The organism is Afipia sp. OHSU_II-C1, assembly GCF_000497575.1.
Lineage (GTDB): Bacteria > Pseudomonadota > Alphaproteobacteria > Rhizobiales > Xanthobacteraceae > Afipia.
The window spans coordinates 1-55,978 of record NZ_APJI01000008.1; the positions used below are offsets into that span (position 1 = coordinate 1).

General features: G+C 62.5%; 58 protein-coding genes (1 of these 58 cut by a window edge). 24 read left to right on the top strand and 34 right to left on the bottom strand.

The window, feature by feature from the left end; translation table 11 throughout:
• Positions 1-616 precede the first annotated feature (616 nt).
• Complete coding sequence (locus tag I554_RS27240; protein ID WP_192817777.1) at positions 617-793, top strand: hypothetical protein; 177 nt, start codon at positions 617-619, stop codon at positions 791-793.
• Positions 794-922: 129 nt separating this feature from the next.
• Positions 923-1,345: a hypothetical protein gene (locus I554_RS0108890; RefSeq protein ID WP_024577062.1), complete on the top strand. Its 423-nt coding sequence runs from the start codon at positions 923-925 to the stop codon at positions 1,343-1,345.
• 7 nt (positions 1,346-1,352) lie between these two features.
• On the opposite strand, the gene I554_RS0108895 is transcribed toward I554_RS0108890, so the two are convergent.
• The 14 genes from I554_RS0108895 to flgB all read right to left on the bottom strand — a co-directional run bounded on the left by I554_RS0108895 (position 1,353) and on the right by flgB (position 12,191).
• A complete protein-coding gene (locus I554_RS0108895) occupies positions 1,353-1,700 on the bottom strand; it encodes a hypothetical protein (protein ID WP_024577061.1) in 348 nt (115 codons plus the stop codon).
• Between the two features lie 232 nt (positions 1,701-1,932).
• Positions 1,933-2,178 (bottom strand): hypothetical protein, encoded by a 246-nt coding sequence (locus I554_RS0108900; RefSeq protein ID WP_024577060.1) that lies wholly within the window; start codon positions 2,176-2,178, stop codon positions 1,933-1,935.
• A gap of 169 nt (positions 2,179-2,347) precedes the next feature.
• Complete coding sequence (locus I554_RS0108905) at positions 2,348-2,755, bottom strand: cupin domain-containing protein (protein ID WP_024577059.1); 408 nt, start codon at positions 2,753-2,755, stop codon at positions 2,348-2,350.
• A gap of 90 nt (positions 2,756-2,845) precedes the next feature.
• Positions 2,846-3,136, bottom strand: coding sequence for a hypothetical protein (locus I554_RS0108910; RefSeq protein ID WP_024577058.1), 291 nt, complete (start codon positions 3,134-3,136; stop codon positions 2,846-2,848).
• Positions 3,137-3,262: 126 nt separating this feature from the next.
• On the bottom strand, positions 3,263-3,967 hold the full coding sequence (locus tag I554_RS0108915; protein ID WP_024577057.1) for a glutathione S-transferase: 705 nt from the start codon (positions 3,965-3,967) through the stop codon (positions 3,263-3,265).
• A gap of 69 nt (positions 3,968-4,036) precedes the next feature.
• On the bottom strand, positions 4,037-4,696 hold the full coding sequence (locus tag I554_RS0108920) for a lectin (RefSeq protein ID WP_024577056.1): 660 nt from the start codon (positions 4,694-4,696) through the stop codon (positions 4,037-4,039).
• A gap of 156 nt (positions 4,697-4,852) precedes the next feature.
• Entirely contained in the window at positions 4,853-5,821 is a 969-nt protein-coding gene (locus I554_RS0108925; protein ID WP_024577055.1) for a Tim44 domain-containing protein, read from the bottom strand.
• Positions 5,822-6,035: 214 nt separating this feature from the next.
• Positions 6,036-8,597, bottom strand: coding sequence for a PAS domain-containing protein (locus I554_RS0108930; RefSeq protein ID WP_024577054.1), 2,562 nt, complete (start codon positions 8,595-8,597; stop codon positions 6,036-6,038).
• 153 nt (positions 8,598-8,750) lie between these two features.
• Positions 8,751-9,824 carry a flagellar biosynthesis protein FlhB gene (gene flhB / locus I554_RS0108935; RefSeq protein ID WP_024577053.1) on the bottom strand — a complete coding sequence of 358 codons (1,074 nt, stop codon included), beginning with the start codon at positions 9,822-9,824 and terminating at the stop codon, positions 8,751-8,753.
• Positions 9,825-9,846: 22 nt separating this feature from the next.
• On the bottom strand, positions 9,847-10,617 hold the full coding sequence (gene fliR, locus I554_RS0108940; RefSeq protein ID WP_024577052.1) for a flagellar biosynthetic protein FliR: 771 nt from the start codon (positions 10,615-10,617) through the stop codon (positions 9,847-9,849).
• A 71-nt stretch (positions 10,618-10,688) separates the two neighbouring features.
• Positions 10,689-10,952, bottom strand: coding sequence for a flagellar biosynthesis protein FliQ (gene fliQ / locus I554_RS0108945; RefSeq protein WP_024577051.1), 264 nt, complete (start codon positions 10,950-10,952; stop codon positions 10,689-10,691).
• 37 nt (positions 10,953-10,989) lie between these two features.
• Entirely contained in the window at positions 10,990-11,310 is a 321-nt protein-coding gene (fliE, locus tag I554_RS0108950; RefSeq protein ID WP_024577050.1) for a flagellar hook-basal body complex protein FliE, read from the bottom strand.
• A gap of 16 nt (positions 11,311-11,326) precedes the next feature.
• Positions 11,327-11,749 (bottom strand): flagellar basal body rod protein FlgC, encoded by a 423-nt coding sequence (flgC, locus tag I554_RS0108955; RefSeq protein WP_024577049.1) that lies wholly within the window; start codon positions 11,747-11,749, stop codon positions 11,327-11,329.
• Positions 11,750-11,780: 31 nt separating this feature from the next.
• A complete protein-coding gene (gene flgB / locus I554_RS0108960; RefSeq protein WP_024577048.1) occupies positions 11,781-12,191 on the bottom strand; it encodes a flagellar basal body rod protein FlgB in 411 nt (136 codons plus the stop codon).
• Positions 12,192-12,511: 320 nt separating this feature from the next.
• Here flgB and I554_RS0108965 point away from each other — a divergent pair, with 320 nt between their 5' ends.
• Together I554_RS0108965 and fliP are read left to right on the top strand one after the other, a co-directional pair.
• Positions 12,512-13,501 (top strand): flagellar biosynthetic protein FliO, encoded by a 990-nt coding sequence (locus tag I554_RS0108965; RefSeq protein WP_024577047.1) that lies wholly within the window; start codon positions 12,512-12,514, stop codon positions 13,499-13,501.
• Entirely contained in the window at positions 13,498-14,256 is a 759-nt protein-coding gene (gene fliP, locus I554_RS0108970) for a flagellar type III secretion system pore protein FliP (RefSeq protein WP_024577046.1), read from the top strand. Before I554_RS0108965 ends, fliP begins: the two co-directional genes overlap by 4 nt.
• A gap of 117 nt (positions 14,257-14,373) precedes the next feature.
• Here fliP and I554_RS0108975 read toward each other — a convergent pair whose 3' ends face one another.
• From I554_RS0108975 to fliL, 5 genes are read right to left on the bottom strand one after another with little or no spacing between them, the layout of a single operon-like run.
• A complete protein-coding gene (locus I554_RS0108975) occupies positions 14,374-18,021 on the bottom strand; it encodes a hypothetical protein (RefSeq protein WP_024577045.1) in 3,648 nt (1,215 codons plus the stop codon).
• 12 nt (positions 18,022-18,033) lie between these two features.
• Positions 18,034-18,795 carry a flagellar protein FlbB gene (locus I554_RS0108980; protein WP_024577044.1) on the bottom strand — a complete coding sequence of 254 codons (762 nt, stop codon included), beginning with the start codon at positions 18,793-18,795 and terminating at the stop codon, positions 18,034-18,036.
• A complete protein-coding gene (locus I554_RS0108985) occupies positions 18,792-19,259 on the bottom strand; it encodes a DUF6468 domain-containing protein (protein ID WP_024577043.1) in 468 nt (155 codons plus the stop codon). The genes I554_RS0108980 and I554_RS0108985 overlap by 4 nt, the downstream gene beginning before the upstream one ends.
• Complete coding sequence (gene fliM / locus I554_RS0108990) at positions 19,256-20,461, bottom strand: flagellar motor switch protein FliM (protein WP_024577042.1); 1,206 nt, start codon at positions 20,459-20,461, stop codon at positions 19,256-19,258. The genes I554_RS0108985 and fliM overlap by 4 nt, the downstream gene beginning before the upstream one ends.
• Positions 20,462-20,478: 17 nt before the next feature.
• Positions 20,479-20,967: a flagellar basal body-associated protein FliL gene (fliL, locus tag I554_RS0108995; RefSeq protein WP_024577041.1), complete on the bottom strand. Its 489-nt coding sequence runs from the start codon at positions 20,965-20,967 to the stop codon at positions 20,479-20,481.
• Positions 20,968-21,334: 367 nt separating this feature from the next.
• Here fliL and flgF point away from each other — a divergent pair, with 367 nt between their 5' ends.
• The 7 genes from flgF (at position 21,335) to I554_RS0109030 (ending at position 27,844) form a co-directional block, all read left to right on the top strand.
• On the top strand, positions 21,335-22,102 hold the full coding sequence (gene flgF, locus I554_RS0109000) for a flagellar basal-body rod protein FlgF (RefSeq protein WP_024577040.1): 768 nt from the start codon (positions 21,335-21,337) through the stop codon (positions 22,100-22,102).
• 12 nt (positions 22,103-22,114) lie between these two features.
• The gene (gene flgG / locus I554_RS0109005; RefSeq protein ID WP_024577039.1) at positions 22,115-22,903 is read left to right on the top strand and encodes a flagellar basal-body rod protein FlgG; all 789 of its coding nucleotides are present in this window, start codon (positions 22,115-22,117) and stop codon (positions 22,901-22,903) included.
• An 11-nt stretch (positions 22,904-22,914) separates the two neighbouring features.
• On the top strand, positions 22,915-23,946 hold the full coding sequence (flgA, locus tag I554_RS0109010; RefSeq protein ID WP_024577038.1) for a flagellar basal body P-ring formation chaperone FlgA: 1,032 nt from the start codon (positions 22,915-22,917) through the stop codon (positions 23,944-23,946).
• Between the two features lie 6 nt (positions 23,947-23,952).
• Positions 23,953-24,711 (top strand): flagellar basal body L-ring protein FlgH, encoded by a 759-nt coding sequence (flgH, locus tag I554_RS0109015; RefSeq protein WP_024577037.1) that lies wholly within the window; start codon positions 23,953-23,955, stop codon positions 24,709-24,711.
• 350 nt (positions 24,712-25,061) lie between these two features.
• Complete coding sequence (locus I554_RS0109020; RefSeq protein ID WP_024577036.1) at positions 25,062-25,355, top strand: hypothetical protein; 294 nt, start codon at positions 25,062-25,064, stop codon at positions 25,353-25,355.
• Between the two features lie 78 nt (positions 25,356-25,433).
• The gene (locus I554_RS0109025) at positions 25,434-26,510 is read left to right on the top strand and encodes an acyltransferase (protein ID WP_244432735.1); all 1,077 of its coding nucleotides are present in this window, start codon (positions 25,434-25,436) and stop codon (positions 26,508-26,510) included.
• A gap of 185 nt (positions 26,511-26,695) precedes the next feature.
• Positions 26,696-27,844 (top strand): GGDEF domain-containing protein, encoded by a 1,149-nt coding sequence (locus tag I554_RS0109030; protein WP_024577034.1) that lies wholly within the window; start codon positions 26,696-26,698, stop codon positions 27,842-27,844.
• 15 nt (positions 27,845-27,859) lie between these two features.
• Here the strand turns inward: I554_RS0109030 and I554_RS26315 are convergent, their stop codons facing one another.
• From I554_RS26315 to I554_RS0109040, 3 genes are all read right to left on the bottom strand, one after another.
• Positions 27,860-28,057 carry a DUF3551 domain-containing protein gene (locus I554_RS26315; RefSeq protein ID WP_192817776.1) on the bottom strand — a complete coding sequence of 66 codons (198 nt, stop codon included), beginning with the start codon at positions 28,055-28,057 and terminating at the stop codon, positions 27,860-27,862.
• Positions 28,058-28,182: 125 nt separating this feature from the next.
• Positions 28,183-28,548 carry an RNA polymerase-binding protein DksA gene (gene dksA / locus I554_RS0109035; protein WP_006021432.1) on the bottom strand — a complete coding sequence of 122 codons (366 nt, stop codon included), beginning with the start codon at positions 28,546-28,548 and terminating at the stop codon, positions 28,183-28,185.
• A 256-nt stretch (positions 28,549-28,804) separates the two neighbouring features.
• On the bottom strand, positions 28,805-29,212 hold the full coding sequence (locus I554_RS0109040; RefSeq protein WP_024577032.1) for a flagellar assembly protein FliX: 408 nt from the start codon (positions 29,210-29,212) through the stop codon (positions 28,805-28,807).
• A gap of 307 nt (positions 29,213-29,519) precedes the next feature.
• On the opposite strand from I554_RS0109040, the gene I554_RS0109045 reads away from it, so the two are divergent.
• The 4 genes from I554_RS0109045 (at position 29,520) to I554_RS0109060 (ending at position 32,124) form a co-directional block, all read left to right on the top strand.
• Positions 29,520-30,629 (top strand): flagellar basal body P-ring protein FlgI, encoded by a 1,110-nt coding sequence (locus I554_RS0109045; protein ID WP_024577031.1) that lies wholly within the window; start codon positions 29,520-29,522, stop codon positions 30,627-30,629.
• Positions 30,629-30,970 carry a flagellar assembly peptidoglycan hydrolase FlgJ gene (gene flgJ, locus I554_RS0109050; RefSeq protein WP_024577030.1) on the top strand — a complete coding sequence of 114 codons (342 nt, stop codon included), beginning with the start codon at positions 30,629-30,631 and terminating at the stop codon, positions 30,968-30,970. The genes I554_RS0109045 and flgJ overlap by 1 nt, the downstream gene beginning before the upstream one ends.
• A gap of 20 nt (positions 30,971-30,990) precedes the next feature.
• Positions 30,991-31,473, top strand: coding sequence for a hypothetical protein (locus I554_RS0109055; RefSeq protein WP_024577029.1), 483 nt, complete (start codon positions 30,991-30,993; stop codon positions 31,471-31,473).
• A 288-nt stretch (positions 31,474-31,761) separates the two neighbouring features.
• On the top strand, positions 31,762-32,124 hold the full coding sequence (locus I554_RS0109060; RefSeq protein ID WP_024577028.1) for a hypothetical protein: 363 nt from the start codon (positions 31,762-31,764) through the stop codon (positions 32,122-32,124).
• Positions 32,125-32,133: 9 nt separating this feature from the next.
• Here the strand turns inward: I554_RS0109060 and I554_RS0109065 are convergent, their stop codons facing one another.
• The 5 genes from I554_RS0109065 to I554_RS0109085 form a co-directional block, all read right to left on the bottom strand.
• Entirely contained in the window at positions 32,134-32,499 is a 366-nt protein-coding gene (locus tag I554_RS0109065) for a hypothetical protein (protein ID WP_024577027.1), read from the bottom strand.
• Positions 32,500-32,514: 15 nt separating this feature from the next.
• The gene (gene flaF / locus I554_RS0109070) at positions 32,515-32,883 is read right to left on the bottom strand and encodes a flagellar biosynthesis regulator FlaF (protein ID WP_024577026.1); all 369 of its coding nucleotides are present in this window, start codon (positions 32,881-32,883) and stop codon (positions 32,515-32,517) included.
• Between the two features lie 3 nt (positions 32,884-32,886).
• The gene (flbT, locus tag I554_RS0109075; protein ID WP_024577025.1) at positions 32,887-33,267 is read right to left on the bottom strand and encodes a flagellar biosynthesis repressor FlbT; all 381 of its coding nucleotides are present in this window, start codon (positions 33,265-33,267) and stop codon (positions 32,887-32,889) included.
• Positions 33,268-33,406: 139 nt separating this feature from the next.
• The gene (locus I554_RS0109080) at positions 33,407-35,389 is read right to left on the bottom strand and encodes a flagellin (RefSeq protein ID WP_024578171.1); all 1,983 of its coding nucleotides are present in this window, start codon (positions 35,387-35,389) and stop codon (positions 33,407-33,409) included.
• Positions 35,390-35,636: 247 nt separating this feature from the next.
• Positions 35,637-37,631, bottom strand: coding sequence for a flagellin (locus I554_RS0109085; protein ID WP_024578172.1), 1,995 nt, complete (start codon positions 37,629-37,631; stop codon positions 35,637-35,639).
• A 308-nt stretch (positions 37,632-37,939) separates the two neighbouring features.
• Here I554_RS0109085 and flbT (I554_RS0109090) point away from each other — a divergent pair, with 308 nt between their 5' ends.
• Complete coding sequence (gene flbT / locus I554_RS0109090; RefSeq protein ID WP_024577819.1) at positions 37,940-38,368, top strand: flagellar biosynthesis repressor FlbT; 429 nt, start codon at positions 37,940-37,942, stop codon at positions 38,366-38,368.
• 90 nt (positions 38,369-38,458) lie between these two features.
• Here flbT (I554_RS0109090) and I554_RS0109095 read toward each other — a convergent pair whose 3' ends face one another.
• The 5 genes from I554_RS0109095 to I554_RS0109115 form a co-directional block, all read right to left on the bottom strand.
• Entirely contained in the window at positions 38,459-39,967 is a 1,509-nt protein-coding gene (locus I554_RS0109095) for a flagellar hook protein FlgL (RefSeq protein ID WP_024577818.1), read from the bottom strand.
• 7 nt (positions 39,968-39,974) lie between these two features.
• Complete coding sequence (gene flgK / locus I554_RS0109100) at positions 39,975-41,870, bottom strand: flagellar hook-associated protein FlgK (RefSeq protein WP_024577817.1); 1,896 nt, start codon at positions 41,868-41,870, stop codon at positions 39,975-39,977.
• Between the two features lie 48 nt (positions 41,871-41,918).
• Positions 41,919-43,739: a flagellar hook-basal body complex protein gene (locus I554_RS0109105; protein WP_024577816.1), complete on the bottom strand. Its 1,821-nt coding sequence runs from the start codon at positions 43,737-43,739 to the stop codon at positions 41,919-41,921.
• 185 nt (positions 43,740-43,924) lie between these two features.
• Complete coding sequence (gene msrB, locus I554_RS0109110) at positions 43,925-44,437, bottom strand: peptide-methionine (R)-S-oxide reductase MsrB (protein ID WP_024577815.1); 513 nt, start codon at positions 44,435-44,437, stop codon at positions 43,925-43,927.
• Between the two features lie 156 nt (positions 44,438-44,593).
• Positions 44,594-45,955, bottom strand: coding sequence for an FAD-binding oxidoreductase (locus I554_RS0109115; RefSeq protein ID WP_024577814.1), 1,362 nt, complete (start codon positions 45,953-45,955; stop codon positions 44,594-44,596).
• A gap of 149 nt (positions 45,956-46,104) precedes the next feature.
• Between I554_RS0109115 and I554_RS0109120 the strand changes: the two genes are divergently transcribed.
• Both I554_RS0109120 and I554_RS0109125 read left to right on the top strand, forming a co-directional pair.
• The gene (locus I554_RS0109120; protein ID WP_024577813.1) at positions 46,105-46,638 is read left to right on the top strand and encodes a histidine phosphatase family protein; all 534 of its coding nucleotides are present in this window, start codon (positions 46,105-46,107) and stop codon (positions 46,636-46,638) included.
• 164 nt (positions 46,639-46,802) lie between these two features.
• Entirely contained in the window at positions 46,803-47,228 is a 426-nt protein-coding gene (locus I554_RS0109125) for a universal stress protein (protein WP_024577812.1), read from the top strand.
• Positions 47,229-47,429: 201 nt separating this feature from the next.
• On the opposite strand, the gene I554_RS0109130 is transcribed toward I554_RS0109125, so the two are convergent.
• Positions 47,430-48,053: a hypothetical protein gene (locus I554_RS0109130; protein WP_024577811.1), complete on the bottom strand. Its 624-nt coding sequence runs from the start codon at positions 48,051-48,053 to the stop codon at positions 47,430-47,432.
• A 112-nt stretch (positions 48,054-48,165) separates the two neighbouring features.
• Here I554_RS0109130 and I554_RS0109135 point away from each other — a divergent pair, with 112 nt between their 5' ends.
• The 3 genes from I554_RS0109135 to I554_RS0109145 all read left to right on the top strand — a co-directional run bounded on the left by I554_RS0109135 (position 48,166) and on the right by I554_RS0109145 (position 52,224).
• Positions 48,166-48,600 (top strand): hypothetical protein, encoded by a 435-nt coding sequence (locus I554_RS0109135; protein WP_024577810.1) that lies wholly within the window; start codon positions 48,166-48,168, stop codon positions 48,598-48,600.
• A 478-nt stretch (positions 48,601-49,078) separates the two neighbouring features.
• A complete protein-coding gene (locus I554_RS0109140; RefSeq protein ID WP_024577809.1) occupies positions 49,079-50,140 on the top strand; it encodes a YbhN family protein in 1,062 nt (353 codons plus the stop codon).
• Between the two features lie 98 nt (positions 50,141-50,238).
• The gene (locus I554_RS0109145) at positions 50,239-52,224 is read left to right on the top strand and encodes a hypothetical protein (RefSeq protein ID WP_024577808.1); all 1,986 of its coding nucleotides are present in this window, start codon (positions 50,239-50,241) and stop codon (positions 52,222-52,224) included.
• A gap of 141 nt (positions 52,225-52,365) precedes the next feature.
• Here the strand turns inward: I554_RS0109145 and I554_RS0109150 are convergent, their stop codons facing one another.
• Positions 52,366-53,394, bottom strand: a complete 1,029-nt coding sequence (locus tag I554_RS0109150) for an NAD(P)/FAD-dependent oxidoreductase (RefSeq protein ID WP_024577807.1) — start codon at positions 53,392-53,394, stop codon at positions 52,366-52,368.
• A gap of 182 nt (positions 53,395-53,576) precedes the next feature.
• Here I554_RS0109150 and I554_RS0109155 point away from each other — a divergent pair, with 182 nt between their 5' ends.
• The 3 genes from I554_RS0109155 to I554_RS0109165 all read left to right on the top strand — a co-directional run.
• Entirely contained in the window at positions 53,577-54,020 is a 444-nt protein-coding gene (locus I554_RS0109155; protein ID WP_024577806.1) for a thioesterase family protein, read from the top strand.
• A 92-nt stretch (positions 54,021-54,112) separates the two neighbouring features.
• A complete protein-coding gene (locus tag I554_RS0109160) occupies positions 54,113-55,075 on the top strand; it encodes a helix-turn-helix transcriptional regulator (protein ID WP_024577805.1) in 963 nt (320 codons plus the stop codon).
• A gap of 12 nt (positions 55,076-55,087) precedes the next feature.
• Positions 55,088-55,978, top strand: the 5' portion of a protein-coding gene (locus I554_RS0109165; protein WP_024577804.1) for an AraC family transcriptional regulator. The gene runs 57 nt beyond the window's last position; only the first 891 of its 948 coding nucleotides appear in the window; its start codon is at positions 55,088-55,090; its stop codon lies off the right edge, out of view.

Below are 55,978 nucleotides of genomic sequence, written 5' to 3' on the forward strand. Positions count from 1 at the left end.
CCAACCATTGCGTGCGGAACGCCGGATGCAACCGGCGTGACCGTGGCGACTACGCTCGTGTGCTTTTTCACTTTTGCACACGGGGCTGCGGATGCGCTCGCGCATCCGGCGTTCCGCGCGCCCTCATTTTGAGGGAGGAACGAAAAAGAGCTTCGGGCGCCCCCGCGCCGTCATAACAACAGGGGTGATGGCGCGTGACCGCTGGTGGCGCGGGTTGTCTTTGGCGCGAACGGGGCAAGCCCCGCGCGCGACGCCGTCACAACAACAGGGGTGATGGCGCACATCTGCAAGTGCGAGCTGTTTGAAAACTGAATCCGGAGAAGATGGTGCGCGCGATCGCGCAACACTACCGATGTCGTCCCCGCGAAAGCGGGGACCCATAACCACTAAGCGTTATGATGACGATCGCGGGGACGACCGGAGAAAGATCGCGGGGCGGACGAGAGAGCGTGCGCGGACACGCCAAGAGGAACCGCGATTGTTCCCCCTGCTTACGCCCGCTTAACCACACTCGCACCCCGATAAATTCGTCACATTGGCGCATGAACCGGATGGTAACGTCCCGCGACTAAGAAGCGGCCTAACCAAGAGACGCTTGAAGTCGCAGGGACGGACAATGCTCAGGGATATTCTGGTGACATCGGACGAGGAAGCGCAGCGTTTGCTCGCCGCGTTCAAGGCCATTCCCAACATGCAGGGACGCCTGAAGATCGTTGAACTGGCCGAGCGCATGGCACGCGAAAAACGTGCATCGCGGATGATCGAACACGCGCCGGCATACATCTCGCGCTGACCGGCGAGGCTTTCGCCGTTTCACGAAAAGGTGACGGCGCGCCCACATAACAACGCCGCCCCGAGAGCATTACCTTTTTGTTACACCGCGCATCACCCGGTTGATCGATCAACAACAGGAGTGGCCGCAATGTGTGACTATAGTTTACACGCCGTCGCAAGCCGCCCCGCCAGGCTTGGCGAAAAACTGGTGTCGACGAAATTCCCCATGACCGTAACCCGCGGCTTCACCGGCGAAGGTGAGCCGAATGTTGCGGTCTGCGTTCGCCCCGGCACCGAACTCGCCTTCGAGCGGGAGGTCGATTACGACGGAGCGTTCTTCAGGAAGAAGGTTCGTCACACCGTCGCACGGTTCCGGACCGTCGATCTCGACAACCCGAACCGGCACCATGACGCGCTGGAATTCCCCGACGGGCAGCTCGTGCTGCTGACCCAGCTCGATCCCGGTCAGCGCGCCACTGTCCTGCAACTTCCCGCAGTGCCTCTGCATGAAGCACAGCCGGAGGCAGCAGAACCTGCCGCTGTCCGCGTTGAGGATATGCTGATCCGCTAAGGGCGGATTATGCCGCGACGCAGCTCTTCACATAAACACGGCGGGCTGCGCCGCGCAGCTTCTGGTCGATGGCCTGCTTGAGGCATTCGACGCGCGCCTGCGCCACGCAGAGCTGCATGTGGTCACGCGCCTGATGCCGGGACAGATGCTTGGCGGTCACCGACTGGCGGCAGACCTCGCGCTTGCCGGTGCGCATCACCGGCGGCGACTTGCTGTCGGTCGGCACCGCGTAGGTGATCTTGCTGCCTTCGGGCTGAACCGAGGCGATCGCGTTCGGCAGCGGATTCTGCGAGATGGCGAGGTAGATCGCGCCCCCGAGCAGGGCCGCATAGATCGCGGGGGTGATGATGCGCATCGATCCTCCTGCTTGGCGATGTGAATGAAGCCGGAACAGACAGGGTGAATGCGACAGCATTGCGGCGATATGGCTGATTCGGGAACCCCTGCCGCAGCGCTTCGTTGACGTTCCAGTCATGGAACCCGGAAATACAATCCAGACCGCTGCATCATACCGCCCGGCGCACGCTCGCAGGTGCCAAGCCCCGAATCGGGGCTGGCGCGGATCGTGTATCGGCGCTTGAAGACAGTCAGGCTGCGATCGCCGGCTCGTCGCGGGTCACGACTTCAGCCACCGGCGGCTGCTGCGGAACCGGATCCTCTCTCATCTCGGACTTCAGAACCGCGACGGTGACAAACTGATAGTCACACGCGCTGCACGACCACAGAAACGAAACGCGATTGCGTTCTCGCTCGGTCCAGAGCGGCGAAGCAATCGGCTGGCCGCATTGAGCACATGGATGTTTGCTGATGAGAACCCCGGACTCATAAGGCATGATACGCACCTCCCAGTCCGCGCAAACTAAAGTCGTATGCACACCTATCGTCAAGCGCATTCGTCGCTGCGTCGCGCAACGCAATGCGTCAGTGGTTCAGACATGTTCTGCGATGAAATTATTCACGCAGTGTCGCTGCGATACGTGCATGACAGCGCGATGACGCGACCTACTTCGAGGGCTCCACCGCATATTGTTCGTCAGTCACATGCTCGAGCCATGTCGCGAAGCTGCCGTTCTCGGACTCCTGCATCGCGAGGTGAGTCATCAGGTTTCCCGGCGCGGCGCCATGCCAGTGTTTCTCACCCGGAGGAATCCACACCACGTCGCCGGGACGGATTTCGTGCACCGGCTGTCCTTCCGTCTGCACGCGGCCGGTACCCGACAACACATAAAGTGTCTGACCGACCGGATGGGTGTGCCAGGCCGTACGCGCGCCAGGCTCGAAGGTCACGCGCGTCGCATTGAGCCGTCCGGGCGCAGGCGTCTCGATCACCGGGTCCTGCCAGACCGTGCCGGTGAAATAGGATGCGGGCGCGCGCTTGGTCGGCACGGAGCCGGATGGCGTGATCTTCATGGGAAAACTCCGGAGTGATGAATCGCCGGGACCGGCGTCGAAACAGACGCTCAGTCTACGTGGCAATCCGGCAACCGGGGAGTTCTTATTTCAGCGCGGCGATGACTGCTCGTCATGCGTCTCCTGCGGATAACGTATACCGCGCAATTGCAGCTCGCGCTGGATGCGGCGCGTCTTGGATCTGGCCAGCGCTTCGACCATCCGATGCAGAACAAAGTCGACAAGATTCACCGCACGGCGCGTATGGACGCGCAGCCGCCTCCAGTGGATCGCGGCGGAGTGGTGAACGATCGGCGGCGGATTGCGGCTGATCAGATACGCGCGGTAATCGTCCTCGGCGTAGAAGCTGCGCTTGTCGTCGCCGGTAAACAGAGCGGCCATGGCCACCTCCCGAAAATCGTCGCGACGCAGATGCGGCGTGACAACCGGAAGATGACCGCGAGCCCATAGGAATTCGAGAAGGCCGCACTGCCTTCGATATAGGAGCGATATAAACGCGTCAGCGCTTTACGCATCGAGCGCCTTGTAGTGACGGAAGATGCCGTCCTCATTGAACGGAATGCGCCGGTCGCTGGCGAGATAAGCCTTGATGTTCGGCCGCGCCGCGACCCGGTCGCGCAGTTCGATCACGCGCGGCACCTTGCGCTCAAAGCGCTTCATGCTGTTCGGGAACGCATAGCGCAGGCCCTCGACAATCTGGAACAGCGAGAGATCCGTGTAACTAAGCCGCCGGCCGTTGAGATATGGCCCGCCACCGACGTCGATCAGGCGTTCGAAGTAGCCGAGGAACTTCGGCACGCGCTCGCTCCAGAATTCGCGGGTGCGCCGCTTGGCGACAGGACGCTGGTCTTCGTAATAAAGCGTCGGCCCGAGCGGATGATGCGTGTCGTGAATCTCAACGACGAAGTCGGCAATTGTCAGTTGAAGCTGGTGCACCCACAGGCGCTGCGCTTCGGCCTTCGGCGCAAGCCCGTGACGCGCGCCGAGATAAAGCAGAATGTTCGCGGTCTGCCCGATCACAAGCTTTCCGGCTTTGAGAAACGGCGGTGCGAATGGCGGCGTCGCCCCGCGCTTCATCATGGCCATCATCCTGCTGTCGCCGCCTCTGCCCCGCGCGGCATCGATGTAGTCGGCGCCTGCGTCTTCCAGCGCGAGCCGGACATATTCGCCGCGGCCCTGAATGGTCGGCCAATAATAGAGCTCATATCGCATGGGACCTCACAAACGCTTTCGGCGCGGAGGTCCGCGCCGAAAGATGGAGAATAACGCCTCGAACTCCAATCAGTTCGTTGCGAAACAATACAGCAAACCGTCGCCGCCGGTGCTCCGCAGATCTGCCTGCGAGCACCCTCCCTCCGGCCCGCGCGAGCCGTGCGACGAATTCCAAGACTTCGAAGCATCGTCATCACGCAACCCGATCCGGTCGGAGTGACCGACCACGGCCGAGCCCTGCGTGCTGCTCGTCCAGTTCTTGCAGGTCTTGTCGTCACCCGCTGCGAAGGCCGTGCCGTCGGGCTGCGATCCGGTGAGAACGTCATGGCGATTCGGCTGATCGCCGCGGCCGTTGATGACTTCGCCCTTTTCACTCAGAGCGGACTGCTTGGTCAGCGCATTGGGGCCGTGCAGATCGGCCACGTCCTTGGCAACCACTTCACCCTTGGCGTTGGTCCATGGCCCCTTCCCGATCCGATCACGTGCATTGATCGCGGGCTTGCCGTCTGCAGCCTGGGTGGAGAGATACGCGCGCCAGACCTTGGGAGCACCGGCACCCGCGGCCTGCGCCAACGTCTGGCATTGGTTGTCGGCGCCGGCGAGGCCGCCGAGGTTTCCGCCATTGCCGATCGGCGTGCTGGTGATGAAAAACGTCATGTTCGCCTGCTGCGCCTGAACCGGCGCGGCAAGGAGCAAAAGCGGCGCTGCAATCATGTAAAACTTGAGCATTCGTCCTCCTGTGAAGTCTTCTTGAACTATCCGGCGGTGATGCGATGGCCGGCGCGCAAGATCAACACACAAGGCCGCGACTTATTCAGGGACAGCCAAAGAAAAAGGCGCCGCGCAAGCGCGACGCCTTTCTGTTCTTGAACCGATCCTGCGGGATCAAGTCATCTGAATGGCCGACAGCTCCCACTGGCTGCCCGGACGCCGCACGAACGTCCAGACATCGGTGACCTCCTGCGGCGCATCGCTGCCCTCGACGATCTTGCCGGTGGCACGCTCGATGGTCTTGTCGATCAGGCTGTAGCGAAGCGCGACGGTCGCGTAATCGGTGGTGCCTTCGCGCCAGGCTTCAGCAAGGTCGCCCTGCAGCAGCTTGACGTCGGACACCTTGTTGATCACGCCGCGTTCCTTGTTCGCGTTGAGATCCTCGGTGAAGTACGAGACCATTTCCGGCGTCGCCAGCGTGTGCAGCTTGCCGATGTCCTCGTTCGACCACGCGGTCTGAACTTCGCCGAGCAGACGCTCGAACGCATCGTAGTCGTCCGGCTTGATCTCAAGCGGCGCGTCGTTCGAACCGCCGCCCAGACCGAACCCGAAGCCGGATCGCGCGTTGGCCATCGGTCCCTGATCCTGCTGCGGAGCCTGACCGGGCGCAGCCGATGCATGGGCGTAGGCCGGCGCGTTGCGGCGCTTCCACCACGACATCGCAAGACGGACCACGAGGTAGATCAGGCCGATCTGGAGAATCAGACCGATGATCGACGACAGGCCGCCGAGGCCGCTGAACAATCCGCCGCCGAACAGCATGCCGAGCAGGCCGGCGCCGAGGAAGCCCGCGGCAAGACCGCCGAGCATGCCCATGCCGGGACGGTTGAAGAAGCCGCCGCCTGCGGGCGCCGCTGCCGGTGCCTTCGCGCCGGGCTGGGTGATGGTGCGATTCAGCGGCTGCGCGGCATTCGGCGCAGTCGGAGTTGATGGCGGCGCGGAGAACGTGCGCGAACCACGGCTGCCGCCGCTGCTCGGGCGGGCATCCACCGACGATGAAATGGTTACTGCCAGCGGCATGGCGACGGCCATGACGACAGCAAGCGTTTTGATGACTGAGCGCAAGCGCTGCGACGAAATCATGTCTGTTCCCTCTCGGCCCTCAAGGGGCATTGATCCCCGGCAAAGGGGACAGGCACATACATGGGCAGCGGCGTGCGAAAGGGAAGCGGATAGGTACGATAGGGCCTGCGGCCCTCAGTCGCGGTGAGGCGTGCGGTCACATCTGGCGCGCGGGAGCCAAAGCCTTGTTTGGCATGATCTAATCCGAAAACCGGCTAGGTCCGGGTCATGCCGATTATGACGGAGCCGTCATGGTTTCCTTCACCGAAGCCACAAGCTGGCTCAGCGTGAAGGGCTTGGGCAGGAAGTTGAACTGCTGGCCCTCCGGCAAGCTCTTCTCGAAGGCATCTTCGGCATAGCCTGACACGAAGATGATTCGCAGGTCGGGGTTCCGCTTGCGCATTTCGGTCAGCATGGTCGGACCGTCCATTTCCGGCATCACCACGTCGGACACCACGAGGTCGACCGCGCCTTCCTCGCGCTCCAATGCTTCCAGCGCATCGAGACCGTTCTCGGCCTCGATCACCGTGTAGCCGCGCGAACGAAGGCCGCGCGCATTGAGCGAGCGCAGCCCATCCTCGTCCTCCACCAGCAGGATGGTGCCCTGCCCGGTCAGATCCGGCGCGCGTGCCGGTGCCGGAGCCTGAGCGACGGCGCTGCTGGCGGCTGGCGCTTCCTGGACAGCGGCCACTTCCGGGAAATGCCGCGGCAGGAAAATCCGGAACACGGTGCCGCGTCCCTCAACCGAGTCGACATAGATGAAACCGCCGGTCTGCTTGACGATGCCATAGACCGTGGAGAGACCGAGCCCGGTCCCCTTGCCGACTTCTTTGGTCGAGAAGAACGGCTCGAAGATCTTGTCGACAATGTCGGCGGGAATGCCGCTGCCGGTGTCGGTGACCTCGACCAGCACATAATCCGCCGCCGGCATGCCCTTGTACTCGCCGCGCTCGGCGTCTTTCGCGGACACGTTGGCGGTGCGAATGGTCAGCTTGCCGCCTTCGGGCATGGCATCGCGCGCGTTGACCGCAAGATTGACGATGACCTGTTCGAACTGGGACAGGTCGGCCTTCACCGGCCACAGGTCGCGGCCGTAGACGAACTCCGGCTTCACCTTCTCGCCGAGCAGGCGCTTCAGCAGCACGTTGATGTCGGAGAGCACATCGCCGATGTCGAGCACCTGCGGGCGCAGCGTCTGCTTGCGCGAGAACGCCAGCAGCTGCCGCACCAGCGCCGCCGCGCGGTTGGCGTTCTGCTTGATCTGCATGATGTCCTGGAACGACGGATCGGTCGGCTTGTGCGCGTTCAGCAGGAAGTCGTTCGCCATCATGATGGCGGAGAGCACGTTGTTGAAGTCGTGGGCGATGCCGCCGGCGAGCTGGCCCACCGCCTGCATCTTCTGCGACTGCGCGAAGCTGTTCTCCAGCGTGCGCTTCTCGGTGGTATCGAGCAGGTAGACGATCGCGGCTTCCGCATCGCGCGCGTCGTGCTCGACGGAGGTGACGAAGAACTGGCCCCAGCGCTCCTTGGTGCTGTCCAGCATCGCCTCAACGGGCGGAATATCGCCCTGCCCGTCGGCGGCCTTGTTGATCGCGGTGACCAGTTCGCCGCGCTCGCGCTCGTGCACCACCGCGAAGATCGATTTGCTGCCGGTGCTGGCCGGTGACAGGCTCTGGGTGAGCTTGGCGAACCGCGCATTGGCGCGCACGATGTTGCCCGCCTTGTCGACGGTGGCGATCGCCATCGGCGTATGATCGAAGAAGCGCATGAAACGCACTTCCGCCGCGCGCTGCGGATCGGAATGATCGTCGCGCGCGCGATTGATGACCAGCGTCCGCGACGCACCGGGCGTGCCGTCGGCGCCGAACGCCAGCTTGTGATAGAGCCGCACCGGCATGGTCTTGCCGTTGCGCATCCGCAGATCGAGGTCGAATACCTCGGTCTTCACTTCGCCTGGCTCCGGGGTAATCGAAGTCAGAAGCGCCGCGCCGTCGCCGGACATGATGTCGGCAACCTTCAGGCCGCCTGACCCGATCTCCGCAAGGTCATAGTCCAGCCAGTTGGCAAGGGTCGCGTTGACATAAACCAGTTCGCCCCTGGCATTGACAGAGAAGAAGCCGCAGGGCGCGTGATCGAGATACTCGATCGCGTGCTGCAATTCCTGGAAGACATCTTCCTGGCGCTCGCGGTCGCGGGTGATGTCGGCTACCGACCACACCGCGAATTTCGACTGCCGCTTGTCGGTGCCGAGCGGACGCACACGCATCCGCAGCCACCGGCCATGGGTGCTGTCGATGCCCGCGACGCGGACCTCCTCCTGCTGGCGCTTGCCCTCGCGCGCGGCCTTGAGCAGACGGAATACCGCCTCGGAGACATCGGGATTGCCGATGAAGACCCGCTCGACAGGACGCACATCGTTGGGGCCTGATGCGCCGGTCAGCGCGAGATAGGCCGTATTGGCGTAGACGACATGACCGCGCGGATCGGTCACCGCCAGCCCGTCGAACGCATGATCGGCGATTGGCCGCGTGATCGGGTCTTCCGCGAGGCGATCGGCGAAACGCACGATCCCGGCGGCAAAGGCGAACAGCGTGAACAGCCCGACCATGGCCAGCAAAGCCAGCAGCACCAGGATATAAGGCTGGGCCTGGGTGCGGCCCAGGGTCATAAAGGCTACGGCTGCGGCAATGATCGCACCCGCCACCAGCAGCACAAGAAAGATGCTTCCGCTTCGCCGCGCCGGCTCATGCACGGCGGCGAAAGAGGGACGAAGTTCGTTGCCCGTATCGGTTGTCATCTCAGCCTGTTCGCGCGTCCGCAAAGGACGCGCAAGTCATTATAATTCGCAGTCGACCGGCCTCTGAGTGCCTGAATCGGGCATCCTAACGCAAGGCACATTACGTCTGTGCAAGTGCCCGCGCCAGACTTGGTTCCCCTAGGTCAACAAGGATCAGCCAAGGCCGGAAATCCTGCGCTTGAGCTTCATCACGTAGCCGATCACCTCTGCGACCGCGTGATAGTGCTCGACCGGAATTTCGTCGTCGATATCGACGGTTGCGTGCAATGCGCGGGCCAGCGGCACGTTCTCGACAATGGGGATGTCGTTGGCGGTAGCAATTTCCCTGATCTTCAGCGCCAGCGCATCGACGCCCTTGGCGACGCAGACCGGCGCCGGCATGCCGCGATCGTACTTCAGCGCCACCGCGTAGTGGGTCGGGTTGGTGATAATCACCGAAGCCGATGGCACCGCCGCCATCATGCGCTTCTTCGCGCGCGCATGGCGAAGCTGCCGGATGCGTCCCTTGATGTGGGGATCGCCTTCCGACTGCTTGTATTCTTCCTTGATCTCCTCCAACGACATCTTCTGCCGCTCGAACCACTGGCGGTACTGGAACAGGTAGTCGAGTGCGGCCACCAGCGCGAGCGCCGCGACCACCGTGCCCATCAACTGAACCGAGATGGTTTTGGTGACGTTCAGGATCGACATCGGATCGAACCGGACCATGGCATCGAGACGGTGCCGCTCGGGCCACAGCACAAGGCACATCACGACGCCGAGCAGGACGACCTTGAAGATGCCCTTCAGGAAGTTCGCACCTGCCTGCTTGCCGAACAGCCGCTGGAAGCCCGCCATCGGCGAGATCTTGCTGAATTTCGGGCTGAGCGGCTCCGACGAGAAGACCAGCCGGTGCTGGATCAGGTTGCTGCCGACGCCCGCGATCAGCAGCATCAGCAGCGGAACGCCGAGAACACCGATCAGCATCAGCTCGATCTGGCTGAGCAGCGACAGCAGGCCGGGACCGTCGACGCGAATCTGATGCGCGTTCATCATCAGATTGCGCATCGGCACCTCGATGCCCTTGCTGATCGAGCCCGAGAACGAGGACAGCAGCAACGTGGATGCGGCGATCACGAACCAGGTATTGACCTCCTGGCTCTTGGCGACGTCGCCCTTCTCCAACGCATCGTCGAGACGTTTTTGCGTCGGGTCCTGTGTTTTTGATTCCTTGTCCTCGTCTGACATGGCTTGTCCTCAGTTCCTGCCCTCAGCGCCGCGGCGCGAGTTCGTGGAGAACGCCGCCGAAGTAATCGAGGTAAGCACCCATCATGGTGGCGATGACGAGGGCAAGAATCAGGAAGCCGCCGAGAATCGAAAGCGGCACGCCTACAAAGAACACCTGCATCTGCGGCATCAGCCGCGCCAGCACGCCGAGGCCGAGATTGAATACCAGGCCGAACACGATGAACGGCGCGGACAACTGGATGCCGATCTTGAAAGCCGTCGCAAAGGCCTTGGTCGCCAGCGCCGCGACGTCGCCGCTCGACATTAATTCTCCCGGGGCGAATGCGTTGTAGCTTTCGTTCAGCGCCGCGATCACCAGATGATGCATGTCGGTCGCGAACAGCAGTGTCAGCCCGAGCATGGTCAGGAAGTTGCCGATCAGCGCGCCCTGCTGGCCCTGCGTGGGATCGATCGTGGTCACGAAGCCGAGGCCGAGCTGCTGGGCGATCACCGAACCGGCCACCGCCAGCGCCGACAGTGTGACGCGCGCGGTGGCGCCGAGCACCACGCCGATGATGATTTCATGAACCATCAGCACCAGCAGTGGCGCGATGGAGGTCATGCTGACGGTGTAGGCGTTGCGGTGCAGCGGCAAAATAATGAGCGTCAGCGCCAAGGCGATCGCGAGCCTGACGCGGACAGGAATATTGGCTTCGCCGAATCCGGGCAGCAGCATCACCATGGCACCGATGCGGGCGAACACCAGCATGAAGGCCGCGGCGAGCGCCGGAAGCAGCGAGATGTCGATACGCATGGAAGACGTGCCCTGCCCGTGAACGCCGCGTTCGTGAACATTCCGCTCCTGAACCGGCGCCGGATCATGCGCTACCCGCCGATGATTCGCGACGATATCCGCAGCATCTGGCTGTGCAGCGCGTCAGCCATGAACGGCAGCGCCAGAACAAGTGTGACGAAGATCGCGAGAATCTTCGGCACGAACACCAGCGTCTGTTCCTGGATCTGCGTCAGCGCCTGCACCAGCGAGATCGCAACGCCGACCACGAGGCCGACGATCAAGAGCGGCGACGACACCTTCACGATGGTCCAGATCGCATCGCGCGAGACGTCGAGAACTTCAGCACCTGTCATTTCAATCCCCTGCCCGCGGGCATTTCAAAAAGCCAAATCAGATCGGCATCCGCATGATGTCTTCGTAGGCCTGAATGACCTTGTCGCGCACCGACACCAGCGTCGACACGGCGACATCGGTTTCAGCGACGGCCGTCACCACGTCCATGACGTTGGCCTTGCCCTGCGCCATCGCGATGGTCTGCGCGTCGGACTTGCGGCCCGCATCCATCACGCTGCCCATCGTTTCCTTGAGCAGAGCGCCGAACGAAGGGCCGTTCGAATCGCCGGTCTTGCCGAGAGCGCCCGCGCCGCCGGCGGAATCCATGATTTTCGCAAGGCTGGCATAGGCATTGGCGGCGACTGTTGGCGAAGCCATGAGTTAATTCTCCTTGTCAGGCCTTGAGAATGTCGAGGGTGCGCTGGATCATGCGGCGCGTGGCGGAGATGATGTTGAGGTTGGCCTCATACGACCGCTGCGCTTCGCGCATGTCGGTCATTTCGACCAGCGAGTTCACGTTGGGATACTTGACGTTGCCGTTGGCGTCCGCCGCCGGATTGCCCGGCTCGTGCTTGACGCGGAAATCGGAATTGTCCGGCTTGATCTTTCCCAGCGTAACCACGCGCGAATCGAGCGTGCGGTCGAGTTCGGAGGAGAACGTCGGCACCTTGCGGCGATAGGGATCGCCGCCCGCGGTCTTTGCCGTCGAGTCCGCGTTGGCGATGTTTTCCGAAATCACCCGCATCCGGCCCGCCTGCGCGCGCAGACCGGACGTCGCGATGCTCATCGACCTGAGAAAATCGTTGCCGTCGCTCATGCTTTGGCTCTCCTAGGCGGGATCATGCGCGTTACCGCTTTCCGATGGCGGTCTTCAGCAGTCCGAGGCTGCGGGTGTAGAGCGAGGTCGCCGCCGCATAGTCCATCTGGTTGGCGGAGACCTTCAGCATCTCGTCTTCGAGGTTGACCGCATTGCCCGCCGGCCGGGTCGCATAGCCGCCGCGGTTGCTGGAGCTGAAATTCTCGCTCACCCCGCTCGCCTGGATGTGCCCTGCGCTGGTGCGCGCCATGGCCAGCGACGGCATCGCGCCGGTCACCGGACCCGCGCCGCCACGATCGAACTTGGGTTCCACGAGGTCCCGCGGCTTGAAGTTCGGTGTGTCCGAATGTGAAATATTCTCCGCAAGCACCCGTTGCCGCTCCTGATGCCACTGCATCTTGGTGCGAAGCGCGGACAACATCGGAAGATCGGTGATCGCCATTGGCCAGCCCTCAACCCGAAGCGCAGTGCCTCAGGTAGGCAGAATTTGCCGCGTGTATGGTTAATAAGGGGTTAAGAACCGTCCGGACCCATTTTCGCCATGAATGCCCTTCAACCGGACAAGCCATTGAAGTACCGGCAGAAGAACTATTTCGGGCCGCCGCGCTTTAATAGGGTACTCATCCGCCGGCGGCAGCATTTGCCGTCAAGAATTAACCGGTAGCGCGCACTTAGCACTCAATTCGTCCCAAACTGCTTGTTTCGCGGCCAGTGACCTGCGAATCTGGCATAGATGCGAGTGTTGTTTGACGGGGACAGGACATGCCGCAAACGCTTTGGTTCTTCATCGCCTTCGTCATCGTTCTTGCGTTGATCGGAGTTGCCGCCTGGCTTGTTCGCCGGTTTGGCGGAAGCAGTCTCGGCGGCTCCGGAGCCAGCCGGGGGCGCATGCCGCGGCTTGCCGTGATCGATGCCGCAGCGGTCGATGGCCGCCGCAGGCTGGTGCTGGTCCGGCGCGACAACGTCGAACATCTGCTGATGATCGGCGGCCCCGCCGATCTCGTGGTCGAACCCAATATCGTACGCAGCGTGCCACAGCGTGATCAGGCGGCACCGCGCGGGCCTGCGGGAACCGAGCTTCCGCCGCGTCTGGCTCCCGACACCGGCTGGTCCGATAGCGAAGTCCCGCATACCGAGGCTTTTGAACATCGCGAGCCGTCCGCGCCGGAGCTGCCCCATCGTCCGGTGCGCGCTCCTTATAATGACGACACCCGCCGGCCCGCCCCTCCGCTGCCTGAGCGGCACAGCCCGGATGTCATGCCGAGCTTCACGCCGGAGCCGATGATTCGTCCCGAACCCTCGTTGCGTCCTGAACCGATGCTGCGTTCGGAGCCTCGCGCAATTCCGCGAAGCGAGCGCAGCGAACCGATGCCGCCGCGCATGCCGCGCTCGGGCGATGTTCCGAAAGCGCCGCCGATGCCGCCCCGTCCGCCGGTACGCCCGGCGCCCGATCCTGCTTTGTCATCAGCGGATCAGAACCTCGCCGACATGGCGCAGCGGCTCGAAGCCGCCCTGCGCCGGCCCGGCGGTGAACCTCGCCTCGACACCGCACCATCGATCGGCCCGGTCGAGCGGCCGGGCGCACCACCCGTTGCTCCTGAGGCTGCGGGGAATCGGCCCGTGCCGCGCTCCGAAGGCGCCCCGCGCCCGCCAGTTCCACCGGCGCCGCCGCCGCCCGCGCCAAAGGCTGCGTTCGAGAATCTCGAAGACGAGATGGCCAATCTCCTCGGCCGTCCGAAGCCTCCCGCGTGAGATCCTCGACATCACCGCGTAGAGTTTTATTTTTTGCCAGTCTTGTCGCCGCCGCCGGGTTCCTGATCGAACCGGCGAGCGCGCAGGATATCAGCATCAATCTGGGCCAGGGCAACGGCGGCGTCACCGAGCGCGCGATCCAGCTGATCGCGCTGCTGACGGTCCTGTCGATCGCGCCGTCGATTCTGGTGATGATGACGTCGTTCACCCGCATCGTGGTGGTGCTGTCGCTGCTACGCACGGCGCTCGGCACCGCGACCGCGCCGCCGAACTCAGTCATCATCGCGCTGGCGCTGTTCCTGACCGGATTCGTAATGGGACCGGTGCTGCAAAAAGCTTATGACGACGGCATCAAGCCGCTGGTCGCCAACCAGATCACCGTCGAGCAGGCGTTCGAGCGCGGCACGGTGCCGCTGCGCAGCTTCATGCAGAAGAATGTGCGCGAAAAGGATCTCAAGCTGTTCATGGACCTGTCGGGCGAGCCACCTGCAGCCACGCCCGAGCAGATGTCGCTGCGCATCCTGATCCCCGCCTTCATGATTTCCGAGCTGAAGCGCGCCTTCGAGATCGGCTTTCTCCTGTTTTTGCCCTTCCTCATCATCGACCTTGTGGTCGCATCGGTTCTGATGTCGATGGGCATGATGATGCTGCCGCCGGTGGTGGTGTCACTGCCGTTCAAGCTGATCTTCTTCGTGCTGGTGGACGGCTGGTCGCTGGTGGCAGGCAGCCTCGTGCAAAGCTACGGCGGCGGGTAAGTCGGCTCGCGAGACTTTCCGTTTCGTCATTGCGAGGAGCGTCAGCAACGAAGCAATCCAACTTCCTTGTCGCTATGGATTCGCTTCGCTTGCAATGACGCCTGCAGCGTCCGCCGGTCAGCGGGTCGCCTTCACCCGCTTCAGGCTGCCCGTCGGATTCGGATCGGCCTTGATTTCAGGCGGCAGTTTGGCGCGCGCCATTGCATCGGGGAAGCGGACCTTCATCTCACGCAGGAAGCCATCGAGCGTGTCGATGGTCGCCGCCATCTTCGCAATCCGCGCGAAATCCGCGCTGTTCGCCGTCGCCGGCTTCGAGGCCACGTCGAACGCTGCGCGGTCGCCGCCGTCCATCTTCGGACTGTACTTCTCGCGGAAGCGGGCAAGGCCGATGGCATCTTCCGCCAGCGCGTATCCGATCACGGCGCGAATGACGTCGCTCTTCTCGGTCGGCGACAGCGGCTGAAAATCGCGCCAGCGATCACCGTAAAGCAGTTCGATCTGCTCGGCGGACTCCCGCCAGCGCCGCGACGCCCAGTAGATATCCGACCGGAGCCGGACCGCCTCGCGGCCGCCGACGTTCGAGATGATGTCGAGCGCCAGATCGTGACGACCGATGTCGGTCTGCGCCCGCGCCTCGAGCAACAGGCGCTGCTGGCGGATTTCTCCGGCCAGATCGGCGATCCGCGTGGTGCGCAGCGCCGCGATGGCGCGATCGGGCTTGCGGTTCATCAGATAGACCATCGCCAGCCGGGAGGCGACCTGTGCGCGGGCCGAGCCTTCAAGCCGGTGATCGATTTGGTATTGTAAAAGCTCGCTCGCCTGTTCGAGCAGATCGACGGCGACAAGACGATCCGCCAGACGCCGGATCATTTCGTCGCCGCGACGGCCGATCGGCGTGAGATCGCGGAACTCATAGAACATCGCAAGCGCTTCGACGGGCGGAAGATCCTCCCCCTTCGCGCCATTGTAGATCTGCTCGAACAATGCCGACGCCTCGTCCTGCATCTTTCGCGATGCTTCGGAGTTAGGTTGCAGCATGGTCGCGGTGCGTACGGCTGAGAAAGCTTCCGAATAACGCCCCTTGACCGCGTAGAGCCGGCTCAGCATCTCCAGTGTCTTCACCTCGATGGAGTCGCCCCGCCATGTGACCGAGATGGCTTCAAGATCGCGAAGCGCATCGTCGTCGCTGATTTCGCCGCGCTTCTGGCGCAATGCAATCTGACGGACCTGCGCTTCGACCGCCGACGGACGATCGGCCGACCCTGCGGCGGTCTGAAACGCCGCCAGTGCATCCTGATCGCGGCCCAGCGCTTCGGCGAGACGCCCGCGCAACAGCGCAATCGCCGCCGTCTGCTCGGGACCGACGCCGACGACGTCAAGATCGTTGCTCCGCACCGCCGCGCCCGGATAGTCCCTCACCTCAAGCGACGCGCGGAACGCGTCCGCGATCACAATGCGCTGGAGATCGAGCGGCAGCGCCGTGATGGCGAACTCGACGTTCTTGAATTTCTCGCGCGCTTCCACCCATTTTTCCTGCCGCGCCAGAGCAAGCGCCTTCCAGAGCTGGGAATCGATATTCGCGGCTACGGCGGGGTTGGCGAGATCCGCCAGCGCAAGCGCGGGATGCCCCGCCAGCGTGCTGGCGACAGCATGAACCGTCAGCGACGAGGCTTCTTCCTCGCCCGGCTTGATCTCCGAAAACGCCAGATCGAGAATGCCCTTCGCTTCGGGATACAGTCCACGTGCGAGATAGAACCGCGCAAGGTCGACATGGACAGGCAGGCGCGCCATTCCGGTCGCCAGCGCCGCCTTTGTCAGCAGCTTGTTGCGGGTCGGAATGAACTCGGCGTTCTGATAGTCGCGCCATTCGGTGACGTCGAAGACTGGACGAATGAGCGCGGCTGCGCGCTCCGGCGCCGCTGTCGCGGTGGACAGCGTCAAACCTCCGGGCCGCGTCAGGGTCAGCGTATCCGACGAGATGCCCGCGGTGATGTCATCCGACTTCTGCTGGATCACCACACCGTGGATCGATTCGAGCAGCGAGAACTCGACAAAGTCCTGGCGCTTCATGAACCCGCGCGACGGCGCGCCCGCCGTCATCACCAGCAGCAGATCGCCGGCATCGGGATCGTTCAGCCGATGAAGCTGTCCGGGCTTTGCGAGGCTGACACTGACGCTGGCGCGTCCGGGATCGGCCATGTTGCGTGTCGCGACCAGTGGCTGCGGCGGTGCGTGTCCCTTGTCGGCGAGAACGAGAGTCCACGCACGCTCATCCCCCGTCAGGGTTGCAAGCTGCGGACGATTTAGCCGTATCCGCAGCGCGCGGCCTTTCGGCAAATCAACAGGAACGGATTCTGCGACGATCCATCCGCCCTCACGGCGGACGGCGCTGGCATCGATCGCCTGATCGGTGTCGAACACTAGCCAGATCGAGTCCGAACGGCGAAACACCGCCGCGGCGGTAGGAGTGCTGAACGGAAACGTCAGGCGGAAATCGTCACTGGTGAGCCTCGCCTCCACCGTGACCTCCGCTGCGGGATTGGCCGCAGCCTTCTCGGGCGGCGAGGCTTTCACGGCAGGCGGCGATGGCACCAGCGGCGTCTTTACGGGCGCTTCGGCAACCGCTGGAGGAGTCGGCATAGCCGTCGCGGCGTCCGGCTTCGCAACGGCCGTCTCGGCCTTCGCATCGGTCGACGGCGCGGGCGCAGCCGTTTCCGCCGGCTTGACGTCCGGCGTTTGAATCTCCGGCAGCTTGACCTGGGCTGTCTTGACTTCAGCCGGCTTGGCGTCCGCCGTCATCTGACGTGCGATTTGTTCAGACGTCGGCGGCGCGATCTCGCTGGCCTTGTCGCCCGGGATCGGCTTCAACGGTGAATTGACGGTTTTTGGCTTCTGCGCCGGCTCGAAGGCAACGTCGACGACGTAATTCTTGTCCTCGCGGAACGAGTGAATATCCGCCTCGCCGATCAGCGCGATCTCGACGCGTGCCCCGTCGCCCGCGATCTTCTGATTGATCGAGGTGATGTTCGCAGGCATCGCGATCTTCGCGTCCGCAAGATCGAACATCAGCGGCGCGGTGAACGACAACGTGAACTTCTCCGTCCCCAGCGAGGACGACACATTCACGCCGTCCGGCATTTCAAAGACAAAGCGGACGAAGGTCGGCTGAATCGATACCCGTACGCGAACCGGCGGACGCTTCGTCGCCTCATCCGCAATCTTCTGCATGCGCAAGGCGCGCTCGGCGGCCAGCGCACGCTCGGACAGCTCCTTCACAACCTCGGCCGGCAGTGCGGGCGGAAGCCCGGTCCATTTTTCCGGCAACAGATCGATGAACACGCGCTCTCCCGCGGTCATCACATTGACGCTGACTTTCTGCGTCAGCGCCATGCGGATCGCAGTGCCGTCGGGATCGCGGCGAACCGACCCGACATAGGCGGGAACGGAATCCGCAAGCAGATCGATCGGAACGTCGACGGGCTTCTTGAACTGAATGACCAGGATAGCGCCCGCGACAATCACATCGGTCGGAACGTCTTCCTTGAACTTGAGAATCAGGCGGGCATAACCGGACTGCGCCGTCAGCACTGCCTCGCCTTTGACAGGATCAGCCGGAGCGGCTGTTGCGGCGACCGACAGGCAGGACAGCAGGACGGCCAGCGCAAGCGCCGATGACCGCAGGCCACAGCAAAGCCGGCTCGCAAGAGAGCGGGCTTTCGGCCTGGTCCCTCGGGCTGGCTTAATTGTGCCGGCGGTCCTGGACATTCCCAACACGCCTCAGTTTCGGACGGGTGCTTGCGGCCTGCCTTCGATCTTGGGCAGGTCGTTCGCGGATGACGATCTATCGCCGGTTGAGCGGCGCGCCAGTTCGACCGTCAATCGCTCGGCCGCCTCCGGCTGCATCTGTCCCATGATGTCGGACATCTTGCGCGGCGCGATCTGCGACGCGATCTCGAACAGCACCGACAGTTCAAGCCGGTCGAACACCCTCGCCGCATCCTTCGGCTTCATGGCTTCGTACATCGTCACCAGGCCCTTGAAGCGCGCGGCCTCCTGTTCCTGCTTCTGCTGCCCGGCAACGGACACACGCGCCTCGGTCGCCTTCATCTCTTCGATCTTGCCCTCGATCCGCTTTTCAGCGGACTTCATCAGGCTTTCCCGGATTTCGATTTCGCGTGCGCGGGCTTCGATCTCCTGCCGCCGCGCCTGAAGGCTTTCAAGAACCGCACGTTCGGATGCAGTCACCGCGCGGTTGGGATCCGGATAGACCACCTTGTCGTCAGGAATTGGCGCGACCTCGGGAGCTGCCACGACCGGCTTGTCATCCTTGGCGGCGACCGAACCGGTGACATCCGACGAATCCAGCTTGCCCGGCGACGGGAAGTTGAAGGTCTCCTGCGCCCACGACTTCGGCTTCGGCGTATCGTTAAGGATATACCCGCCTTCAAGCAGAAGGCCCGATACCTTGAGCACGACCAGACAGCAGGTCGCGATCAAAAGTATCGGGATGATCCGGATATCGCGAAGAAGCGTTTTCATGCAGCGAGACCGGTGGCCCTTCGCCGTTCGGAGAATGCCTGGGCGGCGGCAAGCAGCGTCTTCGCATTCGACGACTTTTGCACCGGAGCAGCCGGCGTTTCGGCCTCCGCAGCCATCTCAACCTCGGGGACCGATGGCCGGGCCGCGAGCGCGATCTGGGTCAGACGGTTGAGGATCGCTTCGCCGGCCATCACCTGCTTGCTGAGTTTCGCTGACAGGGCCGTTCCGGCGGTGAGCTGAGCGCCGAGATTTTCGTCGCACTCCCGCACCGTCAGCTTCAGGCCACCGATCGCACGCTCGGCGATTTCGGTCGCCGTGATGAGTTCGGCGATCATGGCGCGCATCGACTGCTCGTCGGCCCGCAGGCGCTTGAGCCGCCGGTTCAGGAGCATGCAGTAACCGATCGTGAGCAAAAGCAGCACCGCAACCAGGCTCTCGATCACAAGTCCGAATGAGTGACTCATTGTGCCTCCATCAGTTTGGTTTGCTCGTCTTGCTTCTCGAACATCGCGTAAGTTGTGTGCGGCTTGCGCAGTGGCTTGGTGACACGAATGGCAACGCGATCGCCGACACGCCCCATCCGGCCCTCGCTGAGCGGCACGTCGCCGCAGCGGACAGTCACCAGTGCATCGGGCCGCACGTTGAGCGGCAGGGTATCGCCGACCTTCAGCATCATCAGTTGCTTGAGCGGCATATTGGCTTCATAGAGCACGGCATCGACGGCGATTTCGGCCCGCGCGATCTCGGTGGCAAGATGGCCCTCCCAGATAGGATCACGGCCGAACTTTTCACCCATGAACATCTGCAACAGCACGTCGCGGATCGGTTCGATGGTGGCGTAGGGCAGCAGAAGCTCGATGTTGCCGCCGCGGTCTTCCATGTCGATCCGCAGGCGGACCAGAATGGCGGCGTTGGCGGGTCGGCTGATGGCGGCGAAGCGCGGATTGGTCTCCAGCCGGTCGATCGTGAAGGTCACGGGCGACAGCGGCCGGAAGGCCTGCTCGGCATCGGCGAGAACGACTTCAACGAGGCGCTTGACCAGATTGGTTTCGATGGTGGTATAGGGACGGCCTTCGATGCGCAGCGACGGCTGCCCGCGGCGGCCACCGAGCAGCACGTCGATGATCGAATAGATCAGACTCGAATCGACCGTGAACAAGCCGAAGTTTTCCCACTCCTCGGCCTTGAACACCGAGAGCACGCAGGGCAGCGGGATCGAATTGAGATAGTCGCCGAAGCGCACCGAGGTGATGCGGTCCAGCGAGACTTCGACGTTGTCGGAGGTGAAATTGCGCAGGCTCGTCGTCATCAGCCGCACCAGGCGGTCGAACACGATTTCGAGCATCGGAAGGCGTTCGTACGACACCATCGCGGAATCGATGATGGCGCGAATGCCGGAATTCTCGTCGATATTGAGTTCGCCGTCGCTGAAACCGAGCAGGTTGTCGATTTCTTCCTGCGACAGGACGCGCTCGCCGCCGGCCTTGCCGATGTCGAGCGTGCGGCTGCCGTCGTCGACCATCGCGGCCCACTGCTCCGCCATGGTCTCGGTCAGCGTATTGGCTTCCGCCTCAGCCGCAGCCGCGGCCGGATCTTCGGAATCCAGCGCGCCTTCCCATTCGGCGGCTAGCGCATCCTGATCGACATCATTATCGCCCGGAGACATGTTTCAACTTCCGTCCGTCACTGAACGACGATTTCCTTGAACAGCACAGCGTTTACCTGACTGGGCGAGATCGCAGCGTTGACGCGGCGCGTCAGTTCTTCCTTCAGGCGGAACAACCCGATCGATCCGTTGAGGTCGGTTGGACGCAGTTCGCGCATGTAGGTCTGAAACAGGTCCATCACGCGCGGCATGGTCGGCTGGATCTGCGCCACCAGCGGCTGATCCTTGACCTCGAGCACAACCTTGACCTTGAGATATTGAACCCGTTCGCCCGGCGCATTCGCCAGATTGACCAGCACCTCGGGCACGTCGAGGAACACCGGCGGCTTCGGGGGCGGAGCAGCCGCGTGCTCCTCCTTGCCGTGTCCGCGCATGAAGAAGAACCAGCCGCCGCCGGCCAGCAGAAGCACCAGCGCTGCGGCGCCGCCAATCATAATGAGTTTGCGCTTGCTCTTCGGAGCGGCGGCTTCGGCACCGCCCTCTTCGACCTGATCGTCGTCTGCCATTGCCCCCGCCCGTCGTCCTGGGATGGGCTCGATGCTGCCGAACTGGCTTTAAATGACGCGATACAAAGGCCGCCGGCGCGTGAGCGCCCTCTACGTCCACCGTACGGACGCAATGGTTAACGAAATCTTTCTTTTGTCCTTTAGGTGGGAAAAATTTGCCGAGGCAACATGGTCAACAAGAGGTTATTGCCGACCCACGTCACCGCCTCGAAATCATTAAAATACTGAAATCTCTCGTATTTTTCAGTTGGCACGCCCCTCGCATTGTAGATGGCGAACCGCGGCTTGGGAGAGCCTCCACGGTTCGCACGATCCGCGTCACGCCTTGGGAGAGGCACGGCGCGGTTCAACAAGGGGAGATTGGCCGATGGAGAATACGCTTCTCGTCGCTTTGTCGCGGCAGATGTCGCTTGAGCGGCAGATCGACATCATTGCCAACAACGTGGCCAACACCAACACCAATGGTTTCAAGGCCAATAAGTCGCTGTTCGAGGAATACCTGAACACGGGCGCGCGCGAGGACAACTTCTCGGCCGGCGACCGCCGCGTCAGCTTCGTTCAGGACCGCGCGGCATATCACGATTTCACGCAAGGCCCGGCCGAGAAGACCGGCAGCCCGCTGGACGTCTCCATTGACGGCAAGGGCTTCATTGCGGTGCAGACCCCGGCCGGTGAGCGCTACACCCGCGACGGCTCGTTCCAGATCAATTCCCAGGGCCAGCTCGTCACCACCGGCGGCAACCTTGTGCTCGGCACCAATGGTCCGATCGTGTTCCAGCCGACCGACAAAGACATCGTGATCTCGAGCGAAGGCACCATCACGGTGCGCGAAGGCATCGTGACCCAGTTCGATTCCATTCGCGGCAAGCTGAAGCTGGTCAAGTTCGACAATCCGCAGCAGCTCCAGAACGAAGGCGCGAACCTGTACTCGGCGCCGGCCGGCACCACGGCACAGCCCGACCTCGCCTCGCGCTTCAATCAGGGCTTTGTCGAGAAGTCCAATGTCAGCGCCGTCGCTGAAATGACCCGCATGATGGAAGTCATGCGCACCTATCAGTCGGTCGCCTCGCTGATGCAGCAGCAGAATGACCTTCGCAAAACCGCACTCCAGACACTTGCCGACGTTCCGGCATAAGGAAACTGATCCATGCGCGCACTTTACACAGCAGCGACCGGGATGGCGGCTCAGGAGCTCAACGTCCAGGTCATTTCCAACAACATCGCGAACCTGCGCACCACCGGCTACAAGAAGCAGCGCGCGCAGTTTCAGGATCTGATCTACGAACACGTCAAGCGCGTCGGCGCGCAGGCGTCGGATCAGGGCACCATCCTTCCGGTCGGCATCGATATCGGCGGCGGCGTCAAGACCGTCGGAACGCCGCGCCTGATGACACAGGGCACGCTCAATCCGACCGGCGGCGATCTCGACATCGCCATCCGCGGCGAGGGCTTTTTCAAGATCCAGATGACCGACGGCACTTACACCTACACCCGCGACGGCTCGTTCACGACCGACGGTCAGGGCCGCGTGGTGACGGCGCAGGGCAATCCGGTACAGCCCACCATCACGATCCCGCAGAACTCGTCGCAGCTCACCATCAACCAGCAGGGCCAGGTCTCTGTGATGACACCGGGTTCGACAACGCCGACCGTGGTCGGCCAGATCGGCCTGACCCGCTTCATCAACAAGGGCGGCCTGCAATCGATCGGCGACAACCTGTTCACCGATACGCCGGCTTCCGGTCCGCCGCAAGACGGCCTCGCCAACGCCGACGGCTTCGGCGACATGCAGCAGCGCAATCTTGAATCGGCCAACGTCGAGGTCGTGTCGGAAATCTCCGACCTGATCGCCGCCCAGCGCGCCTATGAAATGAACGCCAAGGTCGTCAGCGCCGCCGACCAGATGATGCAGTCAACCACCGGCATGTTCCGCTAAGGGAGAGAGTGATGTTGCGTTCATTTGTCATCGCCGCCGCCCTCCTCGCCGCAACGTCGGGCGCCGTACTGGCGCAGTCGGAGCAGGACTCGCTTGCCTCTCCCGTCCTGCGCGCGAACGTCACCGTGGGCAGCGACGTCGTCCGCATCGGCGACGTCGTCGAGAATGCCGGAAGCGCAGCACAGATCGCGATCTTTCGCGCGCCTGACCTCGGCACCACCGGCTCGCTGCCCATCGCGCAGCTTCTTGCGGCGCTGCGCGCACATCAGGTGATCGGCGTCGACACCCGCGACCTCCGCGAGGTGTCGGTCACCCGTTCGTCGCGCACCCTTGTCTCCAAGGAAATCGAACAGCAGATCGCCCGCGTGCTGGAACGGCGCAACGGCCTCGGCGACGCCGCCAACATCTCCGTCACCTTCGAGCGTGACCTGCGCGAATTGCAGCTCGATGCCGCCTATACCGGCGACATGCGCGCGACCATCGTGCGGTTCGACCCGCGCAACGGACGCTTCGACATCACCTTCGAGATTCCCAACGACTTGACCTACAACCCGACCAAGCTGCGCTTCATCGGCACCGCGGTCGAGACCATCGAAGCAGCCGTGCTGACCCGTGCGGTGGAGCGCAACGAAATTCTGAAATCGTCGGACGTGGTGGTCGAGCGGCGGCCGAAGAGCGAAATCGGAAACGACGTGATCAACCGCGACCGTTCGGTCGGCATGCAGGCCCGCAAGCAGATGCGTGCCGGACAGGCGCTGAAAGCGGCGGACCTCGGAAAGCCGGATCTGGTCTCGCGCGATCAGGGCGTCATGCTGATCTACCAAGCACCGGGCCTCTATCTCACTGGCCGCGGCAAGGCGCTCGACAGCGGCACCGAAGGCGATGTCGTCAACATCGTCAACCTGCAATCGAAACGCACCGTTCAGGGCGTCGTGACCAGCCCCGGCCAGGTCACCATCACCGCCCCCGGCCCTCGCCTCACCACCGCAGCACTTTCGAACAGCGAGCCACCTGCCGCTCCCGAATCCAAAAAAGCCGAGTAATCAGTCATGTCGAAGTCTCACGTGTTCAATCGCCTCATCGTCGCCGGAAGTCTCCTGGCGCTCGGCACCATGGCCAGCGGCTGCTCATCCCTCGATCGTCTCGCTGCGATCGGCGAAAAGCCGAAGCTCTCGGCGATCGACAATCCGACAACCCAGGCGGGCTACAAGCCGGTGTCGATGCCGATGCCCGCGCCGCAGCCGGCCTCGTTCAATCCGAATTCGCTGTGGCGAAACGGTTCGCGCGCCTTCTTCAAGGATCAGCGCGCGCACCAGATCGGCGACATTCTCACGGTGCAGGTCAACATCACCGACAAGGCCAACATCGCCAACGAGACCCAGCGCAGCCGCACCAACTCGGAAAACTCCGGCGTCACCAGCTTCTTCGGCATCAACAAGATTCCGCTCACGAATGCACCGATCCCTCCCGGCCGCATGCTGACGGCGGATTCCACCTCGTCCAGCGACGGCAAGGGCTCGGTCAACCGGCAGGAAGCGTTGCAGACCAACGTCGCCGCCGTCGTCACCCAGTTGCTGCCGAACGGCAACCTTGTTGTCGAGGGCAAGCAGGAAATCCGCGTCAACTTCGAGGTCCGCGAACTGATCGTGGCGGGCATCGTGCGGCCGGAGGACATCCAGAGCGACAACACCATCGACTCCAGCAAGATCGCGCAGGCCCGCATCGCCTACGGCGGCCGCGGTCAGATCACCGACGTGCAGCAGGCCCGCTACGGCCAGCAGGCCTTCGACATCCTGCTGCCGTTCTAACCGCAACGCCGAAGTATCGTTTCAGCAGGCCCGATTTTCCGGAAAGGATCATGTCGCATCAATAAGAGACGGCTCCCACCGTCTCTCTCCCAGCTCCCACACCAGGCAGCGAACCTAGGCGCCGCACGGTGTTCACGACACGGCCTGCATCAGCTCCCCTGATGCAGGCCGTGATCGTTTTGAGCAAACATTTCGCCGTGTTCAGCCGGTCGCGGAGGTGATAATTTCCGCCTGCGCAAGCTGCCTACCGTTCAGCGCGGACAATCCTGCTGCTCGGCCGCCTCTGAATGGGCGTGATGCAACGTCGCAGCCTTCGCAACCTGAGCAGCCGACCGGTGAAGGAGGGTGTCATGTACGCCGCTATTCGTCAGGGTAAGGCAAAAGCCGGCATGGTCGAGGAACTGTCGCGCAGGATCAAAGAAGGCGCGATCCCGATCATCAGCAACGTCGAAGGCTTCATGGCCTATTATGTGATCTATGCGCCGGACGATACGGTGACGGCGATCAGCATCTTCAACAATTTTGCCGGCGCAGAAGAGTCGAACAAGCGCGGGCTGGCATGGATCGAGAAGGACCTCGCGCCGCTGCTCACCGGACCGGCCACCGCAGTCGCCGGACCGGTCATCGTCCACACCCTGGCATAGCGGCCTCATCCGCAGCGCGCGGCCGGGTGGCGACACGGCGATTGCGTGCTAATGTCCCGCATACAGCGGGGACAGGGCTTGGAACATTCGCAGCAACGAAACGAAGCACTCGACGGGCTTCGCGGATATGCCGCGCTGGCGGTTGCGGTCTTTCATACTGTGCTGAATGTCGATCTGAGGCTCATCGCGCGTGTCCAGGAGCAGGACTTTTCCAGCCTCGCCGGAGCCTATGACCGGCTCAACTGGCTTGTTCTTCGCACATTCAACGGAAACATCGCCGTCGCCATCTTCTTTGTTCTGAGCGGAACGGTTCTGTTCGGCAGCCTGCGCCGCTTGCAGGGATCGGCGGCAAGCCGGTCGGCAACGTTTCTGATCCGCAGATTCCTGCGGATCTATCCGCCGCTGATTGTATGTCTGGTTGTGATGACCGGCGTCTACGCGGTGTTCGGTATCCCGGTCTCGGTGCAGGGCTTCATCGAAAACGCCCTGCTCTATTCATTCCCGGTCAACGGACCGACATGGACATTGTCCGTCGAAATGCTGGCGGCGCCCGCGATGCTGGTCGCGTTCGGCGGCTATCTGATCGGGCGGGAAGCCGGACTTCTCGTCGCGGGTGTTGCCGTCGCCCTCATTCTCAATATCGGCGGCCTCAACATCGGCCCTATCAAGACCTTCTGGCCCTACTTTCTTGTCGGAATGCTGATACCGACGCGGATCGGCAGCGCGGTGGCCGGCGTCCTGCCGCACCATAGCTGGATCGTCATCATGATCGTCCTGCTGTATTTCAGCGGACCGACCACCGAGAAGATTTGCTGCGGCCTCCTGATCGCACTGCTCTATCACCGCAATGACGGCCTGCTCGGCAACATTCTCCGACGCCCCGTTGCAAGGTTCTTCGGCCGGATCAGCTACAGCTTCTATCTCTACAATGTGATGTTTCTCGAAATCATCTGTCTGTATCTGCGCAAGTCAGCACTCGCGACAACCCATCCGCTGGAGATCGGCCTTGCCGCATCGATCGTGGTCATCGTGCTGACGACGCCGATTGCCTATCTGTCAGCGAGATGGACCGAAGAACCGGCAAAAAGGTACGGCAGGACGGCGCGCGACACGCGACCCATCGCGCTCGATGAAACGCCCGCCCGGATTCAGTAATCAATCAAACACAACTGCGTCCATTACCGCCGATGCCGATTTGCGCCCGCAAGCGGTACCGTGATCCTTTGATTGAACGGAGTAACCATTTGATCACCCTGAGACGCGAATGAAGCCGGCATCGTTGGTTAGGTAACGATCATTGACCTATCTAGAGGCTCAGGATTGAACCACGGCCTCGTCGCATGATCCTTGATCAGCTATCCGTCCTTGTCGCGATCGGCTTTTCGAGCGCCTCGCTCGGCATGACCTTTCTCATGATGTGGGCGATCGGACGATCCGAGACACATCTGCTGATCTGGGCGACCGGACTTGCGCTCATCGTCGCCGGCGTCATCGTCTTCAGCACCGTCGTTGAGAACTACAGTTCGGGACTTCTGCTGACGTCGTTCCTGTTCCTGATCGGGGGATTTGGATTCCTTCACGCCGGCTGCGCCCGGTTTTGCACCGGCCAGACCAACTGGGTTTCGACAGCCGTAGCTGTCGCTCTTGCCCTCATCCCGACATCGATCGCCTTCGCTCTGGGTTACTCCGGCATCGGAACGATGATCGGGAATATCGCGATCGGTGCGCTTCTTATGCTGATCGCGCGCCACTATTGGCTGGCGCGCGCCGAATCCCGGCTCCTGATGACGGCAAATGCCCTATGTTGTATCGCCACAGCGGCATCCTTCATCGCATGCGGTTACGCACTCGCCGTTCAGGGCCAGATCATCCTGACATCCCGGCCGGCCAACTGGGCGGAGGAGATCAATTCCATCATGGCGATCGCCGGATTGACCGGTATCGGGGCGCTCTCCCTCACCCTCAATCAGATGCGGATCGCAAACCGACACAAATCGGATGCCATGAGAGACGCCCTGACCGGTCTGCTCAACCGGCGCGCGCTGTTCGACGGCCGGATGGGGATCGCGCCATCTGGAACGGCCGTCGTGATGATGGATCTGGATTACTTCAAGACGATCAACGACCGCTTTGGACACGATTCCGGCGATCGGATACTGATGGCCTTTGCCGACGTGATCCATTCGAACATCCGCGCAATCGATCTTGCCGCGCGCATGGGCGGCGAAGAGTTTTGCATCATCATGCCGGATGCAGGTCCGAAGGCTTCCGCCGCTGTTGCCGACCGCATCAGAACGCAAATCGAGGCGACGACCGTTCAAACGGAGAATGGGCCCGTTCGGGCGACTGTCAGCGCAGGAATCGCCGTTCGCTCGGTGGAGCCGGAAACACTACAGGCGCTACTTAGCAGAGCCGATGCCGCGCTGTATGAGGCCAAGGCGTCCGGCCGCAACCGCGTTCAGATCTCCGGCTTCAGCCTCGCCGCGTAGCCGGAGAATTCCGGCTCAGCGCCGCCCATAGTTGCGCACGCAGGTCCCTCCCACACCCGATGCCGAAGCCTTGCACTGCTGATAGCTTGCGTATCTGCAGTCGCCGGGGCCTGGCGAACTCTTCAGGCAATACCTGTAACCACGCGCATCGGCCTGACCGATGAATGCGAACGACGTCGCCACGAACGCCAGTGCGATCAAAAGTATCTTCACGATTATCCTCCCTTTGTTATTGGGCGCTAATTCGCGAAGGCCCCTCCTGTTCCGAAACGGAACAAAAAACCCGATGGTCTTTCGACCACCGGGCTGAAATCGGTGAACGCGTACGGCGCGAATTGCTATTCGTCGCGATAAACCTTCTCGCGCTTCTCGTGGCGCTCCTGCGCCTCGACCGACAGCGTCGCGATGGGACGCGCTTCCAGCCGCTTCAGCGAGATCGGCTCGCCGGTTTCTTCGCAGTAGCCGTAGGTATTGTCCTCGATCCGCTGCAAGGCGGCATCGATCTTGGAGATGAGCTTGCGTTGACGGTCGCGCGCGCGAAGTTCGATGGCGCGATCGGTCTCAGATGAAGCGCGGTCGGCAAGATCAGGATGATTGACATTCTCTTCCTGAAGCTGCTGAAGCGTGGTCTTCGATTCCCGGAGGATCTCTTCCTTCCAGTCGAGCAACTTCCGGCGGAAATACTCCCGCTGACGCTCATTCATGAAAGGCTCTTTTTCAGAGGGCCTGTAGTTCTTCAACTTTTCCAAGTGCGGTCCATGTCGACGTACAAGGCGGACGGAAAATGCCTGTCCGCGCGGCAGCTTATATAGCTACGACTTGTGACAGACAATATCGCGGATGGGCCGGAAAGCACCCGAATTGGGCACTCAAATATGGCCTTCCACAGGGAACCGCACCGCAGCAGAAGCACGGAAACGGCCGGAATTCCGGCCTGTCAGCGATCTTCCGGCGCAAGCCTTATTGTCCGGCCTTGGCGAGTTCGACTTCCACCCGCAGCTCGATTTCCGACAGCACCTGGTCAAGTCCGGGGTCGCCGGAGCTGGCCTTGAGGTCGGCTGCCGCGGTGCGCAAGCGGGCGACGGTGGCCGAATCGAACGAACCGGCCAGCAGGCCGATCTTGAGATCATCGAGGACATCGAGCGCGGTCCGGCCCCGCGCCACCGATCGGCGGCGGCGCTCCGTGGAATCTTCAACGCCCTGCATCGCCAGCAAGGCATCGATGCCGCTGGTGGCGCGCGGTGCTGCTGCCGGGCGGGTTTCCGCTGCCGTTCCGATGTCGCCGAGGGAAAAGGCTGTCGAGCTTGAGCGCCGCGCGTTTGCCGTGGGCGACGCCAGGTTGGCTCCATTCGGTCCGTAGATTCGCATCGTGCCTATCTCGCAAGACAACGGGTCGGGACCACCAGCTCTGCTCTTACACCGGTCCGCGGAACCCCCATGCCCAAAGTGGCCATTTATGGTTAACGGGAAGTAAACAACCCGGCAATTTATGCCGGATGCGGCAAGTTCGGCGCTCTGCGCGACAGGGGCTCGCCCAACGCCTTCAATAATTTATCAATTGGAACAACATCTTACGGATTATCCCGCTCTGGCACGGCCCTCGCATAGTTAACTGCGGACTAACCTCGTGGGGAGCATGGGGCTGGGCCGCAAAGACCTCAGCGGGGAGCAGAGGATGTTTCGGATTTTTCAGGCTGCATGCATGGCGATCGCCCTGCTGTCCGCCTTCAGCGCACCGGCCCAGGCGACGTCGCGGATCAAGGATCTCGCGAACATCGAGGGCGTGCGCCAGAACCAGTTGATCGGTTACGGCCTTGTGGTCGGCCTGAACGGCACCGGCGACACGCTTAACAACATCCCTTTCACCAAGCAGTCGCTGCAGGCGATGCTTGAGCGCATGGGCGTCAACATTCGCGGCTCCACCATCCGCACCGGCAACGTCGCGGCTGTCATGGTCACGGGCAACCTGCCCGCTTTCGGCACCCAGGGCACCCGGATGGACGTCACGGTGTCGGCGCTCGGCGATGCCAAGAGCCTTCAGGGCGGCACGCTTCTGGTCACCCCCCTGCTCGGCGCCGATGGCAACGTCTATGCCGTCGCACAGGGATCGCTGGCGATCGGCGGCTTCTCCGCCGAGGGCGCGGCCGCAAGCATCACCAAGGGCGTCCCGACAGTCGGCCGCATCGCCAACGGCGCGATCATCGAGCGCGAAATCGAGTTCGCGCTGAACCGCCTGCCCAACGTCCGCCTTGCCCTGCGCAACGGCGACTTCACCACCGCCAAGCGCATTGCGGCCGCGGTCAACGACTATCTCGGCACCAAGACCGCCGAACCGGTCGATCCCTCCACCGTGCAGCTCAGCATTCCGGCGGAATTCAAGGGCAACGTGGTCGCGCTGCTGACCGAGATCGAACAGTTGCAGGTCGAGCCGGATCTCGGCGCCAAGATCATCATCGACGAACGCTCCGGCATCATCGTGATGGGCCGTGACGTGCGCGTCGCCACCGTCGCGGTCGCACAGGGCAACCTCACCGTCTCCATTTCGGAAAGCCCGCAGGTCAGCCAGCCCGCGCCATTCTCGCGCGGACGCACCGTGGTCACACCGAATACACGCGTCGGCGTTCAGGAGGACGGCAAGAAACTCGCCGTGGTGAAGGACGGCGTCTCGCTGCAACAACTGGTCGACGGCCTCAACGGCCTCGGCATCGGCCCGCGCGACCTGATCGGCATCCTGCAAGCCATCAAGGCTTCGGGCGCGATCCAGGCCGACATCGAGGTGATGTAATGAGCATCACCCCGACCACCATGCGCGCTCCCGCCACCTTCACGGGCGGCCGTCCCGATCTCGTGCTGCAAGACGCACTGACGAAGGTCTCGCCGCAGGCACAGGCGAAAGCCAAAACCCAGGCGCAGGATTTCGAGGCGGTGTTTCTCAACTCGATGTTTTCGCAGATGATGAGCGGCATCAAGGGCGATGGGCCTTACGGCAACACCCCGGGAACCGGCATCTGGCGCTCGATGATGACCGAGCAGTACTCCAAATCTTTCGCACAGGCGGGCGGCGTCGGAATTTCCAGCGACGTCTACCGCTCTCTTATTCTTCAGCAGGCCAACCGCGCCAGCTAACCGCACCGGAAGAGCATCACATGACCCTCCAGCAGCAAACTGCCCAAACGCCTTCGGCCGCAGCGACGCCGGCCGAGGCCCGCAAGCTCGCCGAAGGATTGATGCAGATCATGAGCACCCTGCTCGGGATCGTGGAGCGGGAGACCGAACTCGTCCGCGCTGGCAACATCCGAGATGCGATGGCGCTCGAAACCGAAAAGAGCGCAGCATCGCGGCAATACACCGAAGCGATTTCCAGGCTGGCGCAAAGCCGCGACTATCTCAAGCAAGCGACGCCCGAACTGCTTACGGCGCTGCACCGTCACCACGACACCTTCCGCGCCATGCTGCAGGTCAATCTCACCGTACTTGCGACGGCTCACGCGGTCTCCGAGGGCATCGTGCGCGGCGTCAACAGCGAAATGCAGCGGAAAAATCTTCCGAACGGCTACACCGCCGGCGGACAGCGCGCGACGCCGGGACCGCGTCAGGTGACGCCGCTGTCCGTCAGCCGTTCGCTTTAGCCGCAATTTTTAGAGATCTGTCCTCCTCCGCACCGTCATTGCGAGGAGCCATTCGCGCGTTCACGCGCGTCTTCGACGCGCTATGGCGACGAAGCAATCCATACCGAATGGAAGAATGACCTGCTTCGCGTTCAGGCGCGAAGACACGCCTGCACGCATCGCCGCGATGCGAAATGCAGATACTTTGATTCAATTCCCCGCGGGAACATAAGGACCGGATTCATCCGGTTCCCCTCATAATCGGCATTGGAGGGTTGGGTTTGACTCAAGGGGGAGCCAGAGGCTGCCATGAGTGCGGATTTCAACATCAAACCGGTGGGGGCATCGGTTGCTGCAACATACGTCGAGCCGGCATCCAACGGTGCGAAGACGGCTGTCCAGACGCAGCTTCCACCCGAGAAGGCCGTCACCGCGCCCGACCCGTCGCTTCAGGTCCGCAACAACCCGCAGGCGGACAGCGATAGGCTTTCGAAACAGGTGATTATCGATCGCGCTGCCGCCGAAATCGTCTACCGGACCGTCGACAGCAGAACGAGCCTCGTGGTGCGCCAGTATCCCGACGAAGCGCGGCTGCGCGCACGCGCCTATCTGCGCGCAATGGACATTGCCCGCGAGGACAACATGCGCCGGAATACGGATCTGAGGGTTTAACCGCCGAAATCAGCTCTGCTTGGCGTAAGCCGTCTCGAGCGACTGGGCGCCGGTCGCAGGATTTGTCATTACGGTCTTGATCTGCGCCGTGCCCTGCTTGGTCAGGGTGAACTTCGAGTCGCCAATCCGGAATGAATTATCGCGGATCAGAACTTCCTGATACTTCATCGTGGCGCCGCTCTGGTAGCGGACCTTGGCGCGGAAGCCGACCACGTTGGAGACCTGGATGCTGAACTGGTCGTTGTTGGCGTATTTGCCCGTCCAGTTGCCCTCGTAGCTCGCGGCATCGACGGCCACATACGGGCCCTTCGAATAGTTCACGTTGGAACCGACCGCCACGTAGTTCGATTGCAGGATGCTGTAGATATCGGACATCGCCCTGCTCCGGATTTAAGCGCGGCCGGACAGTCCCGCCGCGAGATTGCAGTTGATGTCGATCAGCGGTTTGAGCTTGTCGCGCTGCGGATTGAGTTGCAGCTCTGCGGTCTGCGTCAGAACGAATGTCCCGATATTGACGATGTTCTGGCGGACTTCGACGGGCTGAAGGTTGTCGTCGCTGGTGACGGCGCTGAGCAGGATTGCCCAAAGCTTGCGGTTGAACAGCAGCGCGGCTGCGAACTCATCGTCGGTGCGGCCGAGATTGTTCACGATGTCCTGGAGCTTGTTCGCCGCTTTCAGCAAGGCCTGCGCCTCGATCTCGCGTGGAGATGCAGTCGTTTGTGCAGTACGAGCGTAGGCCTGGGCAGCAGCGTTGGACATCCATTACCTCGACAAGAGTTCGTCTTCGCGACCTATCAGTTTCCTGATTTCTCTTAGAGCTTTGTAAAGATAACCGCTTAAAATAAGATTACTTGCGTCTTCAATGTGGCCACGGAAACTCGGCACTGCTTCAAGCAGATCCTTCACGAAACCGAGATAGAGATCCTGATATTTCGGGATGTCATCTTCGAGATACATCTGCTGAACACAGAGATAGATTCTCTTCACCGGCGTATTCGCCGTCTCCGCTGTCAGAATATCCTTCTCGCGCAAGATCGGTGTCTCGCCATCGATCAGAAACGTCGCGCGTGTTTCTGAGTTGGTGATGACGCTCTTGCCGATAACGATGCGTTCAAACGGCTTGAGTTCGACTCGGAGGGCCACATTCTGTCTCCCTTGCGCGGCGCGCGGATCGCGTCGGGCCGGCGTCTGCCCGTTCAGGGCAATACCGGCAATTTACGGCACAAAAAAAGCGGCGAGGATGCCCCCTCGCCGCCTTTCCTGTTTAAGCCTTAGCTTTCTCTTAAGTCCGGAGAAGCTGAAGCACACTCTGCTGCGACTGGTTGGCGAGCGCGAGCGCGGAGACCGCGATCGACTGGCGGGTCGACAGCGCCTGGCTGTTCGCCGCTTCCTCGTTGGTGTCGGCGATGGTCAGGTTCGTCGAACCGGTCTGCAGCACGTTGATCAGGTTCTTCGAGAAGTCCTGACGGATCTGCACGATCGAGAGGTTCGAACCCAGCGTCGACGCCTGCGAGCGCAGGAAGCTGCTCGCGTAGTTCAGCGAGTCGAGCACCTTGTTGGTCGCGACGTTGTCGATGAAGTCCGTGCCGGGGGTCAACGCACCGAGTCCGAGACCGGCAGGATCGAGATTGATGCCGGTGATGTTCAGCGTCGACTTGCCGGTTTCGTTGAAGATCAGCTTGAGCTGGTCGCCGTTGAGCAGGTTCACACCGTTGAACGAAGCGTCCTGCGACGTCGTTTTGATCTGGTTGATGATGTTGTTGTACTGCGAGACCAGATTGGCGCGCGTCGCCTGCGAGGTCGGATCGAGGATCGGGGCCGCGATGCTCAGGCCGGCGAACACGCCGCCCGGATTGGTCGCCGTGCCGCCCAGCGTACCGATTGTCGAGGACGCCGCGTCATTCGCGGTGGTGATGGTGATGGCGCCGTTCGTCGCGATGCTGGCTTGAAGGTTGTTCGACAGCAGCGCGGCGTTCAACTGGTTGATCGTTGAAACCTGGCCGACGCCTGTACCGAAGGTGATATTGGTCGGAGTGCCGCCGCCGGTCGAGGTGATGGTCAGGGTGGTGCCGTTGAGACCGCCGCTGCTCGCTGCGCCCGTTCCGCTGTTCGCCGCGATACCGGTCGTGTTGGTCGCCGCGCCTGTCGCTGTCACAGCGCTGGTCGCGACGGTCGAGGCTGCGCCGGTTGTGCCCGACGTGAACACGAGGTTACCGCCCGTCACGGAAGCAACCGTGCTGCCGACCTGATAGTTGATGATCGAGGCGATGTTCGCGGCGCTGAGGCTCGCGGCGTTGAGCGTCGTGCCGTTGGCGGTGTTGTAGGTCGCAACGGTTGCCGCGCTGATCGTCACAGGCGATGGCGCGCCGCCGTCAACGGTTACGCTGAACGCCAGCGAGTCGGCAGGCACCGCCGGAACCAGAGCCGTGCCGGTGCTGGTGGTGTTGGCAAGGCCGGTCGAGCCGCCCGCCGCCGTGCTGGTGTAGCCGGAGATGGTGACCTGCGAGGTCGCGCCCGTGGTCGCCGAGGCGATCTGGAGCTGACCGCCGGAAACTGCAACAGGAGAAAGGCCCGTGGTCGAGCCGTTGACCTGGAAGTCGATGATCTTGGCGACGTCCTGCGCGGTCAGCGCCGAGGCAGTGCCCGTCAACGTGCCGCCGCCGCCAGTGAAGGCGGTGACCGCGGCCGCGTCTATCGTGACCGCCTGCGAGGCGCCATCCACGTTCAGGGTAAAGCTGACCGCACCGGTGGTGACGTCGAGGGCCGAGAAGCCCGCGCCGGTGAAGGTCGTAGCCGCGGTCGCCGGAACGGCGGCCGAACCGGTGCCCGAGACGTTGACCGGGGTGAACGCGCCGGCATTGACGGTGCCGGCGGTCGCCGGGGTCGAGGTGCCGAGAATGTTCGCGCCGTTCGCGCCTGCCGTCGGCGCGGTGGTCACAACGGACTTGGTGTAGCCGACCTGGGTCTGCAGCGCCTGATTCGCGATCGACTTCGCGGTATCGATCAGTTTCTGCAGCGAGGTGATGCCGGTGTTGGCCGCCTGCAGCACCTGCACACCGTTGCCGATACCGTCGAGAAGATTGTTGATGTCACTGGCGCGAGCGTCGAGCCCGGCGGCCGTGAAAAAGTTGGTCGGATTATCGAGCGCTGTGTTGACCTTCTTGCCCGTGGCAAGGCGGGTCTGAGTGGTCGCCAGAAGGTCTGCCGTTGATTGCAGCGACAACAGGTTCTGGCGAACTGACGCCGAAAGAACGATATCGGACATTTGAGTACCTTCCTTGATAAGCCAAGCCGATTACGGAACGGCGCTCGCAATTCGACGGCCGTCTTTGCGTTAATCTTTAGAAGGCACGATTTAAATTATGGTTAAGAGCGGATTAAATTGTTCCCCTAACAAAAGGTAAAGACGCACCAGCGCCCTGCCGATCTGGCCGAATTCAGCGCGAAAATCGCGCAAAAAGAAAACGGCGGGGTTTCCCCCGCCGTTTCCGTGTCGGTTTTTGCTTCCGCGATTAGCGGAGGAGCTGAAGAACGCTCTGCTGCGACTGGTTGGCCAGCGACAGGGCGGACACAGCGATCGACTGACGGGTCGACAGCGCCTGGCTGTTCGCCGCTTCCTCGTTGGTGTCAGCCAGCGTCAGGTTCGACGAACCGGTCTGCAGCACGTTGATCAGGCTCTTCGAGAAGTCCTGACGGATCTGCACGATCGAGAGGTTCGAACCCAGGGCCGAAGCCTGGCCGCGCAGCGTGCTGGAGGCATCGTTCAGCGACGCGAGGACCTTGTTGGTCGCAGCATTGTCGATGAAGTCGGTGCCAGCCGTCAGGCTGCCGAGACCCAGACCAGCCGGGTTGAAGTTCACGCCGGTGATGTTGAGCGTGGACTTGCCGGTTTCGTTGAACACCAGCTTGAGCTGGTCGCCGTTCAGCAGGTTCACACCGTTGAACGAAGCGTCCTGAGCCGTCGTGCGGATCTGGTCGATGACGTTGTTGTACTGCGTCACGAGGTTCGCGCGGGTGGTCTGAGCGACAGCGTCAACAACCGGAGCGCCACCCACTGCACCAACGAACGCCTTGCCAGCGCCAGTCGCCGTACCGGTGATCGCACCGATCGTGGACGAAGCGTAGTCGTTCGAGGTGGTGATGGTGATCTTGCCATCGGTGCTGATCGACGCCTGGAGGTTGTTCGGCGCAAGAGCGGCGTTCAACTGGTTCAGGGTCTTCACAGTGCCGCCGGTGCCGTCACCGAAGGTGATGGTCGTGGCAGCGCCACCGCCGGTGGAGGCGATGTTCAGCGTCAGGCCGCCGAGCGCAGAGGTGCCCGGAACCGCAGCCGCACCGGCGGTGCCGGTGGCCGAGGTCACGCCGGTCGAGCCGGATGCCGAACCAGCCGAGGTCACCGCGGAGGTCACGACGTTGGAGGTTGTGCCGGTCGAGCTCGAAGTGAAGGTCAGCGCACCGCCGACAACCGAAGCAACCGCGCCGGTGATCTGGCTGTTGATGACAGCAGCAACATCCGTAGCGCTCAGGGCATTGGCGTTCACCGTGGCCGAGGAGTGAGCGGTGTTGTAGGTCGAGATTGCCGCAGCGCTCAGGGTCACAGTCTGGGCAGCGCCGCCGTCAACCGCAACAGTGAAGGTCTGCGAAGCAGCCGGAACAGCGGCAACAGCAGCGGTACCCGTGCTGCTGGTGTTGGCGAGGCCAGTGGCGCCGCCGTTAGCCGTGCTGGTGTAGCCGGAGATCGTGACCTGCGAGCTTGCGCCCGTCGTGCCCGAAGCGATCGAGAGCTGACCGCCGGCAACGGTGACTGTGGTGCCACCGGTCTGGGCGTTGATCAGGTCAGCGACGTCCTGCGCGGTCAGCGCGGAAGCCGTACCGGAGAGTGTGCCGCCGCCGCCGGTGTAGGCAGTGACTGCAGCCGCGTCGATCGTGACGTTGGTCGAGGTACCGTCAACGTTCAGCGTGAAGCCGACCGAGCCGGAAGAGACGTCGAGCGCCGAGAAGCCCGAACCGGTGAAGGTCGTCGCAGCGGTTGCCGCCGAACCAGCCGAGCCGGTGCCCGAGACGTCGATGGTCGAGAACGCACCGGCGGTCAGAACGCCAGCGGTCGCGGCCGTACCAGCCGTCGAGGTACCACGCAGATCGTCAGCGGTCGCGCCGGCAATCGCGGTCGTGGTGACCGCCGACTTGCTGGAATAACCGACAGTGGTCTGCAGAGCCTGGTTGGCGATCGACTTCGCGGTATCGACCAGCTTCTGCAGCGAGGTGATACCGGTGTTGGCAGCCTGCAGAACCTGCACGCCGTTGCCGATGCCATCGAGGAGGTTGTTGATGTCGCTGGCGCGCGAATCGAGGCCGGCGGCAGTGAAGAAGTTGGTCGGATTGTCGAGAGCTGTGTTGACCTTCTTGCCGGTGGCAAGGCGGGTCTGGGTGGTCGAGAGCAGATCAGCGGTCGACTGGAGCGACAGCAGGTTCTGGCGAACCGATGCCGAGAGAACGATAGCAGACATGTGAGGTACCTTTCTGGTGTGACTCAAAACGCAACGTGTACGAGCGTGCCGCCGATAGCTTCGATCAGCGAGCCGTCCGACATTGGGGCCAACAATCTAAAAAGGTATGAACCGGGCCCGTCGAAGTGTTCCGATCAAGGACCTGGACGCGCAGCGCAAAAAGCCGCGATTTCGCTGATCCCACAAGGGCATCTCGCAATATCGGGCTTCCGCGAGTCGCGCCGGCGTTTACCTCGCGTTAACCATAAAGCGAAAGGATCGCGCCATCCGCCGGATCAATTTGGAACCGGCCCGCACGGAGAACCGCCATGGCTTTGAAGGTCGAACTGAAGCCGCACGAAAAGATCATCGTCGGCTCGTGCGTCATCACAAATACTGATCAGCGCGCGAAGTTCCTGATCGAAGGAGAAAGGCTGCCAGTCTTGCGAGAGAAAGATATCCTGACACCGGATAGCGCCGACACGCCGGCGAAGCTGATCTATCTGGCGGTCCAGCTCATGTATATCTCGCACGATCCGCAGGAACACCATGCGGTGTATTTCGATGTGATGCGCGACTTCCTCAGCGTTGCGCCGAGCGCGAGCGGCATGATCGACGAGATCAATAACCACATCTTAAGCGGCGACTACTATAGAGCGTTGAAGGAATCGAAGAAACTGATCGCTTACGAAAAGCAGCTTCTCGACAGCGCCAAAGACGGACAGGCGCGTGAAGCCAGCCTCAGCAGCGCCGCCTGACACCACACGCAGACCGATTGAGCAAAAGGCCTCCAGAAGGAGGCCTTTTTCATGTCCGGCAACCGTTGCGGGGCGTGGCGGCCTGATGGCCTAGAGAAACTTCACCAGGCTCATCTGATAGAGCGAGGCGGTCGTCTGGTACGACGCCTGCAACGCGGTCTGCAACGCAAGGATCTTGGTTGCGACCTCGTTGTCATTGATGCCCTGGATCGAATCCAGCATCGACTGGGCGACCGACCCCGTCTGCGTCTGCCGATCCTTCGCCTTGTCGATGGCGCCTTGCGCCCCGGCAAAATCGGCCTGGATATCCTGAATCGATTGCGTGCCCGGATGCACGGCGAGATTGTCGACAACCCGCGAATTCAGCGCGGTGAGCTGTCCGTTCGCGTTCGGATTGCTCGCGTTGGTCGTCACCGCGGCATAGACCGCGATGCTCTTCAGCGCTGCGACGAAAGCATCCTCGTTTGCGCGTGCGCCGTACTGCACGGTAATCGCCTGATCGATACCGACGATAGCCGTTCCGCGCGCGGGATCGGTGCCGCTTTCGCCGGTGTACCAGGAAACCGTGTCGGTCGGAGTGCCGTTGCGCAGCGCGACCGGCGGATTGGACGAGGTATCGACCCGAAGCGGCGGCGATGAACTGAAGAAATTGTCGGATGCTGCCACCGCTGACGCCGCCACCAGCGCTGTATTCGCCAGTGTCCCGACAGCCGTGTTGAGCGCCGAATTGAGATTGGCGGCTGTCGCCGCCGAATCGGCGCCGATGGCAAAGCTGCCGACCGGCGTTGGCGTCGCCGACGACGCCGTCAGTTCGATGGTCTCGGACGTGCCGTCCGGCAGGTTGAACTTGAAACGGAATTTGTCGCCATCGGCCGGATTGGTTGCACCCAGATCGACCGACATTTCAGACGGCGCGCCGGGCGGCGCTGCCGGAGGTGCCGGACCGGTGACAGTCGCACTCGCAGACGTCGTTGTAATCGCGCTCAGCTTGAGGCCGAACGGTGATCCGGCAACGTCTTCGCCGATTGTCACCGACGTCGGCGTCGCCGATGTAATGACCGTCCGGCCGAGGCCCGAAGTGCCGTCGGCCACGCCGCGCTCGTCGATGATCTGCTTCAGCCCGATGCGGGTGCCGCTGCCGTTGAGAATTACGTCCGCGGATTCGGTCGCTGGCGTGTCGGTCGCGCGACCCGAGAACATGTAGCGTCCGCCGACCTCGGTGTTGAGGAGCGCAATGAACTGCGTGAAGGACGCCATCGCCGTTTTCTGCCCGGCGGTCTTGCCGTTGCTGTCGATGTTTAGCGTTGCGCCGGCGGCCGCTGCCTTCACCTGGCTGGCGGAGTCACTCATGCCCTGCAGGGACAGGTTCGCGACATTGATGCGCGTGTTCAGCACCGTGCCGGTATTGGCATAACCGGCAATCGATGAAATCTGCGCGCGCAGACCCGTTGCGGTGCCCGAGTCGATGCCGAGACCAGCATAGGTCGACGACTTCCTTCCGGAAGCGAGCTGCTGCGTCAGCGTATCGAGCTGACTCTTGAGGTTGAGAATCGACGAGCCGAGATACGAAGTCCGGCCGCTAACGCCATCGATTGCCATCAGACCCTCACATTACCTGCATCAGTGACTGGAACATCGAATTGATCGTGGACATCACGCGAGCATTCGCCGAGTAGGCGTTCTGCAGCGCCAGCAGATTGGCCATCTCGGTATCGATATCCACGCCGGACGTGTCGTCCATTTTCTTTTGCAGCGTGTTCAGTACAACGTCCTGACCATCCGAAAGCTGCTGCGCCGAACTTGCGGCATTGGCCTGCATGTTCGTGAACTGCTGCGTAAAGCTCAGCAGCGTCCCTTTGTAAGGCGTGCTGCTTGAACCGATCCCGGTGGTCGCCGAATAGCTGTAGGTGCTCGTTGTCAGCTGCGACAGGATGAAATCCGATCGCGTGGTATCACCCGCCGGTGTCGCGGGGCTCGTGCTGTAAACGATCAGGCGCGAGGAGTCGGCCAGCAATCCCGAGTTGACGGTGATGCGTCCTGCAAGGCCTGTTTGCTGGGAGCCGGACGCCGTGATCGCTCCCGTGTAGGGTCTGCCGCCGTCGGTGAACAATGCGATCTGCGGACCGCCGCCGGTCAGCGCTGTCGCTGTCGTGGTCACCGACGCCGCGTTGACGTCGGACAAGCCGGACGCGCCGTCATCGACCACGCGCAGCGTCGAGCCCGACGGATTCGAGAACTGGATGTTCGCGCTGCCCAGCGCGGCATTGAGCTGCGACACAACCGACGCCATGCCGCCGGAGAAATCGACGCCGATCACCTTGTCGTTCGGATCGATGGTCGTCGTGTCCTTCAGCGGCAGCGCGCCCGGATCGTCGACGCGGATGATCGAAACACTTTTCTGAACGCCGGTAATGCTGTCGGTGTAGGTCAGATGAACGACGTTACCGGCCTGCATGTTCGACAGATCAAGATCGAAACCAGCCGGAGTTCCGGGCGGCGGCGCGGGGGTCGCCGGCGGATATGCTGTACCGTTTGTCGTCGTATCGGACAACGCGCTCGCCATGGCTGCGGCCAGCTGATCGACCTGATCTTGCGCCTGCACCAGCGTCCTGTCGCGCAGCTCGAGATAGGCCGCGATCGATCCGGAACGAATCGCGCCGCTTGCGACCAGATCGATGCTTCCTCCGTTCGGATAGGAAATCGAGATCGTACCGAGCGTGCTTTTCGACGGATCGGCATTCCACTGCGACTCGGGCGTGACCGTGCCGTACGTGTTGAACGACAGCTGCGCGGCATCGGAACCGCCGACAAGTTGCGTGCCCGAGGTCGTGTAAACCGATACCTGGTTGCCGTCGCCCTTGACGACGCGCACGTCCATCAATCCCGACAGCTGGGTAATGTATTGATCGCGCTGGTCCAGCAATGCGGCGGTCGCGGCATCCTGGTTGGTGAAGCCCTGAAGCTGCCGGTTGATCTTGGCGATCTGGGTCAGTGCATTGTTCGCCGTCGTCACCGCATTGCTGATTCCGGTCTCGGCGCTGTTGCGCAGAGCCTGGATGCCTTGCGAGGTCGAATTCAGCTGCTGGGCCAGGGCCTGCGCGGCGTTGAGCACACCGGTACGCGCCGATTGCGAGTCCGGGCTTGTCGAGAGTGACTGAAGCGCGGTCGTGAGCGAATTGAATGCCGCCTCAATAGTGGCGGAAGAATCCGGATCACCGTAGACGCTCTGGAGGTTGTTCAGGAAATTCGCACGCGTGCGGGTGTAGGCCGTGCCCGAGGTTTCCGTCCGCAACTGGCTCTGGATGTAATCGTCGAGGACGCGATTGACGCCGATGGTTTCGACGCCGGCGCCGTTGCCGACCGCGGTCTGGATCTGGTTGGTCGTCTTACGGACGTAACCCGGCGTTTCCGCGTTCGCTACGTTGGACGAAACCAGCGCGAGCGACGCCTGGTTTGCCCGCAAGCCGGCCATCGCGGTTGAAAGAGCTTGGCTCAGACCCATAACATACTGCCCATCTCAGGTCGGATCACGCGACGATGTGTTCAGCGATTATCGCAGCACGTTCAGCAGATCCTGCGCCATCTGGTTCGCAGTGGTGATGACCTTGGTGTTCGCCGAATAGGCCTGCTGCGTGACGATCAGCTTGGTGAATTCGTCCGCGATATCGCTGTTGGATCCTTCGAGCGCCGAACCCGTGATGGTGCCGGCCTTTCCGAAAACCGCGTTACCGGACTGATCGGTCTCCTCGAACGCGCCGCCATCGAGGCGCTTCAGGAAGTTCGCGCCATTGAAGGTCGCCAGCGTAATCTGCGCCAGATCGATGTTGCGGCCGTTGGAATAGTTGCCGACCACGCGGCCGTTGTCGCCGATCGAAACCGTCTGCAGCGAACCCGCCGGGAAGCCGTCCTGGTGAATGTCGTTGACCTGCGCGTTGCCGTTGGCATCGGCGAACGAGGTCAGGCCGCTGACGCCGAAGTTCACGGTGACATTGCCCAGCGTGATGCCGCTGATCGTCGGAGTGGTGAGCGTCACCGATGCCACCGCCGGAGTGAGCTGGCCGTTTGCACTGAACGTGAAATCGGTGCCGATGTTCTGCCAGGCCGTCGCGCCACCGGTCGCGTTCGGATCGACCTGATAGAACATGTTCCACTTGTCGGTATGGCCTGGGCCAAGCGTCGATGAGTCCATCTTCGCCCAGCGGAACTGAATGCTGACAGGCGAGCCGGAGATGTCGTAGCCGGTGGTGGCGCCGCCCGCGATCGATTGCGAAATGAATGTCGCGGCGTCGGAGCCGATGACGTGACCGGCGCCCGCCGAACCGCCACCCAGGCGATTCACGGTGACGGTGCCGGAGAAGCCGAGCGCGGCAAAAGCCGTTGCATTGCTTGAGGTGATAACCAGGTTATTCGCCAGACCCGTATGCAACTGCACGGAGCCATTGTTGACGGTCGAGGACAGCGCGGAGTTGCCGCTCAGCCCGTCGATCTTGTCGAGGAGCTGATCGATGGTGCTGCCGATCGGGATATGGGTCGCGTCATCCTGGTTCGGCGGAACGCTGGATGCGTCGGTGAAAGTAATCGGCGTTCCGTTCACCGTGATCGTGTCGCCAGCCGCAAAGCTCGCCGACAGTGAGTTGGTGTTCGCCGCGCCCGACAGCGCGGTTGTACCGTTGATCTTGGTCGCGGTGGTCAGCGCGCTGTTCATCGACGCGCCGCTTCCGACGTTGTCGAGATAAGGCAGCGGCGGCGTGCCGACCGTGCTCGGGTTGACGGTGAAGTCGCCGACGTTGAGCAGTTCCGAACCCGGAACGGATTTGTCGCTCTTCGTGGTGATCGGATACGAGGCCAGGTTGGCGCGATAGGTCACGGTCGAGGTGGGCTGGGCGGGCAGGAAGTCGCCGCCGAATTTCAGAACCTGCGGGTTGCTGCCGGTGACGTTGCCCGTGGTCGGGTCGATCGGAATGCCTTCGAGATAGTAACCGGCGCCGTTCACGAGATAGCCGTTCTTGTCGAGCGTGAAGTCGCCGCGGCGGGTGTAGTTGTTCACGCCGTTGAAGACCGGGTTGCTATCGGTGAAGCTGCCGGGCTTCTGCACCACGAAGAAGCCGTCGCCGCTGATCGCCATGTAGGTCGAAACGGCGGCCTTCTGGACGTCGCCCTGCACCGTGTTGGTTTCACGCGAGTTGGTCGCGACGCTGCCGGCGAGCTGGTTGTTGGTGCCGGTATCGGGAATGAGGTCGAGGAAACTCGTATCGATGCGCTTGAACGCCGTCGTCTGCGAGTTCGCGATGTTTCCGGAGATGTTTTCGAGCGCATAGGACTGAGCACGAAGACCTGCGACGGACGTGGTGAGTGCGCCAAAGAGACCCATTACATTTTCTCCAACTTCGATCCGGGCGGCCCGCCGGTGTGTCCATAGCCATGGCCGTATTCGAAGAAGAGGTCGCAAGCGCCGTGCCAACAGTATTTATGCCGCAATATCAATGCACTAAAAGAAATGCCCCGGCCAAAAGACCGGGGCACAATTGCCTAGCGGGCAAGAATTGCCGCGCGAAATCAGGACGATGAGCCGTCTGCCGGTTTGAAGCTCAGCGCCAGCCCGTTCATGCAGTAACGCAGGCCGGTCGGCTTCGGGCCGTCGTCGAAGACGTGGCCGAGATGGCCGCCGCACCGGCGGCACAGGGTCTCGGTCCGCACCATCATGTAACTGCGGTCGGACTTCTCCACGATGGCGTTGGGCAGCGCCTGATAGAAGCTCGGCCAGCCGGTGCCGCTGTCAAACTTGGTGTCGGAGGAAAACAGCGGCAGGTCGCAGCCGGCACAGGCGAAGGTTCCCTTGCGCTTCTCGTTGTTGAGCGGGCTGGTGAACGGGCGCTCGGTGCCCGCCTCGCGCAGCACATTATATTGGGCGGCGCTCAACTGCTTGCGCCACTCCGCCGGGGTCTTCTCGATCTCGAATTTCTGCGCAGATTTCTCCCCTGCACTGGCGCTGCCGAGACCCAGCCAGCGGAATGCCGAAAATGCGGCGAGACTCATCGCGGATGCGAGCAGGATACGGCGGTCGATCATCGTCAAAGCTCCGTGCAAGTCGGGAAACAGGCTGTCCATCACGATCTACGGTCCATTTCGCGAAAAGTTACAGCAACGCTCCAGCCGCAGGCTCACTTTCCCGCGAGGCCGGAACAGCCTCAGCCCTCATGTTCCAATAACCCCGCCGGCAGAGTGTTATTTCAATCGGGCGGTCTGCGCCCTGGCCGCCGCAATCCGCGCCTCCCGGGCGCGTTCCCGCATCTGTTCGCGGCCGCGGGCGCGTTCGCGATACCGCGACAATGCGCTGGCCGCATTCGAATAGCCGCGTGACCAGATGTTGAACACCTGCCCTGCGGCGCGGCCTGCCGACCCGCCGGCCCAGACCAGCTCGAACGGCGAAAACAGCCGCCAGCGATCATCGCCGTGCAGAATGCTGCGCGCGAGAAGCTGACCGCCCATCGCCGTCGTGTTCAGTCCCTGACGCCCGAAGCCGCTCAGCACCCAAAGACCCAGTTGCAGTTCGCCGATCTGCGGCATGCCGTGCACGGTCTGCCCGAACATCCCGCTCCAGGCCTCGGCAATTCCGACCGCGCCGAGTTTCGGGAAAATCGCCGCGATGCGATTCTGGATGCGCTTCGCGTAACGCTGCGGATCGCCCTGCCATGTCGTTTCCGGGCTCGACCACAACAGCCGGTCGCCCTCGACAATGCGGAAGTGATCAATGTCATGGGTATCGGTCACCGACCCCTGAAACGAGATCGCTTCGGCAAGCCGCTCGCCGAGCGGCTCGGTCAGCACCGCGTATCGCCATGTCGGCAGCAGCGTTGCCGTGAGACGCCGGCCCGGCGCGCCAAGATGCGCATTGCCCGCGAGCACAACATGGGTGCAACGCAGTTTCGCGGACGGCGTGAAGACGCGCTTGCGGATGCCCGCCGGATCGAGACCGATCACGGGCGTGTCCTCGAAAATCCGCACGCCCGCCTCTTCCGCCAGCGCCGCAAGACCATGGACATATCGCCGCCCGTCGATCTGAAACGCCTTCGGGAAATGAATCGCATGAAAGTAGCGATCGGTTTTCAGCGTCTCGCGAACGCGGTCGATCTGCCACCCTTCGATCTCGGTGCCGAAATCTTCTCCGAGCGTCTGCAACCGGCTGATGAGTTCATCGCCGGCATCGACTGTGGAAACTTCGAGCGCGCCTTCCGTTAATGTCACGCCGGGCATGGCGTTGCCGGTCACGGTGGCGCGGACATAGTCGGCGCCTTCCTGCGCCAGCGACCACAGTTCGCGCGCGTTATCAAAGCCGACACGGTCGATCAAATCGGACACCGCGATGCCGTAGCCCGGCATGACGGTCCCGAGATTATGGCCCGACGCATTCCACCCGATCTCACGGCCTTCAAGGAGCGCGACGCTTGCGCCCATTCGCGCCGCTTCCCGCGCCATGGTCAGACCGGCGAGCCCTCCCCCGATCACGCAGATATCGACATCGAGGTCGAACGTCAGCCGCGGACGGGCGGGCAGGTCCACCGACGAATTCACCGAAGGGTTGTCCATGATCGCAGTTCCAAGATCGCTGTCACAAGCGGGTATTTTCTGGGTGTAACGGTGTCCCCATCGTCACAATATCGGACGTAAGCTTGTACACTATTCCGCGCCGTGCCCTAGTGTCCCGGTTTTATTCCCCACCGAAACGAGATCGCGATATGCGCCGTCTGATCCTGCTACGTCATGCCAAGACCGAGCGGGATGCCCCGTCTGGCAAGGATCAGGATCGCCGCCTCGACGAACGCGGCCAGCATGACGGCGCGGAGATGGGCCGGTGGCTCGCTCTCCACGACTACCGGCCTGATCTCGTGCTGGTGTCGACCGCAACGCGCACCCAGGAAAGCTGGGAATTGCTTCGCGCTGCGATGCCGGCCATGCGGGTGAAACACCTGCCGGCATTGTACGGCGCTGATCCCTCCGAACTGCTCAGGATCATTCACGGCGTCGCAGATGCCGATCCGCAATGCCTGCTGATCCTCGCACACAATCCGGGGCTGCACGAACTGGCGCTCGGCCTTATCGCCAGCGGCGACCCGGCGGGCCGGCAGGCCCTCGCGAACAACCTGCCGACAGCAGGTGTCGCGGTGATCGATTTCAAGATCGACAACTGGGAGAAAGTCGGTTTTCGCACCGGGCGGCTCGAGCGCTTCGCAAGTCCGAAGCTGCTGCGCGAAGGCTCCGAAGGGGCATAGCGATACTAAAGTGAAGCGGCCTTGCATCTTGCCGCCAACGAATTCATCGTAAGCCGTCATAGCGTTTTCAGGCGAAGCCTGCCCTCGGGCTTGACCCGAGGATGGATCCCGGTTCGCGTGAAGGAAACGCGTCAAAACAGAATCTGTTGCGACCGGAGAGACCGATGTTTCAATCCATCCTCGTACCCATCGACCTTGCCGATACCGATCTCGCAAAACCGGCCATCGAGACAGCGGCGTCCCTGTCGAAATCCTCCGGCGGACTGGTACGGCTGGTCAACGTGATGCCGATCACGCCGGTGATGCTGGCGGAATATGTCCCGCCCGATTTCGAGATCCAGCAGCGCCAGTCGTCCGAGGAGGCTTTGGCGATCGTGGCGCGCGAATCCGGAATCGACAGCAACCGCATCTCGGTCACGGTGCGGCAGGGCGGCATCTATCACGAGGTGCTCGAGGAAGCCGCCGACATCGGCGCGGACCTGATCGTCATGACATCGCATCGGCCATCGATGCAGAGTTATTTTCTCGGCTCAAACGCGGGACATGTCGTCCGCTATGCAAAATGCTCAGTGCTCGTGGTGCGACATTAGAGCGCCGAACCGATCACAAAACGGTTTTCGCGTCGGGCTGACTTCTCTCCAGCGTCATCATGGACTAAGTTCGCGCGCCGCCGGAGGGTTATCCCCATCATCGGGCGGTAAGGTTTGGCCGGGCCGGCCAACGACGCCCGGCCGAGCTGACCTTCCGCTACGGCAAGACCCGTTACGGCAGTCTCGCTATGGCAAGTCTCGCTACGGCAAGACGTCCTTGGGCAATTCGTCGAACGTGTAGCTGCGCGGCCGGTTGCGGCGCATGAAGCCGCCGATCTGCCATGCAAACCAGGCAGCAAATCCCGCAAGAAACAGCGCACCGGTCAACTGCGCGGTGATCACCGCACGGATCAGCAGGGCCAGCATGGCCAAGGCGACAAACCCGAGCACGACCAGCCCGGCCGAATAAATCACGGGATTGATGCCGGCGACCAGAACAGCCTTGCTCCCGATGGCCGCAAGGCGCCGGTGCAATTCGACAATGAATGCACGATAGCCGTTATCCTGCGGCGACATCAGCGCGACGGTGTGCCATGTCGTTGAATAGATCGTGACGCGCTCACCGCGCGTGTCTTCGATGTCGGCGCGAAATCGCCGCGACTGCATCGAGACCGGCCGGTATGACAGACGAATGGCCGCGATCTTCTCCAGCGGCCAGATGCCCTGCTTTCCCCTCATCTGCCAGGACAGCCCCTCGCCGGTGATGTCAAGTTGCGAAGCACTCCCGACAAGAGACGGCTTGAAGACATACTGCGTGCCGTCACCGACGGCCTCCGGGCCGCTGGCTCCGCTGCGCGATCCGGCGCTGAATATCTGCGAAAGCATGAAAATCCTTCAATCGCCGCGGGCACCCGCGATCCCGACAGCCGCCTTGCGCAGCAGCCGGCCGTTATTCTACAAGTCATAGCAGCCCATTGCGCCGGGACGAAACACCCTGATGGCCAAGCCTGCCTATTTCTCGCAGCCCATTGTTCTCTCCGCATCGATCCTGTTCGGCGTGCTGCTCGCGCTTGGCATCCACATCATCATCCAGCGCTTCAATCTCAATCTCGGCGACCTGTGGCGAACGGACGTGCCGGAGCTGATCCCTGCGCGCGCGGCGCTGGCATGGTGGCTGATCGCCGCGGTGGCGTTTCTGGCTGGCTTCATTTCCGCGTCGTTGATGCAGAGCGCGGTGTCCGGCCAGATCTCACTTCGCCTGCGGCAGTTTCTGGTCGCTGTCGGCGTCATCATGCTCGCGGCAGCGGGTCAGGCCGCGGCAGCGCCGAGCGCGATCCCGACACTGTCCGGCGTGCTCGCAGGTCTCGCCGCACTTGGCCTCGGCGCGGTGATGGCGTTCTGCGGGGCGAAATTCGCACTCCGCCGGTCCTGACCGCCGGCATGCACCAGCGCGGCTTTTTGCCTCATTTGGCCCTTAACGATAATCGCAGCCGCGGTAAGCTTGCTGCCCTTGGTTAGTTGCTTCAGCCACCAGTCCGGATGCCGTCCGTTTTTTTGGATCGGTGGTCTGGCGCCGCATCGATCCCATCCGGCTAAATCGATTCATCAGGAATGCGCGTGAATGTCCTTGAAAGATCAGCATCGCCGATGGAACGGAATGGCTGTCTCGCCCTTTGCAACAGCATCTTCGTTTCCCATATCCGGCTAACTGATGAATCGCGGCATCCGGCCTGATATGAAGCGCAGATGACAGTCCAGCCAGCCCCGGTTTCCCAGCAATAACGGCACTTTGCGCCGCACAACGACCTATTTTCCAAGCGTGGGATTTCGCGTATGAGTACCGCCGCAGCCGCTTGCTCACTGTCGCCTCAATCGGCTTCTATAGGTTACGCGCCCTGCCGGGAGGACGAATGCAACAGTTGTTGAGCACGCTCAGGCGTGTTTTCAGGGAACGAATTGGCTGGAAACGGGTCGGGATCGTTGCCAGCCTGATTATCGTCACTATTGCGATCATGCATTTGTTCCGCACCCTCAAGGGCGTGGACACGGCGATCGTTCTCACCGCGCTTGCCGAAAAATCGCAAGGCCAGATCGCGCTCGCCGCAGTGTGCGTGCTGTGCGCGTTCTTCACCCTGACGTTCTACGACCTGTTCGCGTTGCGCACGATCGGCAAGATGCACGTACCCTATCGCATCGCCGCGCTGTCAAGCTTCACCAGCTACACGATTGGCCACAACATCGGCGCCACGGTGTTCACCGGCGGCGCGATCCGTTTCCGCATCTATTCGGACTGGGGGCTGACCGCGATCGATGTCGCGAAAATCTGTTTCATTTCCGGCCTGACATTCTGGCTCGGCAACACCTTCGTGCTCGGCATCGGCATGATCTGGCACCCGGCCGCCGCATCATCGATCGATCTGCTGCCCGAAAGCATCAACCAGTTGATCGGCGTCGGCCTGCTCGCCGGCATCGGCATCTATCTGACATGGATCGCCACCGGCAAGGGCCGCCGCAAGCTCGGCAAGGACGGCTGGAAGGTTCATCTGCCGTCCGCGCCGCTCACGGCGCTGCAAATCCTGATCGGCGTGGTCGATCTCGGATTCTGCGCGTTTGCGATGTATCTCCTCGCGCCGTCGAGCCCCGACCTCGATTTCGTGACGCTCTCCGTCGTGTTCATTCTCGCCACCCTCCTCGGCTTCGCCAGTCACGCGCCCGGCAGTCTCGGCGTGTTCGATGCGGCGATGCTGGTCGGCCTGCCGATGCTCGGCAAGGAGGAATTGCTGGCGTCGCTGCTGGTGTTCCGCATCCTCTACTTCCTGATCCCGTTCGCCACGTCGATCACGATCCTCGGCATCCGGGAATTGTGGCTCAGCGTCATCCTGCCTTGGCAACAGAGCCGAAAACTCCAGCCCGCGCCCGCGGTCGCGCAATCGTCACCTCCACAGTCGAAGCCTAAGCAAGCCGCGGAGTAATCCGCGCACAAAGATGTGGCTTGTGGGGTTCGGGAGCGTGATTTACGCTCAAGCGACATCCCCACATTTTGGCCTCATCCGTCGGCTTCAAGACCAGCATGATCCAGTCGCGCGTCATCCGCTTATCGCTCCTGATCGCGGCGCTCGGCGGCGCGATGGTAGGCGCTGCTACGGCGCAGACGCCGCTCGTGCCGCCTTCCGTCGCACAGCCCGTTCCGCAGCTCACGACGGCGATGCAGATTTCGTGGGAAGTCCGCAACCGCTTCCGCCTGTTTCGCGAGGAGCGCGATTTCCAGCTTCATATCGCGTCGCTCAGCGGCCGCACCATTCTTGAATCCGAACAGGCACTGGCGACGCAAAGCGACGGCCGCGGCTGGGCGCGCAACACACTCGGACGCCTGTGCATTGACGCAACGGGCCGCGTCAGCGAGCCCTGCACGCGCGACGGCGTGAAGGAAAGCTATCTCACGCCCACCGACCATCCGGTGACGATCCGTCTCACCGGCGCGGTGCCGGTCGGCGCGACCTGCGCATGGACATTCGAGGACGGCGATCCGCCGCGCCAATCGACGCTGGACTGCGCCGAGCCGATCAACCTGCGGGTGCGTTACGGCCGCGCAACGCCGGTGACCGTGGATGTCTCAAGCGGCGCCGACGCGCCGCAACGGGTCATCACGCAAATCGCAGTGCGCGACATTTTCATCGCGGGCCTTGGCGATTCCATCGCATCGGGCGAAGGCAATCCCGATCGTCCCGTGGCGCTGACCGACGACGGTTTCTGCTTCCGCTCCTATCTCGGCGGCCCCGCTGGGATGTATTTCCGTCCCGGCCGCGCCGGATTCAAGGGTGCCCGCGCCTGCGATACGTCCGACGGCACCAGCTTGCAGAACTGGCAACGCGCCGGTGCGCAATGGATGAACCCGGCGTGCCATCGCTCGCTCTACAGCTACCAAACCCGCATGGCGATCGCGCTGGCCGCGCAAAACCCGCAGATCGCGGTGACGTACCTGCCGCTGGCCTGCACCGGCGCCACCATCGACGAAGGCATGTTCGGATCGCAGCGCGCCCGCGAATGCGTGGTCAGCAAGAGCAGCCTGACCTGTCAGGGCACAGTGAACGCGCAGGTGTCCGAATTGCGCGAGGCGCTGACTGCCGCGACACGGCGGCAGCCGGATCGCGGGCTCGATCTCATCCTGCTGTCGATCGGCGCCAACGATGTCGACTTTTCAGGCCTTGTCGCCGACGTCATCATTGAGCGGCAAACCGAGCGCGCGCTGTCGCGGCGCACCGGTGTCCTCAGTTCGGTCGAGGATGCCCGCTCCACCCTGCAGCGGGAACTGCCGCAGGATTTCAACAAGCTGCGTCAGGCGCTGAAGCCGTTCGTCGGCGGCGATCTTTCGCGCGTCATTTACACATCATACGCGAATCCGTCGCTGGTGAACGGCGCGCCCTGCGCCGGCGGCCGCGCCGGTTTCGACATTCATCCCTCGTTCAACGCCGACCCGCAGCGTCTCGCTGACGTCACCGAATTTGTGCAGAACGAATTCCTGCCGTCGCTCAAGAAGCTGGCGACGTGCAGCGGCGGCGTGTTGTGCGGCAATCCCGCGCGCGACCGCATGACCTTCGTCGATCAGCATCAGGCGGCTTTCGCCAATCACGGCTTCTGCGCACGCGCAGAGACCGACCCGCCGTTCGACCGCGAATGTTTCTCGGCGAAGGGCGACAGCTTCGTTGCGGATATCGTCGATGGCGCAAACAACCCGCTCGCCTGCGGCGCGGGCGCCAGCGACTTCCGCGCCTACGCGCCGCGCGCACGCTGGATTCGCGACGCCAACGACAGCTACTTCACTGCGATGACCTATCCGCAGGCGCAGAAGGCGCCGAACCAGCCCGGCGATATTCATGACGCGACGTGGGGCGTGCTCTCCGCCGTTTACGGCGGTGCGATCCATCCGACCGCCGAAGGTCACGCCGCCATGGCGGACGCGGCGCTTCCCGCCGCAATGAGCGTGCTGGGACTTGGTCTGTCGGAAGCACCAGTGGTCAGCGAACCGCTCTCGCCCGCGACGCCTACAAGACAATAATCAGCCTGACTATCGGAAAAATCGTCATTCCGGGGCGCGCCCTTCGCGCGAACCCGGAATCCAAGGTTGCGACAAAGAATGGATTCCGGGCCTGCGCCAGGAGGCGCATCCCGGAATGACAGGTTGAAAAATTCGAACGCTTCAATTCACGCCGAGCTTCTTCTGCAGACTCGACGATGAGGTGGTGTACTGAAACACGACACGCTTGTCCGGGAAGACATAGCGGCTCGCCTTCTGCGCCATCAGCGCGCCTTCATGGAAGCCCGAGAGAATGAGCTTCAGCTTGCCGGGATAGGTGTTGATGTCGCCGATGGCGAAGATGCCGGGCACGTTAGTCTCGAACGCTTCGGTATCGACCGGCACCAGATTGTTCTCGAGCTTGACGCCCCAGTTCGCCACCGGGCCCAGCTTCATGGTCAGCCCGAAGAACGGCAGCATGGTGTTGCACTCGACCTTGGATATCTCGTTGTCGTTGCCCTTCACCAGCGCTCCGGACAGCACGCCATTCTCGCCTTCGAGCGCCGTGACCTGTCCGAGCTTCAGATCCATCTTGCCCGCGGCAACGAGCTTGCGCATCTGATCGACACTGTGCGGCGCCGCGCGGAAGTCGTCACGGCGATGCAGCAGCGTGACGCGCTTTGCGATCGGCTGAAGGTTCAACACCCAGTCGAGCGCGCTGTCGCCGCCGCCGACGATCAGGAGATCCTTGCCGCGGAACTGCTCCATCTTGCGCACGGCATAGAACACCGAGGTGCCTTCATAGGCGTCGATGCCGGGCACCGGCGGACGCTTCGGCTGGAACGAGCCGCCGCCTGCGGAGATCACCACGACCTTGGTCTCGAACACCTGACCGGCATCGGTCTTCACGCGGAACAGCGGGTCGCCGATCTTCTCGATGGTCTCGACCATCTCGTTGAGATGGAAGGTCGGATTGAACGGCTTGATCTGCTCCATCAGGGCGTCGGTGAGGCCCTGCCCCGTCACCATCGGAATTGCCGGAATGTCATAGATCGGCTTCTCCGGATAAAGCTCGGCGCACTGTCCGCCCAGCTTGTCGAGAATATCGACCAGATGCACCTTCATATCGAGCAGGCCCAGTTCGAACACCGCAAACAGGCCGCAAGGGCCGGCGCCGATAATCAGGACATCAGTTTTGATCGTGTCGGTCATGCTCGTTCCGGTCTGTGATGGAGAAAGATCGAGGTGCGGGGCGGAAAATGCCGCTTTTGACGGCATTGTCTAACCAAACCGGCCCCCCGGGGGAAGTCATATTCGGCCCCGCCCGCTGCCTCCGCGCCTTGTGAGGCGGCGACATTTCCCGCTATGCAGGACCCAAACCGGAGACCGAAGACGTGGATGCACCGACCCGCCCGAAACCTCAGTTCAAGCTTGAAAACTACCCGTTCCGCCTGGCCGACAATGTCCGCTACGGCGACCTCGATCCGAACAAGCACGTCAACAACGGGGTCTATTCAACCTATTTCGAGACGGCGCGCGTCACCCTGCTGCGCAGCGGCGATCGCGGCCTGATGCCGAAAGGCCTGAGCTGGATGCTGGTGCATCTCGCCATCGATTTCCGCGCCGAAATGCACTGGCCCGGGAGCTTTGAACTCGGCATCGGCGTCTCGAAGCTCGGGCGGACCTCGGCGACCTTCGCGCAGGTGGTCTTCGCGGGCGATGTCTGCACAGCCTCGGCGGAAGCGGTCACGGTTCTGGTGGATGCCACGACCCGCAAACCGACCCCGCTGACGCCCGAGATCATCGAGCGATTTCAGCCTTGGCTGCTGCGCGCATAGCGACAACCTGCCCCGCAATTGCTGTTGCCGCCGTGGCCGTTCGCCTCTAAATCTTTGGGGCGAACTTGCGACAACCGGGCCAGTCGTCCGTCATGCTCAGCTTCAACACCGACGATCTCCGTCCACAGGATCGGTTTGACTATTGGTGCGAAGTACGTGCCCGCAATCTTTTCGGCGTGACAATCTCGCTGAAACCGGACGAGCGGCAGAATTTCAGGGGACGATTTTCGGCAATCCCCGCAGGCGGCGCGATCCTGAGCGAGATGCAGGCGTCATCCTATTGGGTGTCGCGCACCACCGCCGATATTGCCCGCGCACCCGGCGACAGTCTCTGCATCTATCAGCAGCTAGGCGGCGCAAGCTGGTTCAAAAGCAAGGGCGGCGGCGAGTTCGTGGTGGCGGCGAACGACATCGCCATCAGCCACACCGACCTGCCCTATCTGACCCGGCCAGCAACCGCGCACGGCTTCGATCTTCGCGTTCTGAAAATTCCGTTCACCGGCCGCGAGGACCTCGTCCACGCGGCGCGAGGTCTGTCGCCGGCGCTGCTGAGCGACAATCCGCGCTTGAAAACCGTCATGTCCGCTTCGCTGGCAGCACTGGCCGCGGACTGTGCCAAGAATTCCGACAACGATTTCGATCTCGCCGTCGATCACCTCGCGCAACTGGCGCTGCTGGCGCAAGGCCGCGTTCGGCACGGTTCGCCGGAAAGCCGCGCCGCGCTGCGGTTCGGATTCCTGCATGCGGCCCGCAACATTCTCGCGCGCAACATGTATCGCCCGAACCTGACACCGGCAGCGGTCGCCGCCGAACTCGGCATCTCGCTGCGGAAACTGCATCTGCTGTTCGAACCGACGGGCATGTCCTGCGCACGCACGCTGACCGCGATGCGCGCCGAAGAAGCGCTGCGGCGGCTCAGGAACGCCCCGGCACAACCTGTGGCGGAGATCGCGCAGGCGTCCGGGTTCGACAGCTCCGCAACGTTCTACCGTGTGTTCCGCAATCTCTATGGCATCACGCCGAGCGATGCGCGCACGGCCGCTGTCCTCGACTGATCGTCTTTTCCAATGCTGAGTTTCTCCACCGACGACCTTCGTCCGCAGGATCGCTTCGACCACTGGTGCGAAGTGCGCGGCAAGAGTCTGTTCGGCGTCACCATCGAACTGGAGCGTGAGAAACGCGCCAGCTTTCAGGGCCGGTTTTCCGCGACACCGATTGGAAACGCCGTGCTGGCGGAGATGACAGCGTCGTCCTATCGCGTCAGCCGCACACCGGCCGACATCGCGCGCGTCTCGAGCGACAGTCTGAGCATCGGATTGCAGATCCGCGGGCCGGGCTGGATGAAGATCAAGGGAGACCGCGTGCATCTGGTGCGCGAAGGCGACGTCACCATCAGCCACTCGAACATGATGTTCGCGGGAACGCCGGAACGATCGGACGGCTTCGATTTCCGCACCTTGAAAATCCCGCTCACGAACGATCTCGCGCTCGGCGCGCGGACCCACGATCTCTTTCCTGAACCGCTGATGCAGGGCGCCCGCCTGACTCGGCTGATCAAGGCGACGCTGAGCGCACTGGAGCAAGACCCGTTTCAGGCATCGGGCGAGATCGAATCCATCGCCCGCCTTGCCCTGATCGCACGAGGCCGCCTTGCGCAAGGCTCACCCGAAGGCCGCGCCGTGCTGCGCGCGGGATTTCTTCACGCGGCGCGCGAGATCATGATCCGCGATCTGCACCGCCCGGATCTGACATCGGCGACGGTCGCCGCCGAACTCGCGATCTCGCTGCGGCAGGTGCATGTGCTGTTCGAGCCAACGGGATTGTCCTTCGCGCGGACGCTGACAGCGATGCGCCTCAATGAAGCGCGCCGGCTGCTCGGACTCACACCGGCGCGGCAGGTCGCAGACATCGCCTATGCCTGCGGCTTTGACAGCATCGCGACGTTCTACCGGGTGTTC

Bases quoted from the DNA above. Each gene is read 5' to 3' on its own strand.
- I554_RS27240 (WP_192817777.1), top strand. From the start codon at position 617: ATGCTCAGGGATATTCTGGTGACATCGGACGAGGAAGCGCAGCGTTTG.
- I554_RS0108890 (WP_024577062.1), top strand. From the start codon at position 923: ATGTGTGACTATAGTTTACACGCCGTCGCAAGCCGCCCCGCCAGGCTT.
- I554_RS0108895 (WP_024577061.1), bottom strand. From the start codon at position 1,700: ATGCGCATCATCACCCCCGCGATCTATGCGGCCCTGCTCGGGGGCGCG.
- I554_RS0108900 (WP_024577060.1), bottom strand. From the start codon at position 2,178: ATGCCTTATGAGTCCGGGGTTCTCATCAGCAAACATCCATGTGCTCAA.
- I554_RS0108905 (WP_024577059.1), bottom strand. From the start codon at position 2,755: ATGAAGATCACGCCATCCGGCTCCGTGCCGACCAAGCGCGCGCCCGCA.
- I554_RS0108910 (WP_024577058.1), bottom strand. From the start codon at position 3,136: ATGGCCGCTCTGTTTACCGGCGACGACAAGCGCAGCTTCTACGCCGAG.
- I554_RS0108915 (WP_024577057.1), bottom strand. From the start codon at position 3,967: ATGCGATATGAGCTCTATTATTGGCCGACCATTCAGGGCCGCGGCGAA.
- I554_RS0108920 (WP_024577056.1), bottom strand. From the start codon at position 4,696: ATGCTCAAGTTTTACATGATTGCAGCGCCGCTTTTGCTCCTTGCCGCG.
- I554_RS0108925 (WP_024577055.1), bottom strand. From the start codon at position 5,821: ATGATTTCGTCGCAGCGCTTGCGCTCAGTCATCAAAACGCTTGCTGTC.
- I554_RS0108930 (WP_024577054.1), bottom strand. From the start codon at position 8,597: ATGACAACCGATACGGGCAACGAACTTCGTCCCTCTTTCGCCGCCGTG.
- flhB (WP_024577053.1), bottom strand. From the start codon at position 9,824: ATGTCAGACGAGGACAAGGAATCAAAAACACAGGACCCGACGCAAAAA.
- fliR (WP_024577052.1), bottom strand. From the start codon at position 10,617: ATGCGTATCGACATCTCGCTGCTTCCGGCGCTCGCCGCGGCCTTCATG.
- fliQ (WP_024577051.1), bottom strand. From the start codon at position 10,952: ATGACAGGTGCTGAAGTTCTCGACGTCTCGCGCGATGCGATCTGGACC.
- fliE (WP_024577050.1), bottom strand. From the start codon at position 11,310: ATGGCTTCGCCAACAGTCGCCGCCAATGCCTATGCCAGCCTTGCGAAA.
- flgC (WP_024577049.1), bottom strand. From the start codon at position 11,749: ATGAGCGACGGCAACGATTTTCTCAGGTCGATGAGCATCGCGACGTCC.
- flgB (WP_024577048.1), bottom strand. From the start codon at position 12,191: ATGGCGATCACCGATCTTCCGATGTTGTCCGCGCTTCGCACCAAGATG.
- I554_RS0108965 (WP_024577047.1), top strand. From the start codon at position 12,512: ATGCCGCAAACGCTTTGGTTCTTCATCGCCTTCGTCATCGTTCTTGCG.
- I554_RS0108975 (WP_024577045.1), bottom strand. From the start codon at position 18,021: ATGTCCAGGACCGCCGGCACAATTAAGCCAGCCCGAGGGACCAGGCCG.
- I554_RS0108980 (WP_024577044.1), bottom strand. From the start codon at position 18,795: ATGAAAACGCTTCTTCGCGATATCCGGATCATCCCGATACTTTTGATC.
- I554_RS0108985 (WP_024577043.1), bottom strand. From the start codon at position 19,259: ATGAGTCACTCATTCGGACTTGTGATCGAGAGCCTGGTTGCGGTGCTG.
- fliM (WP_024577042.1), bottom strand. From the start codon at position 20,461: ATGTCTCCGGGCGATAATGATGTCGATCAGGATGCGCTAGCCGCCGAA.
- fliL (WP_024577041.1), bottom strand. From the start codon at position 20,967: ATGGCAGACGACGATCAGGTCGAAGAGGGCGGTGCCGAAGCCGCCGCT.
- flgF (WP_024577040.1), top strand. From the start codon at position 21,335: ATGGAGAATACGCTTCTCGTCGCTTTGTCGCGGCAGATGTCGCTTGAG.
- flgG (WP_024577039.1), top strand. From the start codon at position 22,115: ATGCGCGCACTTTACACAGCAGCGACCGGGATGGCGGCTCAGGAGCTC.
- flgA (WP_024577038.1), top strand. From the start codon at position 22,915: ATGTTGCGTTCATTTGTCATCGCCGCCGCCCTCCTCGCCGCAACGTCG.
- flgH (WP_024577037.1), top strand. From the start codon at position 23,953: ATGTCGAAGTCTCACGTGTTCAATCGCCTCATCGTCGCCGGAAGTCTC.
- I554_RS0109020 (WP_024577036.1), top strand. From the start codon at position 25,062: ATGTACGCCGCTATTCGTCAGGGTAAGGCAAAAGCCGGCATGGTCGAG.
- I554_RS0109030 (WP_024577034.1), top strand. From the start codon at position 26,696: ATGATCCTTGATCAGCTATCCGTCCTTGTCGCGATCGGCTTTTCGAGC.
- dksA (WP_006021432.1), bottom strand. From the start codon at position 28,548: ATGAATGAGCGTCAGCGGGAGTATTTCCGCCGGAAGTTGCTCGACTGG.
- I554_RS0109040 (WP_024577032.1), bottom strand. From the start codon at position 29,212: ATGCGAATCTACGGACCGAATGGAGCCAACCTGGCGTCGCCCACGGCA.
- I554_RS0109045 (WP_024577031.1), top strand. From the start codon at position 29,520: ATGTTTCGGATTTTTCAGGCTGCATGCATGGCGATCGCCCTGCTGTCC.
- flgJ (WP_024577030.1), top strand. From the start codon at position 30,629: ATGAGCATCACCCCGACCACCATGCGCGCTCCCGCCACCTTCACGGGC.
- I554_RS0109055 (WP_024577029.1), top strand. From the start codon at position 30,991: ATGACCCTCCAGCAGCAAACTGCCCAAACGCCTTCGGCCGCAGCGACG.
- I554_RS0109060 (WP_024577028.1), top strand. From the start codon at position 31,762: ATGAGTGCGGATTTCAACATCAAACCGGTGGGGGCATCGGTTGCTGCA.
- I554_RS0109065 (WP_024577027.1), bottom strand. From the start codon at position 32,499: ATGTCCGATATCTACAGCATCCTGCAATCGAACTACGTGGCGGTCGGT.
- flaF (WP_024577026.1), bottom strand. From the start codon at position 32,883: ATGTCCAACGCTGCTGCCCAGGCCTACGCTCGTACTGCACAAACGACT.
- I554_RS0109080 (WP_024578171.1), bottom strand. From the start codon at position 35,389: ATGTCCGATATCGTTCTTTCGGCGTCAGTTCGCCAGAACCTGTTGTCG.
- I554_RS0109085 (WP_024578172.1), bottom strand. From the start codon at position 37,631: ATGTCTGCTATCGTTCTCTCGGCATCGGTTCGCCAGAACCTGCTGTCG.
- flbT (WP_024577819.1), top strand. From the start codon at position 37,940: ATGGCTTTGAAGGTCGAACTGAAGCCGCACGAAAAGATCATCGTCGGC.
- I554_RS0109095 (WP_024577818.1), bottom strand. From the start codon at position 39,967: ATGGCAATCGATGGCGTTAGCGGCCGGACTTCGTATCTCGGCTCGTCG.
- flgK (WP_024577817.1), bottom strand. From the start codon at position 41,870: ATGGGTCTGAGCCAAGCTCTTTCAACCGCGATGGCCGGCTTGCGGGCA.
- I554_RS0109105 (WP_024577816.1), bottom strand. From the start codon at position 43,739: ATGGGTCTCTTTGGCGCACTCACCACGTCCGTCGCAGGTCTTCGTGCT.
- msrB (WP_024577815.1), bottom strand. From the start codon at position 44,437: ATGATCGACCGCCGTATCCTGCTCGCATCCGCGATGAGTCTCGCCGCA.
- I554_RS0109115 (WP_024577814.1), bottom strand. From the start codon at position 45,955: ATGGACAACCCTTCGGTGAATTCGTCGGTGGACCTGCCCGCCCGTCCG.
- I554_RS0109120 (WP_024577813.1), top strand. From the start codon at position 46,105: ATGCGCCGTCTGATCCTGCTACGTCATGCCAAGACCGAGCGGGATGCC.
- I554_RS0109125 (WP_024577812.1), top strand. From the start codon at position 46,803: ATGTTTCAATCCATCCTCGTACCCATCGACCTTGCCGATACCGATCTC.
- I554_RS0109130 (WP_024577811.1), bottom strand. From the start codon at position 48,053: ATGCTTTCGCAGATATTCAGCGCCGGATCGCGCAGCGGAGCCAGCGGC.
- I554_RS0109135 (WP_024577810.1), top strand. From the start codon at position 48,166: ATGGCCAAGCCTGCCTATTTCTCGCAGCCCATTGTTCTCTCCGCATCG.
- I554_RS0109140 (WP_024577809.1), top strand. From the start codon at position 49,079: ATGCAACAGTTGTTGAGCACGCTCAGGCGTGTTTTCAGGGAACGAATT.
- I554_RS0109145 (WP_024577808.1), top strand. From the start codon at position 50,239: ATGATCCAGTCGCGCGTCATCCGCTTATCGCTCCTGATCGCGGCGCTC.
- I554_RS0109150 (WP_024577807.1), bottom strand. From the start codon at position 53,394: ATGACCGACACGATCAAAACTGATGTCCTGATTATCGGCGCCGGCCCT.
- I554_RS0109160 (WP_024577805.1), top strand. From the start codon at position 54,113: ATGCTCAGCTTCAACACCGACGATCTCCGTCCACAGGATCGGTTTGAC.